The organism is Pseudomonas sp. 86_A (assembly GCF_017491705.1).
Classification (GTDB): domain Bacteria; phylum Pseudomonadota; class Gammaproteobacteria; order Pseudomonadales; family Pseudomonadaceae; genus Aquipseudomonas; species Aquipseudomonas koreensis.
In genome coordinates this window covers 57672-115342 of the sequence record NZ_JAFGYS010000017.1, presented here as the reverse complement: position 1 = coordinate 115342, position 57671 = coordinate 57672, and the positions used below count along the sequence as shown (strand labels likewise).

The window sequence follows — 57671 nt, the reverse complement described above, 5'->3', positions numbered from 1 at the left end:
TGCCGATCGCCCTGGTCACGCTGGTGGACAGTGATCGGCAATGGTTCAAGTCGTGTGTGGGGCTGGGCGTCAGTGAAACGCCGCGGAATGTGTCGTTCTGTGGGCATGCGATTCTTCAGAGTGAGCTGCTGATGATCCCGGATGCCAGGCAGGATGAACGCTTCCATGACAACCCACTGGTAACCGGCGAGCCGAACATTCGCTTCTATGCGGGTTACCCGCTGACCGTGCCCAACGGCAACAAGATGGGCACGCTGTGCCTGATCGACACCAAACCGCGCGAACTCGATGACGAAGAGCGCGACTTGTTACGCGACCTTGCCGGCATGGCCGAGCAGGAGCTGATGGCGGTGCAGATGGCGAGCATGGACGAGCTGACGCTGCTGTCCAATCGCCGGGGTTTCAAGACCCTCGCCCAGCATGCGCTGGACGCCTGCAAGCATCGGGGCAAACCGGCAACGCTGCTGTTTTTCGACCTCAATGACTTCAAACAGATCAACGATCGCTACGGCCATGCCGAGGGCGACAGCGCGCTGAAGACTTTCGCCGATGTGCTGCGGATCGCCTTTCGCGAAAGCGATGTGATCGGACGGTTGGGCGGCGATGAATTCGTAGGGCTGCTGACCGGCTCCAGTCAGGTCGAAACCACGGCGATCATGGCCCGGCTCAAGGAGATCCTCGACGAGCGCAACGCGACGTTGCAGCGCGGCTATGAGATCCGTTTCAGCGTCGGCCAGATTGCCTACGACCCGCAGCGCCATGACAGCGTGGACCGACTGCTGGCGGATGCCGATGAGGCGATGTATGCGCACAAGCAGGCGTTGAAGCGCTGTTGATGCGTCCCTCATCATGGGGCCACGCCGGCAGCCGTTTTTCGGTGCCAAGTGAATCACCCGTTGGTGGCCAAAGAAATTGAAGTCGACCCAATGCTCGCTGGAGCATCCTCTGAACGTCAGGGTGATTGAACTGGGTGCGCTGACGTTTTACCGCGAGATGGTGTTGCTGCAGCGCTACAGCCAGCGCCATCAGTCGATTCAAAAGCTGTTTGCCCAATGTCTGGAATAACCCCCGATTCCCTTGCGGCGCACGCTCGCTCGCGAAAACGGGAAGCAGCATGTCCGTGCGACCCAAATCCTCAATCCTGCAGTGAGTCAACTGTCAGGTCTTACAGTTGTGCAGTGACTGGAGAGCGCTGACGATCAGCAGGCAGACACCTCCGCGGGCAGGTTTGGAGAAGTTGACGAGCCTGGATGGAGATCATCAGATCTTATTGAGGATTTTAGTATGGTTCAGCCAGACACCAAGAATTTGCCGCGCAAACCCGGTGAAGTTGATCCATCGTTCGGAGCGAATGGCCTGATCGAGATCCCGGAAGGTGATCAGATTCGAGCGATCATGGAAGATAACGAAGCATTGATTTATGCCGTATGGCGCGGTCGCGAGACATGGTTGTATCGCGTATTCAAAGATGGAGCGGCAGATCATTCCTTTGGGGAACAGGGCTTGGTGAAATGGTCTTTCGAGACGGGCGAGAACGCCAGTCCTGAACAATTGATCCGCCAGCCTGATGGCAAGTTTCTTTTGATCGGACGCAGCATCAGCAATGGCGACCCGTTTCTCTGGCGTGCAGCTGTTTCAAGGTTTCACCCCAATGGCAGTCCTGACCTGATTTTTGGTACCCGAATTCTTCCATATCCCTTTGATCCGGATAAGGTTCACATGGTCGTGCATTTGCCTGTCGCCACACTGCAGGCCGACGGCAAACTATTACTGGCGACTGGCTACAGAGTATTGGACACACAAGGATATAGCTTGAGGGAGGCGGGAAGGCTCTATCGATTTGAATCAGATGGAGCCCCCGACATGACCTTTGGCATACAGGGCCAGATCGAGGTCCGTATCAATGGTCAGGACACCTCCATCGAGGGCATTGGTGTTTTGACGGATGGATCGATCATTGTCAGTGCAACGATTGATCGCGCTCATGATGGCTTCTCGAATACGAAAATGGCGTTGGCATGTTTGAAGTCCAACGGCGCATTGTCCCAGGGTTTTGCCGTCTCCGGGTATTGGGAGGCAGAAACACCCACACAAATGCCCCGAATTTCCATCAAAAATGATCAAATAATGGTGATGGGCATCGATCTTGATGAAGAAGGAAATTACCTGTGGTTCAGCCGCCTGGAAGCAAATGGTCAGGCTGATCCTGACTTCAACAACGCTTTGCCGCTGCTCGTCCAGCTACCATTTGCCACCAGTTTTCCAATGGTCGTATTGCAGTCCGAAACAAGAGTCGTTGGTCTGGTGACCGGATTTGACGGTGCAGAATGGGCTTGTCTGGTGGGTGTCCAGGACGATGGATCACTCGACCTTGAATATGGGGCTCAGGGCATCGCGACACTTGGCCCGGGATACTTGCGCTCGGGGGCACTTCAGCAAACTGCCCAACGGGTTATCGTGGCTGCAGATATGGGAGAATTTCCAGGGAAAAAAGTGCCGACCGTCATTGGAGTCCTGAACTAAGGGGCGTTCGCACGCTGATGGAAGTCGTGCTCAGGTCTGGGGGATTGACAGTAGCAGGCATAAAAAAACCCGCCGGATCGGCGGGTTTTTTATCGGCAGACCGAAGATTACTCTTCGATGTTGCCCATGGCGGTGGTGTTGAAGCCGCCGTCCACGTACATGATTTCACCGCTGATGCCCGACGCCAGGTCGGAGCACAGGAAGGCGCCGGCGTTGCCGACTTCTTCGATGGTGACGTTGCGGCGCAGTGGGGTCTGCGCTTCGTTGGCGGCCAGCATCTTGCGGAAGTTCTTGATGCCCGAGGCTGCCAGGGTACGGATCGGGCCAGCCGATACGCAGTTGACGCGGGTGCCGTCCGGGCCCAGGGAGCCGGCCAGGTAACGTACGCCGGCTTCCAGCGAAGCCTTGGCCATGCCCATCACGTTGTAGTTCGGCATGGTGCGCTCGGCGCCCAGGTACGACAGGGTCAGCAGGCTGCCGTTGCGGCCTTTCATCATTTCGCGGCCAGCCTTGGCCAGGGCCACGAAGCTGTAGGCGCTGATGTCGTGAGCGATGCGGAAACCTTCACGGGTGGTGGCTTCGGTGAAGTCGCCGTCCAGTTGGTCGCCCGGGGCGAAGCCGACGGAGTGCACGATGCAGTCCAGGCCGTCCCACTTCTTGCTCAACTCTTCGAAGACCTTGGCGATTTCTTCATCGCTGGCCACGTCGCACGGGAAGCACAGCTCAGGGCTCGAACCCCAGCCCTGTGCGAACTCTTCAACGCGACCCTTGAGTTTGTCGTTCTGATAAGTGAAGGCAAGCTCAGCGCCCTCGCGATGCATGGCGGCAGCGATGCCGGATGCGATGGACAGCTTGCTGGCGACACCGACGATCAGTACGCGCTTACCGGCGAGAAAACCCATGTGTTGCTCCTCTTTCAGGTTATTGCGCAGTGGCTGGTGCCAAAAAAGCGGCTTCCAGCAACTGCTGTGTATACGGATGTTGGGGGGCGGCAAAGATACTTTGCGCGTCTCCCTGTTCGACCACTTGGCCATGCTTGACCACCATCAGCTGGTGGCTCAGCGCTTTGACGACAGCCAGGTCATGGCTGATGAACAAATACGTCAGGTTGTACTTGGCTTGCAGTGAACGCAACAGCTCCACCACTTGCCGCTGCACCGTCCGGTCGAGCGCCGACGTCGGCTCGTCCAGCAGGATCAGCGCCGGTTTCAGCACCAAAGCCCGGGCAATGGCGATACGTTGCCGCTGCCCACCGGAAAATTCGTGGGGGTAGCGGTGCCGGGTTTCCGGATCCAGACCTACCTCCTTCAATGCCGCAATAATCGCCGCTTGCTGCTCGGCGGCGGTGCCCATCTTGTGAATCCGCAGGCCTTCGCCAACGATGTCGCTGACGCACATCCGCGGGCTCAGGCTGCCAAACGGGTCCTGAAACACCACCTGCATCTCCCGACGCAACGGGCGAACCTCGTTCTGCGTCAGGCAGTCTAGCTGCTTGCCTTCAAAGCGAATGGCGCCTTTGCTGCCGATCAGCCGCAAAATCGCCAGACCCAGGGTGGATTTGCCGGAACCGCTTTCCCCCACGATCCCCAAGGTCTGACCCTGAGGCAGGCTGAAATTGATGCCGTCCACTGCCTTGACGTAATCCACCGTGCGCTTGAGCAGGCCTTTCTTGATCGGGAACCAGACTTTCAGGTTCTCGACTTCGAGCAGCGGCGCGCCGATTTTATTGGTCGCCGGGCCTCCGCTGGGCTCCGCGCCGAGCAATTCCCGAGTGTACGGATGCTGTGGCGAACGGAACAGCTCTTCGCACGATGCCTGTTCGACGATGCAACCGCGCTGCATGACACATACGCGATGCGCAATTCTTCGCACCAGGTTCAAATCGTGACTGATCAGTAGCAGCGACATGCCCAATCTGGCCTGCAATTGCTTGAGCAGATCGAGGATTTTCAGCTGAACGGTCACGTCCAGTGCAGTGGTCGGTTCGTCGGCGATCAACAGTTCCGGCTCGTTGGCCAGGGCCATGGCGATCATCACCCGCTGACGCTGGCCGCCGGACAATTCGTGGGGCAGGGCCTTGAGGCGCTTGTGCGGCTCGGGGATGCCGACCATCTCCAGCAGCTCCAGGGTGCGCTTGGTCGCGACTTTGCCGCTCAGCCCTTTGTGGATGCCCAACACCTCGTTGATCTGCTTCTCGATCGAGTGCAGCGGGTTCAGCGAGGTCATCGGCTCCTGGAAGATCATCGCGATGCGGTTGCCGCGAATGTGGCGGATGGTTTTTTCGCTCAGCCCCAGCAGGTTCTGCCCGGCGTAGTTGATGCTGCCGGCCGGGTGCCGGGCCAGCGGGTAGGGCAGCAGGCGCAGGATCGAGTGCGCGGTCACCGATTTGCCCGAGCCGGACTCACCGACCAGCGCCAGGGTTTCGCCGCGCTTGATGTCGAAGCTCACGCCCTCGACTACCCGGTGTCGCCGCTCGTTGAGGCCGAACTCGACGGCCAGGTCGCGCACTTCGATCAGATTGTCCTGATTCATTTCACTTCCTCGGGTCGAAGGCATCGCGAGCGGACTCGCCGATAAACACCAGCAAACTCAACATCAGCGCCAGCACGGCAAACGCGCTCATGCCCAGCCACGGCGCCTGCAGGTTGGATTTGCCCTGGGCCACCAGCTCACCCAGCGACGGGCTGCCGGCCGGCAAGCCGAAGCCGAGGAAGTCCAGTGCGGTGAGGGTGCCGATAGCGCCGGTGAGGATGAACGGCATGAAGGTCATGGTCGAGACCATGGCGTTGGGCAGGATGTGGCGGAACATGATCGCACCGTTCTGCATGCCCAAGGCCCGTGCGGCGCGCACGTATTCGAGGTTGCGCCCGCGCAGGAATTCGGCACGCACCACATCGACAAGACTCATCCACGAAAACAGCAGCATGATCCCCAGCAGCCACCAGAAATTCGGCTGGACGAAGCTGGCGAGAATGATCAGCAGATAAAGCACCGGCAGCCCCGACCAGATCTCCAGAAAACGCTGGCCGGCCAGATCGACCCAGCCGCCATAGAAACCCTGCAAGGCCCCGGCGATCACGCCGATGATCGAACTCAACACGGTCAGCGTCAGGGCGAACAGCACCGAAATGCGGAAGCCGTAAATCACCCGCGCCAACACATCGCGACCCTGGTCGTCGGTGCCGAGCAGGTTGTCCGCCGAGGGCGGTGCCGGGGCCGGGACTTTCAGGTCGTAGTTGATGCTCTGGTAGCTGTAGGGAATCGGCGCCCACAACACCCACGCGTCCTTGGCCTTGAGCAGTTCGCGGATGTACGGGCTCTTGTAGTTGGCTTCCAGCGGGAATTCGCCGCCGAAGGTGGTTTCCGGGTAGCGCTTGATCGCCGGGAAGTACCAGTTGTTGTCGTAATGCACCACCAGCGGCTTGTCGTTGGCGATCAGTTCGGCACCGAGGCTCAGGCCGAACAGGATCAGGAACAGCCACAGCGACCACCAGCCGCGCTTGTTGGCCTTGAACAGTTCGAACCGGCGGCGGTTGAGAGGGGACAGGTTCATCTCAATGCTCCCGGCTGGCGAAGTCGATGCGCGGATCGACCAGGGTGTAGGTGAGGTCGCCGATCAGTTTCACCACCAGCCCCAACAGGGTGAAGATGAACAGGGTGCCGAACACCACCGGGTAGTCGCGGTTGATCGCCGCTTCGAAACTCATCAGGCCCAGACCGTCGAGGGAAAAGATCACTTCCACCAGCAACGAGCCGGTGAAGAAGATGCCGATGAACGCCGACGGGAATCCGGCAATCACCAGCAGCATGGCGTTGCGGAACACGTGGCCGTAGAGCACGCGATGGCGGGTCAGGCCCTTGGCCTTGGCGGTGACCACGTACTGTTTGTTGATCTCGTCGAGGAAGCTGTTTTTGGTCAGCAGGGTCATGGTCGCGAAGTTGCCGATGACCAGCGCGGTCACGGGCAGCGCCAGGTGCCAGAAGTAGTCGAGGATCTTGCCGCCGACACTCAGCTCATCGAAGTTGTTCGAGGTCAGGCCGCGTAGCGGGAACCAGTCCAGGTAACTGCCGCCGGCAAACACCACGATCAACAGGATCGCAAACAGGAACGCCGGAATCGCATAGCCGACGATGATCGCCGAACTGGTCCACACGTCGAAGTGGCTGCCGTGGCGCGTGGCCTTGGCGATCCCCAGCGGGATCGACACCAGGTACATGATCAGCGTGCTCCACAGCCCCAGCGAGATCGACACCGGCATCTTTTCCTTGATCAGGTCGATGACCTTGGCGTCGCGGAAGAAACTGTCGCCGAAATCCAGCTTCGCGTAGTTCTTGACCATGATCCACAGGCGTTCCGGGGCCGACTTGTCGAACCCGTACATGTGCTCGATTTCCTTGATCAGCGCCGGATCCAGGCCCTGTGCGCCGCGATAGGCGGAACCGGCCACCGAGACCTCGGCACCGCCACCGGCGATGCGGCTGGTGGCGCCCTCGAAGCCTTCGAGCTTGGCGATCATCTGTTCCACCGGGCCGCCGGGCGCGGCCTGGATGATCACGAAGTTGATCAGCAGGATGCCGAACAGGGTCGGGATGATCAGCAGCAGTCGCCGAAAAATATACGCCAGCATCTGATTACTCCGTGCCCACAGGGTCGGCTTGCAGTTTGGTTTCGACTTCTTTGGCGGGCTTCGCGTCAGGCTTGACCCACCAGGTGTTGATGCCGATGTCGTACTTGGGTGAGACCTTCGGGTGACCGATGTGATTCCAGTAAGCCACGCGCCAGGTCTTGATGTGCCAGTTGGGGATCACGTAGTAGCCCCACTGCAATACGCGGTCGAGCGCGCGGGCGTGGGCCACCAGGCTGTCGCGCGAGTCGGCGTTGATCAGGTTTTCCACCAGTTGATCGACGATCGGGTCCTTCAGGCCCATGGTGTTGCGGCTGCTCGGTTTGTCGGCGGCGGCGCTCATCCAGAATTCGCGCTGCTCGTTACCCGGCGAGTTGGATTGCGGAAAGCTGCCGACCATCATGTCGAAGTCCCGCGAACGCACGCGGTTGATGTACTGCGAAACGTCGACGCGGCGGATCACCAGATCGATGCCGAGGTCGGCCAGATTGCGTTTGAACGGCAGCAGCACGCGTTCGAATTCGGTCTGCGCGAGGAGGAATTCGATGACCACCGGTTTGCCGGTGGCGTCGACCATTTTGTCGTCGACGATCTTCCAGCCAGCCTCTTGCAACAGTTGATAGGCCTCGCGCTGCTGGGCGCGGATCATGCCGCTGGCGTCGGTCTTGGGGTTCTCGAAGGCTTCGCTGAACACCTGCGCCGGGAGCTTGCTGCGAAACGGTTCGAGGATCGCCCGTTGTTCGGCATCCGGCAGGCCCGTCGCGGCCATTTCCGAGTTCTCGAAATAGCTGCGGGTACGGAAGTAGGCACTGTTGAACAGCTGTTTATTGGTCCATTCGAAATCAAACAGCAGGCCGAGCGCCTGACGCACCCGCACATCCTGAAACACCGGGCGGCGCAGGTTGTAGACAAAGCCCTGCATGCCGGTCGGGTTGCTGTTGGCGATCTGTTCCTTGATCAAGCGACCCTCGGTGACGGCCGGGATGTTATAGGCGTTGGCCCAGTTCTTCGCGGTCATTTCCAGCCAGTAATCGAACTGGCCGGCCTTCAGCGCTTCGACGGCGACGGTGTTGTCGCGGTAGTAATCGGTGGTCATCACGTCGAAGTTGTAGAACCCGCGATTGACCGGCAGGTCTTTGCCCCAGTAGTCCTTGACCCGTTCATAACGCACCGAGCGCCCGGCCTTCACTTCGGCGACCTTGTAGGGGCCGCTGCCCAGCGGAATTTCCAGGTTGCCTTTGGTGAAATCGCGATTGGCCCACCAGTGTTTCGGCAACACCGGTAACTGGCCGAGGATCAGCGGCAACTCGCGATTGTTGTTGTGCTTGAACTTGAACAGCACCTTGAGCGGGTCTTCGGCGATCGCCTCGCCAACGTCGCTGTAGTAACCGCGAAACAGCGGCGAGCCGTCCTTGGTCAGGGTCTGGAAGCTGAACACCACGTCCTCGGCGCGCACCGGGTGGCCGTCATGAAAACGCGCTTCCGGGCGCAGGTAGAAGCGCACCCAACTGTTGTCCGGGGCCTTTTCGATTTTCGCGGCGATCAGGCCGTATTCGGTGAACGGCTCGTCGAGGCTGTGCTTGGTCAGGGTGTCGTAGATCTGCCCGACGTCATCGGCCGGCACGCCTTTGCTGATGAACGGGTTGAGGCTGTCGAAGCCGCCGAATCCGGCCTGGCGGAAGATCCCGCCCTTGGGCGCGTCGGGGTTCACGTAGTCGAACTGTTTGAAATCGGCCGGGTATTTCGGTGGCTCGTTGTACAGCGTCACGGCGTGTTGCGGGGCGGCACAGGCCAGCCCGGCGAACAGCAGACCGCTGGCCTGCACGAGCAGGGCGCGGATGGGCGTCATTTATTGTTCTCCGAAGATTTCAGCCACCACGCGCTCAGGCCCAGGGTGTAGGGCGGCGTGGTGACGAAAGCCAACCGGTTGCGGTAGGCCAGTCGGTGATAATTGAGGTACCAGTTGGGAATGCTGTAGTGCTGCCAGAGCAGCACGCGGTCCAGCGCCTTGCCGGCGGCGACCTGTTCATCACGGGTCTGCGCGGCGAGCAATTGTTCGAGCAGGTGGTCGACCACCGGATTGGCAATACCGGCGTAGTTCTTGCTGCCCTTGACCCCGACCTGGCTGGAATGGAAGTACTGCCATTGCTCCAGGCCCGGGCTGAGGGTCTGGTTGAGCGTCATCAGGATCATGTCGAAATCGAACTGATCCAGACGTTGTTTGTACTGGGCGCGATCCACCGTGCGCAGGCGCGCACCGATGCCGATGCTGTTGAGGTTCTCGATGTACGGCTGCAGGATCCGCTCAAGGTTCGGATTGACCAGCAGCAGTTCGAAGCTCAGCGGCTGACCTGCGGCGTTTTGCAGGCGCTGGCCGTTGAGCTTCCAGCCAGCCTCGGCGAGCAGGGCCAGGGCCTTGCGCAGGGTTTCGCGGGGGATGCCGCGGCCGTCGGTTTGCGGCAACGTGAACGGTTCAGTGAACAACTTGGCCGGCAATTGCTCCTTGTACGGCTTGAGCATCAGCCATTCATGCCCGACCGGCAGGCCGCTGGCGCTGAATTCACTGTTGGGGTAATAGCTGGTGGTGCGTTTGTAGGCGTCGCTGAACAACGCGCGGTTGGTCCACTCGAAGTCGAACATCAGGCCCAGCGCTTCGCGGACCTTGACGTCGCTGAAGGTCGCGCGCCGGGTGTTCATGAACAGGCCCTGGCTCTGGGTCGGAATCTGGTGCGGGATCTGCGCCTTGATCACCTCGCCACGGCGCACCGCGGGGAAGTTGTAGCCGTTGGCCCAGTTTTTCGCCTGATGCTCGATGTAAATGTCGAATTCGCCGGCCTTGAAGGCTTCGAAGGCTACGTCGCTGTCGCGGTAGAACTCGACTTCCATGCGATCGAAGTTGTACTTGCCGCGATTGACCGGCAGGTCCTTGCCCCAGTAGTCCTTGACCCGCTCGAAGATCAGCTGCCGCCCCGGCGTCACCGAGGTGATGCGGTACGGGCCGCTGCCCAGCGGCGGTTCGAAGGTGGTGGCCTTGAAGTCGCGACCTTTCCAGTAATGTTGCGGCAGCACCGGCAGTTCACCGAGGCGCAGGATCAGCAGCGGGTTGCCCGAACGCTTCATCACGAAGCGAATGCGCTGGGGATTGAGGATGTCGACCCGCGAGACTTCCTGCAGGGCGGTGCGGTACAGCGGATGACCGTCCTTGAGCAGCAACCGATAGGAGAACGCCACGTCATAGGCGGTGATCGGCGTGCCATCGTGGAAACGCGCTTCCGGGCGCAGGTTGAAGACCACCCAGCTGCGATCTTCGCTGTATTCCACCGATTGCGCGATCAAGCCGTAGCTCGACGCGGGTTCGTCACCGGACGGCGAATACTGGCCGGTGCCGACCATCAGCGGTTCGTTCAGCTCATTGATGCCGTATTGCATGAAATTCGCTGTGGTGACCGGGCTGGTGCCCTTGAAGGTGTACGGGTTGACCGTATCGAAGGTGCCGAACGCCATCACCCGCAACGTACCGCCCTTGGGCGCTTGCGGGTTGACCCAGTCGAAGTGGGTAAATCTGGCCGGGTACTTGAGCGTGCCGAACTGCGCATAACCGTGACTTTCGGTAATCGTCGCGCTTGCGGTTGAGCTCAAGGCCAGGCTGATCAGGAGCAGGAGGAGGGGACGCTTCAAGTCAGATCCGATCCAGGCGGCTTGGGCTTTGTGGGCCGTACAGTAACAGCTTGTCTGGACAGGAAAAAGATAGCGGGTTAATGCGCTGTTAATTGTGCCCGCAATAGCACTGGCTACAGATTAACTGTGGCGAGGGAGCTTGTCGAAACGTCGCACCGTCCCGCTCGGCTGCGAAGCAGTCGCAAAACCGGTGTGTCGGGTTTGACTGGAGGAATACAAGGGGCCGCTTCGCGCCCCAGCGGGAGCAAGCTCCCTCGCCACAAGGCAATCATTGGCCCCGAGTGTTTCGGCCATAAAAAAGCCCCTGAAATTTCAGGGGCTTTTTTGTTAGTGCGGCTGATAAACCGTGAGCATCTGCCCAGGCTTGAGGGCCTTGCCGGCTCCCGGGTTCCAGCGCTTGAGATGCTGCATCTCGACGTTGAACCGCTTGGCCACCACGTACAGCGTGTCGCCACGCTTGACCTTGTACTGGGTTTGCTGCTGGCTGTCGGCCTTGCCTTGGGTCTTGCTGTTGGCGGCAATCACCGTGTTGACCCGGCCACTGCTGCGCGCAGGACTGCGCTTGGTGTTGTCTTGCATCACCAGGGTCTGGCCGACCTTGAGGTTCTTGCCGGTCAGCTTGTTCCAGCGTTGCAGATCCTTGACTTCAACCTTGTTGGCCTTGGCGATGGAGCCGAGGTTGTCGCCGCGTTTGACCCGGTAGGCGCGCTTGAGCTTTGCCACTTCGCTCGGGTCGGCGCCGTCGAACACCGGTTTCAGCGAACGCGGGCTGATCAGCTCTTCAGGTCGCATGGTCTGCAGGCTGGCGGTCAGCAGTTGCGCCTTGGACGTCGGCACCAGCAAATGCTGGGGGCCATCGATGGTGGTGCGTTGCTTGAAGGCCGGGTTGAGCTGGAACAGTTCGTCTTCGTCAATGTTGGCCACCGCTGCGACCTTGGACAGGTCCATGCGCTGGTTGATTTCGACGACCTGGAAGTACGGTTCGTTGGCGATCGGGTTGAGGTTCACCCCGTAGGCTTCCGGGGCCAGCACCACTTGCGACAGGGCCAGCAGCTTCGGCACGTAAGCCTGGGTTTCCGCGGGCAACGACGACAGGTTCCAGTAGTCCGTCGGCAGGCCGAGCTTCTCGTTCCGCTCGATGGCGCGACTGACAGTGCCTTCACCGGCGTTGTAGGCGGCCAGGGCCAGCAACCAGTCACCGTTGAACATGTCGTGCAGTCGGGTCAAGTAATCCATCGCCGCGGTGGTCGAGGCGGTGATATCGCGACGGCCATCATAGAAGCGAGTCTGACGCAGGTTGTAGTAGCGGCCGGTCGACGGGATGAACTGCCACAGGCCTGATGCGTCGGAGCGCGAGTAGGCCATCGGGTTGTAGGCGCTCTCGATCACTGGCAGCAGGGCCAGCTCCAGCGGCATGTTGCGCTCTTCGAGACGCTCGACGATGTAATGAATGTAGAGACTGCCGCGTTCGCCGGCGTTCTCGAGAAACGAGGGGTTACTGGCGAACCACAGGCGCTGCTGCTCGATGCGCGGGTTCACGCCCAGGCCGTCCTGCAGCTGGAAACCGCCGCGCATGCGCTCCCAAATGTCCTGAGGCACCTGCGGGCTCGGCTTTTCGCTGAGCCAGATCGGCTTCTGCTTGGCTCGCGCAGCAATGTTCGGCGTATGGCTCGCTTCAGACTGCGGAGCATGGCTGGAGCAGCCCGCCAACGTGGCGGACACAGCCACCGCGATGGCTTGGGCCAGGCGGGTCAACGTGTCTGAATTGACGGACTTCCGTATGGATGACGACATTGGCTGGAAGTAAGTTCCGGGCAAAAATGTCGGGCGATTCTAGAAAGCGCACCCCCTGCGGTCAACCATTCAGAATTTTTGTACCAAGTGGTGAGTCACTTAGAACGTATCTTTCCAGGCCCGCAGAGCCGCAAAAACCTCACTCGGCGCCCGGTTTTGAGCGCCTGCCCGTTCGTCCACTTTTTGTGTAACCAATGTTTCAGTGGTGCGCAAAAACGGATTGGTGAGCTTTTCCAGGGCCAGGGTCGAGGGCAGGGTCATGACGCCTTTCTCGCGTTTTTCGCTGACCTCTTTCAGACGGGCGGCGATGTCCGGGTTGCTCGGCTCGACGGCGGCGGCAAACTTCAGGTTGCTCAGGGTGTATTCATGGGTGCAATACACCAGCGTATCCTCGGGCAGGGCGGCGAGGCGGCTGAGCGAGTGGTGCATCTGCTCCGGGGTGCCTTCGAACAGGCGTCCGCAGCCGGCGGCGAACAGGGTGTCACCACAAAACAGCAGGCCGTGTTGGTAATAGGCAATGTGGCCCAGGGTGTGACCCGGCACCGCATAGACAGCGAAATCCCAGCCGAGGACGCTGACCGTGTCGTTGTCTTTGAGCGCTACGTCGCGCCCCGGAATGTTTTCGCTGGCCGGGCCGTAGACTTTGGCGCCGGTCGCCGCTTTCAGGCGTTCGACGCCGCCGACGTGGTCATGGTGGTGATGGGTGATCAGAATGTCGCTCAACACCCAGCCCGGATGGGCGGCGAGCCAGGCCTGCACCGGCGCGGCATCGCCCGGGTCGACCACGGCGCAACGCTGGGTGCGGTGATCCTGTAACAACCAGATGTAGTTGTCGGTGAACGCGGGCAGGGCACTGATCTGTATCATCGGAGGAATTCGCCAAGCGGAAAACATTGGCGCATCTTAGAGCTTCTAGCGGCGTTGGAGAATGACATGACCGATAAAGCGTTCGCTCAGGCCGATCCCGACTGGCTGGCGTTGATCGGCGCGGCCCGTGAATGGCTGGCCGGCCCGCTCGGGCAATTTCTGCTGGATGAAGAACGGCGCATGCTCGAAGACGAGTTGGGGCGCTTCTTCGGTGGCTATCTGGTGCATTACGGGCCGTCGGCCCAGACCCCACCATCGGCACCGCAGGTGCAGCGCAATGTGCGCCTGGGTGCGCCGTTGCCTGGGGTGGAGATCGTCTGCGAAGAGCAGGCCTGGCCGTTGAGCGAGCACGCCGCCGACGTGGTGGTGTTGCAGCATGGCCTGGATTTCTGCCTGTCGCCCCACGGTTTACTGCGTGAGGCGGCAAGCAGCGTGCGCCCCGGCGGGCACCTTGTGATCATCGGCATCAACCCCTGGAGCACCTGGGGCCTGCGCCATGTCTTCGCCCATGACGCCTTGCGTCAGGCGCGCTGCATCTCGCCATCGCGGGTGGCCGACTGGCTCAACCTGCTGGGCTTCGCGCTGGAGAAACGCCGCTTCGGGTGCTATCGTCCGCCGCTCGCGTCGCCCAAGTGGCAGGCCCGACTGGCCGGCTGGGAACGCAAGGCCGGTGACTGGCAACTGTCGGGCGGTGGCTTCTATTTATTGGTCGCGCGCAAGATCGTGGTCGGCCTGCGTCCGGTGCGTCAGGAACGTCGCGAGCCGATGGGCAAGCTGATTCCGCTGCCGATGGCCAAGGTCAACCGCCGTCGTATCGAACCGTAAACCTTCTTTTTTATAGTGGCCGGACCTGCTCCGGCCCGGGTCATCGTCGATCCGCGATCGACGAGGCCAGACATTTTTCTGGATAGAGTGGCATGAGCGAAAGCGTCGATAGCGTAGAACTGTTCACCGACGGCGCCTGCAAGGGCAACCCCGGCCCGGGCGGCTGGGGCGCCTTGCTGGTGTGCAAGGGCGTCGAAAAGGAACTGTGGGGCGGCGAAGCCAATACCACCAACAACCGCATGGAACTGCTCGGTGCCATCCGTGGCCTCGAAGCCCTGAAACGCCCGTGCGAAGTGCTGCTGGTGACCGACTCGCAATACGTGATGAAGGGCATCAACGAGTGGATGGCCAACTGGAAAAAACGCGGCTGGAAAACCGCGGCCAAAGAGCCGGTCAAGAACGCTGACCTGTGGAAAGAGCTGGACGAGCAGGTCAACCGGCACAAGGTCACCTGGAAGTGGGTGCGCGGGCACATTGGTCATCACGGCAACGAACGGGCTGACCAGTTGGCCAACCGTGGGGTCGATGAAGTGCGCGGTTACAAGCAGAGCTGATTTTTACCGGCACACCGTAGCGCGCCCAATCGCGAGCAGGCTCACTCCTGCAGGGTTGGTGGCGAGCGTGTTAACATCGCCGCTTTTGCACGATTGACCCCGTTGAGAATTGAACACTGATGGCCACCAGATCCGTTGTACTCGATACCGAAACCACCGGCATGCCGGTGACCGATGGTCACCGGATCATTGAGATCGGCTGTGTCGAACTGATCGGTCGGCGCCTGACGGGCCGGCACTTTCACGTCTACCTGCAACCGGATCGCGAAAGTGACGAAGGCGCGATCGGCGTCCACGGCATCACCAACGAATTTCTCGTCGGCAAGCCGCGTTTCGCCGAGGTGGCCGACGAGTTTTTCGAGTTCATCAACGGCGCGCAGCTGATCATCCATAACGCGGCGTTCGACGTTGGCTTCATCAACAACGAATTCGCCCTGATGGGTCAGCACGATCGCGCTGACATCACCCGACACTGCACCATCCTCGACACCCTGATGATGGCCCGGGAACGTCACCCGGGGCAGCGCAACAGCCTCGACGCCTTGTGCAAACGTTATGGCGTCGACAACTCCGGCCGTGAACTGCACGGCGCCTTGCTCGACTCGGAGATTCTCGCCGACGTCTACCTGACCATGACCGGTGGCCAGACCAGCCTGTCGCTGGCCGGTAACGCCTCCGACGGCAATGGCACGGGCGAGGGCGCGGACAACTCCGCCACCGAGATCCGCCGCCTGCCGGCTGACCGCCAGCCTGCGCGGATCATTCGGGCGACGGAAGAGGAACTGGCGGCGCATATGGCGCGGCTGGAAATCATCGCCAAATCCGCCGGTGGCCCGGCGTTGTGGACGCAGATTGCCGAGGCTGACGCTCAGGCCTGATCCCCCCCTGTGGCGAGGGAGCTTGCTCCCGCTTGGCTGCGAAGCAGTCATAAAACCTGAATGCACATTGCTGCTGAACGAATACCGGGGGCCGCTTCGCGCCCCAGCGGGAGCAAGCTCCCTCGCCACAAAAGCCGAGTCAGGCGCATGAAGCCAACTGGCCACCCTCGCCACTTTCGCTGCAACCCTCTACCCTGAGTGCATTGGCAGACTTTGATCCGCCGCCTCAGGACACTGAGCCTCATGTACAAAGATTTGAAGTTTCCGGTGTTGATCGTCCACCGCGACATCAAGGCCGACACGGTCGCCGGGGACCGTATCCGTGGCATCGCCCGGGAGTTGGAGCAGGAAGGTTTCAATATCGTTTCGGCCATCGACTACACCGAAGGGCGGTTGGTGGCGTCGACCCATCATGGTCTGGCGTGCATGCTGATCGCGGCCGAAGACGCCAGCACTAACTCGCACTTGCTGCAGAACATGGCCGAACTGATCGGCCTGGCCCGGGTGCGGGCGCCGGATCTGCCGATCTTCGCCCTGGGCGAACAGGTCACGCTGGAAAACGCCCCGGCCGATGCCATGGCCGAACTCAATCAACTGCGCGGCATTCTCTATCTGTTCGAAGACACCGTGCCGTTTCTCGCGCGGCAAGTGGCGCGGGCCGCCCGCAAGTATCTGGATGGCCTGCTGCCGCCGTTCTTCAAGGCGCTGGTGCAACACACCGCCGACTCCAATTATTCCTGGCACACCCCGGGTCATGGCGGTGGCGTGGCGTATCACAAGAGTCCGGTGGGCCAGGCCTTTCACCAGTTCTTTGGTGAAAACACCCTGCGTTCGGATTTGTCGGTGTCGGTGCCGGAGCTCGGCTCGCTGCTTGATCACACCGGGCCGCTTGCCGAAGCGGAAGAACGCGCCGCGCGCAACTTCGGCGCCGATCACACGTTTTTCGTGATCAATGGCACCTCGACCGCCAACAAGATCGTCTGGCACTCGATGGTCGGCCGTGATGACCTGGTGTTGGTGGATCGCAACTGCCACAAGTCGGTGTTGCACGCGATCATCATGACCGGGGCGATCCCGTTGTATCTGTGCCCGGAGCGCAATGAACTGGGGATCATCGGCCCGATTCCGCTGAGCGAATTCAGTCGCGAATCGATTCAGGCCAAGATCGACGCCAGCCCGTTGACCAAGGGCCGCGCTCCGAAAGTCAAACTGGCGGTGGTCACCAATTCGACCTATGACGGCTTGTGCTACAACGCCGAACTGATCAAACAAAGCCTGGGCAATAGCGTCGAAGTGTTGCATTTCGATGAGGCGTGGTACGCCTACGCGGCGTTTCACGAGTTCTTCGCCGGGCGCTACGGCATGGCCACCTCGCGCACGGCCGACAGCCCGCTGGTGTTCACCACCCACTCCACGCACAAACTGCTCGCCGCGTTCAGCCAGGCCTCGATGATTCATGTGCAGGACGGCGGCGCCCGGCAACTGGACCGTGACCGTTTCAACGAAGCGTTCATGATGCACATCTCGACCTCGCCGCAATACAGCATCATCGCCTCGCTGGACGTGGCCTCGGCCATGATGGAAGGCCCGGCCGGGCGTTCGCTGTTGCAGGAAACCTTCGACGAAGCCTTGAGTTTCCGCCGCGCGCTGGCCAATCTGCGCCAGCACATCGCCGCCGATGACTGGTGGTTCTCGATCTGGCAGCCACCTGGAGTCGAAGGCATCGACCGGGTGCAGACCGAAGACTGGCTGCTGAAACCGGACGCCGACTGGCACGGTTTCGGCGAGGTCAGCGACGACTATGTGCTGCTCGATCCGATCAAAGTGACACTGGTGATGCCCGGCCTGAATGCCGGTGGCGCGCTGAGCGAGAAGGGCATCCCGGCGGCGGTGGTCAGCAAGTTCCTCTGGGAGCGCGGACTGGTGGTGGAGAAAACCGGGCTGTATTCGTTCCTGGTGCTGTTCTCGATGGGCATTACCAAGGGCAAGTGGAGCACGCTGCTCACCGAGTTGCTGGAGTTCAAGCGCAGTTACGACGCCAACGTCAGTCTGGCAACTTGCCTGCCCTGCGTGGCGCAACAAGACACCGCACGCTATCGCGGCATGGGCCTGCGTGACCTGTGCGATCAATTGCATGCCTGTTACCGCAGCAACGCCACCGCCAAACACCTCAAGCGCATGTACACGGTGCTGCCGGAGATCGCCATGAAGCCGGCCCACGCCTACGATCATCTGGTGCGCGGCGAGGTCGAGGCGGTGCCGATCGATGAGCTGGAGGGGCGAATTGCGGCGGTGATGCTGGTGCCGTATCCACCGGGCATTCCGCTGATCATGCCCGGCGAGCGCTTTACCGAGTCGACGCGCTCGATCATCGACTACCTGAAATTTGCCCGCACGTTCGATAGCAGTTTCCCCGGTTTTGTCGCTGATGTGCATGGACTGCAACATGAAGATGAAGGCAATGGACGACAGTACACTGTCGATTGCGTGAAGGAATGAGGACTTTTCCGAGTATGCAACCGGTCATGAATCCGAAATACCCAGGGCTGTCGGTGCGCGTCGCCGACGATGGTTTTGCGGCCTACATATGGGGCAGCGATTTCAGTTTCGAGGTAACTGCCTATGGCGCGGCAGTGGTCGGCCAGCCGGTGGCGCAGTGGGCCGTGACGCCGATTGTGCCGTACCGCAAATGCTATGGCATCGATCCCGAGGAATTCAGCAGCTACCGTGATGCCGCCGACAGTGCGATTTTCATGGCGTATCTGGACGACGAGCCGGTGGGGCATCTGGTGATCAGCACCAACTGGAACGGTTTCGCGCACATCGATGAGCTGGCGGTGCATGCCCCGGCACGACGGCACGGGGTGGCAAAAGCGTTGCTGGATGTGGCGCAGTTCTGGAGCCGCAAGAAAAAGCTGCCGGGGATCATGCTCGAAACCCAGAACAACAATCTTGGCGCCTGTCGCCTGTATGAGCGTTGCGGCTACGAGATTGGCGGCATCGACCATCTGCGTTATCGCGGCATTGATCCGAACACCGCGGAAGTTGCGCTGTTCTGGTATCGACTGTTCGATAACCCGCTGGAACACCCGCTCAACTCGCCAGCATCGCCTCGGCTTGTTCCGTGACGATCGTCAGCAGCGTCTGAATCGCCGCCGGCGTGGCGCTGTGTCGGTAGGTCAATGCATACAGACTGATCGGCACCGCCGGCGACAACGGGCAGACATCCAGTCCGCCGGCCCGTGCGCCGAGGGCGGTGAACGGGTCGACGATGGCCAGGCCTTCACCGGCCTCGACCATGCTGCGCATCATCTGGTGGGTTTGCACCCGGGTCTGGATGCTTGGCGCCGGGCGCAGGGCCTGTAGCTTGTTTTCCAGCGCCGGACTTAACGGGTCCTGACCTTCGAGGCCGACCATCGCCTGGCCCGCCAGGTCCTGCAGGGAAATGTATTTCTGCTTCGGTTGCAGCCAGCCGTGGGGCGCGAGCAGTTGCAGCTTGCCTTGGGCCAGTGGCTGGGCATGGATGTCGGGGTGTTCGGGGTCGTGCAGGCTGAGGCCCAGATCGCTTTCGCGCAGCAGCAGGCTGCGGACGATGTCACAGGTGGCGGCACTGAGCAGGCGGCAAGGTGCGTCCGGCAAACGCCGACGCAGCAGGGCGATACTGTGTGGCAACAGGTGTTGCGCCAGCGGTGGGGTGCCGATGAGGCGCAGGGGCGGGGCGAGGTATTGTTTAAGGCTGCTGGCCAGGCGTTGCACCGGCTCCAGCGCGGCATAGACGTGAGCGATCTCGACTTGCAGCGCCCGCGCTTCAGGCGTCGATTGCAGGCGGCCGCGAACGCTGGCGAACAACATGAACCCCAACTGACTCTCGGCTTCGTGCAATCGCTCTTCGACGTCGGCCACCGGCAACTGCAGCCATTCGGCGGCGGTACCCAGGTGACCGGTCTGCAAGAGCGCCTGAATCACTTCGATATGACGTAAACGCATGCGTGAAGTCCATGTTCAGCAGGTGGGGTCAGTGGCTGAATCCTACCCCAAGTCTGCGCATATGACTTCTGCTCATAACGCGCGGTTATTGAGCGACGGTTGGCTCGGGTTCACGGATCAGGGTGATGTCCGACTGAACCAGCAGAAACTCATTATCACTGAGCTTCTTGACGCGATCGCCAATCGCCAGTTTGTAGGTGGTGACAGGCTCCATGCCGGTGAGACCGTCTGCCGACGGGGTGGATTCCTGGAACTCATGCACGGAATAAACGCGGCCTTCCGCATCTCTTGCATGGAACTGACCGACGAGTACTGCTGCCATCTGCTTAGAACCTCTGGAGATAAAACGCTTGATTTGCGGCTTGGTAGACCGTCATCAAGCCCTGTAAGTTTTCCTACAGGAAAAAAAATAATCAGCGCGAGGGAATTTCCCTTGCTCGCTGGTGAAACCGTCATCGAATCATCTATAACTACAGGCTCTTCCCACGGACAGTCGAGAGTCTTCCATGAGCAATGTCTACAACGTCGCTGTAGTCGTCGGCAGCCTGCGCAAAGCATCGATCAACCGCAAAGTCGCACTGGCGCTGGCCGAGCTGGCACCGGCGAACCTGAAACTGAAGATTGTCGAAATTGGCGATCTGCCACTTTATAACGAAGACATCGACGGCGATTCACCGCCGGCAGCCTACAGAACTTTCCGCCAGGAAGTCGGCTCTTCCGACGCGGTGCTGTTCGTCACCCCGGAATATAACCGCTCGGTGCCGGCGCCATTGAAGAATGCGATTGACGTGGGATCCCGGCCTTATGGCAAAAGCGTCTGGGGCGGCAAACCGGGGGCGGTATTCAGTGTGTCGCCGGGGGCCATTGGTGGTTTCGGCGCCAACCAGCATCTGCGCCAGTCGTTCGTGTTTCTTGATGTGCCGTGCATGCAGCAGCCGGAAGCGTATCTGGGCGGCGCGGGCAATGCGTTTGACGAGGCGGGCAAGTTGAGCGAGTCGGTGAAACCTTTTCTGCAGAATTTCATCAATGCCTACGGACAATTCGTAGAGCAACACAAAAAATAAGCCATACCTGGAACACAATGTAGGAGTGAGCCTGCTCGCGATAGCGGTGTGTCAGTCCATTGATTGGTAACTGACAGTCCGCTATCGCGAGCAGGCTCACTCCTACAGTTTTTGGTGTTGGCTTCACTTCTCCATTTCAATCTAAGGCTGTCGCGAATGCTCGCTGCGTCACTCATCTTCCTGCTGACCATTACCCTTGTCATCTGGCAACCCAAAGGCCTCGGGGTCGGCTGGAGCGCGACGCTTGGCGCCGTGCTGGCGCTGATCTTCGGTGTGGTGCACCTGAGCGATATTCCGCTGGTGTGGCAGATCATCTGGAACGCCACCGGCACTTTCGTCGCGTTGATCATTATCAGTCTGTTGCTCGACGAAGCCGGTTTCTTCGCCTGGGCCGCGCTGCACGTGGCGCGCTGGGGGCGGGGCAGTGGGCGCAAGCTGTTTGCCTTCATGGTCCTGCTCGGCGCGCTGGTGTCGGCGCTGTTCGCCAATGACGGCGCGGCGCTGATCCTTACCCCGATCGTGATTTCGATGCTGTTGGCGCTGCGCTTTTCGCCGGCGGCAACCCTCGCATTCGTCATGGGCGCGGGCTTCATTGCCGACACCGCGAGCCTGCCGCTGGTGGTGTCGAACCTGGTCAACATCGTTTCGGCGGACTTCTTCCATATCGGCTTCAACCGCTATGCGGCAGTGATGGTGCCGGTCAACTTTGTCAGCGTGGCCGCAACGCTCGGCGTGTTGCTGTGGTTCTTCCGCCGCGACATTCCCAAGGCCTACGACCCCGAACAGCTCGACCCGCCGCACACGGCGATCCACGACAAAGCCACGTTCTACGCCGGTTGGGCGGTGCTGGTGATCCTGCTGATCGGCTGCTTCTTCCTTGAACAACTGGGCATCCCGATCAGCGCGATCTCGGCGGTCTGCGCCGCGCTGCTGCTGGGGATCGCCGCCCGTGGCCACAAGATTTCCACGCGCAAGGTGCTGAAAGAGGCGCCGTGGCAAATCGTGATCTTCTCCCTCGGCATGTATCTGGTGGTCTACGGCCTGCGCAATGCCGGGCTGACCAGCTATCTGGCCGGTTGGCTGGATGTGTTCGCCGGTTATGGCGTGTGGGGCGCAGCCATGGGCACCGGGGTGCTGACCGCGTTGTTGTCGTCGATCATGAACAATCTGCCGACGGTGCTGATCGGGCTGCTGTCGATCGACGCCAGTCAGGCCAGCGGTGTGGTCAAGGAAGCGATGATCTACGCCAACGTGATCGGCAGCGACCTGGGGCCGAAGATCACCCCGATCGGCAGTCTGGCGACCTTGCTCTGGCTGCATGTGCTGGCGCGCAAGGATATCCGGATTGGCTGGGGGTATTACTTCAAGGTCGGGATTGTGCTGACGGTGCCGGTGTTGTTGATTACCTTGGCGGCTTTGGCTTTGCGGTTATCCCTTTAGACCGAGTCGGCCTTATCGCTGGCAAGCCAGCTCCCACAGGTTTTGTGCTTTGGCTCAGATAGCGAGTAAACAGAAGATCCCTGTGGGAGCTGGCTTGCCAGCGATGGTGCCGGCACACACACACTAAAAAATCTCAGGCCTGCCCCGGCACATTCGGCCAAAGATCCGCCACCAGAAACAACCGCTCTGCCTCTTCCCATTCCCCCTGCGCATTCTCGATCAGGCGCACCATCAGCTGCGCCGGGGCCAGCGGTTCCAGGGCGTCCAACCACAGTTGCAGGTGTTCCGGGGTCCAGGTCTGGTCGCCCGGGTAGTGTGCCGGCGCCAGCCACGCATGGCGGGGCAGGGGTTGCCAGCGTCCGGGCGGGCGTTGGGCGACGAATGCCGGCCAGTCTTTCTGATGCAGCCAACTGCCGCGCAAGTGTTGCGGATGCGCGCCGCTCGGTGATGCAGAGGTGCCGGGCCACGGATACAGCAGATAACCGCCCAGCCACAACTGCGCACTGAACACTTCAATATCCAGCTTCGCCAGCGCCGCACGGCTTTCCGGGCGCGCCGAGATCGGCAATTGATGTTCGGCCAGATGCGCCAGTTTGCGGTCCAGTCGATCATGACAGCCCGGCCCCAGCCATTGCGCCGGGTCATGGCCGTCGCCGTGCTGCGGGCCGAGGTAGAGCTTGATCGCCAGTTCCAGATGATGCACGCCGTCGCGGTCGCGCAGCAGCATGTCCAGCTCGCCGAGGGTGTGGCCTTCGCGGCGGATCGGCAGGTTGGCGGCAATCAGTTCGATGCCCGGGGCATGCTGTACGGCAAACTGCCACAACCGCTCGTAATACAGGCCCAGCCGCCGGGTGCGCGCCTGGGACAACCAATGCAGCAAGCCATAACTGTCGCGATCCAGTTCCCGCAGCCACTGCTCCAGGCGCTGCGGATCGCTGACCCAGTCGCTGCCGGCCAGCGGATGGCGCTGCGGCCACGGCGTTGTTGCGAGCATCGGCGGGGCAAGAATCACCCACGCCAGATCCCGCACTTCCGGATGGCGTAATTGGTGTGGCAACTGGAGCAGGTCGGGAAACAGGATCATCTTGCGAGCATAGCCTGAAACACGAGCGCGCCCTTGAGGCTGAAAGGATTTTGTCTATGGCGGGCTTTCGCCCATAATCGTGCTTTTCGCGTTTTCGATTGTCCGCAGAGGTCCCATGGAGCAATTTCGTAATATCGGCATCATCGGTCGCCTGGGCAGTTCCCAGGTGCTGGATACCGTCCGCCGACTGAAACGCTTTCTGCTCGATCGTCACCTGCACGTGATTCTCGAAGACACCATCGCTGAAGTCCTGCCGGGCCACGGCCTGCAGACGTCGTCGCGCAAGATGCTCGGCGAAGTCTGCGACATGGTCATCGTCGTCGGCGGCGACGGCAGCCTGCTCGGCGCCGCCCGGGCGCTGGCCAAACACAATATTCCGGTGCTGGGGATCAACCGTGGCAGCCTCGGCTTTCTGACCGATATTCGCCCCGATGAGCTGGAAGTCGAAGTGGCCAAGGTGCTCGACGGCCATTATCTGGTGGAAAACCGCTTCCTGCTGCAAGCCGAAGTTCGCCGGCATGCCGAGGCCATCGGCCAGGGTGATGCGCTGAACGATGTGGTGCTGCACCCGGGCAAATCGACGCGGATGATCGAGTTCGAGCTGTACATCGACGGCCAGTTCGTCTGCAGCCAGAAGGCCGACGGCCTGATCGTCGCCACCCCGACCGGCTCAACCGCGTACGCACTGTCCGCCGGCGGGCCGATCATGCATCCCAAGCTCGATGCCATTGTGATTGTGCCGATGTACCCCCATATGTTGTCGAGCCGGCCAATTGTGGTCGATGGCAACAGTGAGCTGAAAATCGTCGTGTCGAAAAACATGCAGATCTATCCGCAGGTCTCCTGCGACGGACAGAACCACTTCACCTGCGCGCCGGGCGACACCATCACCGTCAGCAAGAAAGCCCAGAAGCTGCGGCTGATTCACCCGCTCGACCACAACTACTACGAAGTCTGCCGGACCAAGCTCGGCTGGGGCAGCAAGTTGGGTGGTGGAGGCGACTGATGCTCGATCCCGCGCGCAGTTATGACTTGATTGGTGACGTGCACGGATGCGCCCTGACCCTCGAACACTTGCTTGACCGACTCGGTTATCACAAGCAGGGTGGGGTCTGGCGGCATCCATCGCGCATGGCCGTGTTCGTCGGCGACATCATTGACCGTGGCCCGCGGATCCGCGAGGCGCTGCACATCGTCCACGACATGGTCGAGGCCGGGCAGGCGCTGTGCATCATGGGCAACCACGAATTCAATGCATTGGGCTGGAGCACGCCGGCGCTTCCGGGCAGCGGCAAGCAGTTCGTCCGCGAGCACACGCCGCGCCATGCACGCCTGCTGCAGGAAACCCTGACCCAGTTCGAAGACCACCCCGGCGACTGGCATGACTTCCTCAACTGGTTCTACGAACTGCCGCTGGTGGTCGATGCCGGGCGATTCCGCGTGGTCCACGCCTGTTGGGATGCCAGCCTGATCGAACCGTTGCGCGGGCTGTTTGCCGATGCGCGCATCGATGAACACTTTCTCCAGGCCTCGGCCGTGCCCGGCAGTTTCGCCAGCACCGTGTTCGACCGCCTGCTGCGCGGCACCGACATGCGCCTGCCGGATGGCCTGACCATGACCAGCGGCGACGGTCTGGTGCGTTCGTTCTTCCGCACCAAGTTCTGGGAAGACGACCCGAAAACCTACGGCGACATCGTCTTCCAGCCGGACGCACTGCCGGAGCCGGTGGCGCAGAAGCCGCTGACCTCCAGTGAAAAAAACAACCTGCTGCGCTATGGGGCCGACGAGCCGTTGCTGTTCGTCGGCCACTACTGGCGCAGCGGCAAACCGGCGCCGATCCGCCCGAACCTCGCGTGTCTCGACTACAGCGCGGTGCTCTACGGCAAACTGGTGGCCTATCGTCTGGATCAGGAAACCCGCCTCGATCCGCATAAATTTGTCTGGGTCGATGTCGAGCGGCCGGAGGTGCTGCAATGAGTGCGGTAGCGGTATTGCGTCTGCCACTGGCGGTGGACCTGAGCGGTTTCGTCAAGCTGCTGCAACGGATGCAGGTGCCGCATCGGGTCAGCGAAGAGGCGGGCGAACAGGTGCTGTGGGCACCGGCGGAAATCAGCGAGGACGTGCGTTCGCTGTACGAGCGTTTCCCGGCCGGCGATCCCGATCAGCAACTGGACATCCCGGTGGCCCCGACCTTCAAGCGTCCGAGCTTCGCCGAACAACTCAAACACGCCAAGGCCACCGGGTTGATCCTGCTGCTGAGCCTGCTGGTCGGTGGCCTGACCTATCTGGGCGATAACCTTGAGACGGTGCGCTGGCTGACCTTCCTCGACTTCCGCGTGGTCGGCGAGTACATCCAGTTCACGCCGCTGGCCGACAGTCTGGCGGCGGGGCAGTGGTGGCGGCTGTTTACGCCGATGCTGCTGCACTTCGGCATCCTCCACCTGGCCATGAACGGCATGTGGTACTGGGAGCTTGGGCGGCGAATCGAGTCGCGCCAGGGCAGCATCAATCTGCTCGGCCTGACGCTGTTGTTTGGCCTGGTGTCGAACTACGCGCAGTTTGCCTGGAGCGGCCCGAGCCTGTTCGGCGGTCTGTCCGGCGTGCTCTACGGCTTGCTCGGCCATTGCTGGATCTTCCAGTTGCTGGCACCGAACCCGGCGTATCGCCTGCCGCGCGGCGTGCTGGTGATGATGCTGGTGTGGCTGGTGATTTGCATGTCCGGGCTGGTCTCGATGATCGGTTTCGGCCAGATCGCCAACGCCGCCCATGTCAGCGGGTTACTCATCGGTTGCTTCACCGGTTTGTTGGGTGGTTTGTATAACCGCCGTAAACTGGCCGCTTAAATTTTCTGTAGATAAAGAGCACGGAGACCCAGATGTCCTCTTTTAACGACATGATCAAGAACATCACCCCGGACATCTACGAGAGCCTGAAACTGGCCGTGGAAATCGGCAAGTGGTCTGACGGTGGCAAACTCACCGCCGAACAGCGTGAGCTGTCGCTGCAGGCGATGATCGCCTGGGAAATCCAGAACCTGCCTGAAGACCAGCGCACCGGTTACATGGGCCCGCAAGAATGTGCGTCGAAATCGATCGAAGTGCCGAACATCCTGTTCAAGTCGGACGCTATCCATTGATCGAGATTGGCCGCGGTGCAATCAGCAAAATGTCGGCACGCCTGGACGGGCCGAACGTGCAATACGCGTTTCGTCTGGATGACGTCGAGGTGCCGGTCAATCCCATGATCGGCAGCACGGTGCGTCTGGAATACCTGGGGGCAATTCATTGCACCCATTGCGGGCGCAAGACCAAAACCAGTTTCAGCCAGGGTTACTGCTACCCGTGCATGACCAAACTGGCGCAGTGCGACATCTGCATCATGAGCCCGGAACGCTGCCACTTCGAGGCCGGCACCTGCCGTGATCCAGCGTGGGGCGAGCAGTTCTGCATGACCGATCATGTGGTCTATCTGGCCAACTCGTCGGGGATCAAGGTCGGGATCACCCGCGCCACGCAACTGCCAACCCGCTGGCTGGATCAGGGCGCGAGTCAGGCGCTGCCGATCATGCGCGTCGCCACGCGTCAGCAGTCGGGCTTCGTCGAAGACCTGTTCCGCAGTCAGGTGGCAGACAAGACCAACTGGCGCGCACTGCTCAAGGGCGACGCGGCAGCGGTGGATCTGGCTCAGGTCCGCGATCAGTTGTTTGAAAGCTGTGCCGAAGGCTTGCAGGGGCTGCAACAGCGATTCGGCCTACAGGCGATTCAGACGATTGCCGATGTCGAACCGCTCGAAATCCGCTATCCGGTCGAGCAATACCCGGCCAAAATCGTCAGCTTCAACCTGGACAAGAACCCGATTGCCGAAGGCACGCTGCTGGGGATCAAGGGCCAGTACCTGATCTTCGACACCGGCGTGATCAACATTCGTAAGTACACGGCCTATCAGCTCGCCGTGCATCAATAAGGATTCCAGCATGCGCACCGAACAACCGAAGATGATTTACCTGAAGGACTATCAGGCGCCCGAGTACCTGATCGACGAGACGCACCTGACCTTCGAGTTGTTCGAGGACCACAGCCTGGTCCACGCGCAACTGGTGATGCGCCGCAACCCCGAGCGCGGCGCGGGCCTGCCCCCGCTGGTGCTTGATGGCCAGCAACTGGAGCTGCTGTCGGTGACCCTGGCCGATCAGGAACTCGGCGCCGACGACTATCAACTGACGGAAAACACCCTGACCCTGCAACCGGCCAGCGCTTCCTTCACGGTCGACACCAGCGTCAGAATCCACCCGGAAACCAACACCGCGCTGGAAGGCCTGTACAAGTCCGGCACGATGTTCTGCACCCAGTGCGAGGCCGAAGGCTTCCGCAAGATCACCTATTACCTCGACCGCCCGGACGTGATGAGCAAGTTCACCACCACGGTGGTCGCCGAGCAGCACAGCTATCCGGTGCTGCTGTCCAACGGCAACCCGATTGCCTCCGGCCCGGGCGAAGACGGCCGGCACTGGGCGACCTGGGAAGACCCGTTCATGAAGCCGGCGTACCTGTTTGCGCTGGTGGCCGGTGATCTGTGGTGCGTTGAAGACACCTTCACCACCATGACCCAGCGCAACGTCGCGCTGCGCATCTACGTCGAGCCGGAAAACATCGACAAGTGCCAGCACGCGATGAACAGCCTGAAGAAGTCGATGCGCTGGGACGAAGAGGTCTACGGTCGCGAGTACGATCTGGACATCTTCATGATCGTCGCGGTGAATGACTTCAACATGGGCGCGATGGAAAACAAGGGCCTCAACATCTTCAACTCCAGTGCCGTGCTGGCCCGCGCCGAAACCGCCACCGATGCCGCGCACCAGCGGGTCGAGGCGATCGTCGCCCACGAATACTTCCACAACTGGTCGGGCAACCGCGTGACCTGCCGCGACTGGTTCCAGCTATCGCTCAAGGAAGGCTTCACGGTATTCCGCGACGCCGGTTTCTCTTCGGACATGAACTCGGCCACGGTCAAGCGCATTCAGGACGTGGCGTACCTGCGTACCCACCAGTTCGCCGAAGATGCCGGCCCGATGGCCCACGCGGTGCGTCCGGACAGCTTCATCGAGATCTCCAACTTCTACACCCTGACCGTGTACGAAAAGGGCTCGGAAGTGGTCGGCATGATCCACACCCTGCTCGGCGCTGAAGGCTTCCGCAAGGGCAGTGACCTGTACTTCGAACGCCACGACGGCCAGGCCGTGACCTGCGACGATTTCGTCAAGGCCATGGAAGACGCCAACGGTGTCGACCTGACCCAGTTCAAGCGCTGGTACAGCCAGGCCGGCACACCGCGTCTGGCGGTGAGCGAGTCCTACGACGCGGCGGCGAACACCTACAGCCTGACCTTCCGCCAGAGCTGCCCGGAAACCCCGGACAAGGTGGAAAAACTGCCGTTCGTGATCCCGGTCGAACTCGGTCTGCTCGACAGCAAAGGCAACGAGATTGCCCTGCGTCTGGCCGGTGAAGCGTCGGCGCAAGGTACCAGCCGCGTGATCTCGGTGACCGAAGCCGAGCAGACCTTCACCTTCGTCGACATCGCCGAACACCCGCTGCCCTCGTTGCTGCGTGGCTTCTCGACGCCGGTGAAGCTGAGCTTCCCGTACAACCGTGACCAGTTGATGTTCCTGATGCAGCACGACAGCGATGGTTTCAACCGCTGGGATGCCGGTCAGCAACTGTCGGTGCAGGTCCTGCAAGAACTGATCGCCCAGCAGCAGAAGGGCGAGAGCCTGGTGCTCGATCCGCGTCTGATCTCGGCGCTGAAAACCGTGCTGTCCGACGAGTCGCTGGATCAGGCCATGGTGGCCGAAATGCTCTCGCTGCCAAGCGAAGCCTACCTGACCGAAATCAGTGAAGTGGCGGATGTCGAGGCGATCCACAACGCTCGCGAATTTGCCCGCAAGCAACTGGCGGACAACCTGTTCGAAGCGCTGTGGCTGCGTTATCAGGCCAACCGCGACCTCTCCAGGCAAACGCCGTATGTGGCCGAGGCCGAGCACTTCGCTCGTCGTGCGCTGCAGAACATTGCGCTGTCGTACCTGATGCTCAGCGGCAAGCCGGAGGTGTTGGCCGCGACCCTTGAGCAGTTCGAAAACAGCGACAACATGACCGAGCGCCTGACTGCGCTGGCCGTACTGGTCAACTCGCCGTTCGAAGAGCAGAAGGCCCTGGCACTGGCGAGCTTCGCCGAGCACTTCAAGGACAACCCGCTGGTCATGGATCAGTGGTTCAGCGTGCAGGCCGGCAGCACGTTGCCCGGTGGTCTGGAGCGCGTGAAAGCCTTGATGCAGCACAAGGCGTTCAACATCAAGAACCCGAACAAGGTCCGCGCACTGGTCGGTGCGTTTGCCGGGCAGAACCTGATCAACTTCCACGCCGCCGACGGTTCGGGCTATCGCTTCCTCGCGGATCTGGTGATCGAACTGAACGGTTTCAATCCGCAGATCGCTTCACGCCAACTGGCGCCACTGACCCGCTGGCGCAAATACGACAGCGCCCGTCAGGCGTTGATGAAAGGCGAGCTGGAGCGGATTCTGGCATCGGGGCAGTTGTCGAGTGACGTGTACGAAGTGGTGAGCAAGAGTTTGGCGTAAAACTCGCCTGATCAATCTCTCAGGCAAACACCAAACCCCGTAGGAGCTGCGGCACGCTGTGATCTTTTGACTTTGATTTTTCAAGATCAGAATCAAAAGATCGCAGCGTGCCGCAGCTCTTACAGTTTATTGCGTTATTTCAGGTCAAACCGATCCAGGTCCATCACCTTGGCCCACGCCGCCACGAAGTCCTTCACGAACTGTTCGTTCGCATCAGCACTCGCATACACCTCGGCCAGCGCCCGCAGAATCGCGTTGGAACCAAACACCAGATCGACTCGCGTCGCCGTCCATTTCACGCTGCCGGTCTTACGTTCGCGTCCTTCGAACTCGTCCGCTGCCGGTGACGTCGGTTTCCACTCCACACCCATGTCCAGCAGGTGGGTGAAGAAGTCATTGGTCAGCGTTTCAGGGCGAGTGGTGAACACGCCATGCCGGCTTTGTCCGACGTTGGCCCCCAATACCCGCAGACCACCGACCAGCACGGTCATTTCCGGCGCGGAGAGGGTCAGCAGTTGCGCCTTGTCGATCAGCAGCGCTTCGGCCGACACGGTGTATTTGCCCTTGCTGTAGTTGCGGAACCCATCGGCAATCGGCTCGAGGAAACCAAACGACTCGACGTCGGTTTGTTCCTGAGTCGCATCCGTGCGCCCTGGGTTGAACGGCACAGACACCGAGTGCCCGGCGTTTTTCGCCGCTTGCTCGACCCCGGCATTACCCGCCAGCACGATCAGGTCCGCCAGCGAAACTTTCTTCCCGGATGAACCGCTATTGAACTCGTTCTGAATGCCTTCGAGGGTTTTCAGCACTTTGTCCAGTTGCTCCGGCTGGTTGGCCTGCCAGAACTTCTGCGGCGCCAGACGCAGACGCCCGCCATTGGCGCCGCCACGCTTGTCGGAACCGCGGAACGTCGATGCTGCAGCCCACGCGGTGGACACCAGTTGTGACACCGAGAGGCCGGACGCCAGCACTTTGCTTTTCAGCGCTGCGGCATCGTTGTTGTCGATCAGCGGGTGAGTGGCGTCAGGAATCGGGTCTTGCCACAACAGTTCCTCGTTGGGCAGTTCCGGGCCGAGGTAGCGCGACAGCGGGCCCATGTCCCGATGGATCAGCTTGTACCAGGCGCGGGCGAAGGCGTCCGCCAGTTGATCCGGGTTAGCCAGGAAGCGTCGCGCGATCGGTTCGTAGATCGGGTCGAAGCGCAGCGCCAGGTCGGAAGTAAGCATGGTCGGCGAGAGTTTCTTGCTCGGATCATGTGCATGCGGCACGGTGCCAGCCCCGGCGCCGTTTTTCGGTTTCCACTGGTGCGCACCGGCCGGGCTCTTGAACAGTTCCCACTCGAAGCCGAACAGGTTTTCCAGGTAATTGTTGCTCCATTGGGTCGGGGTGGTGGTCCAGGTCACTTCGAGGCCGCTGGTGATGGTGTCGGCGCCCTTGCCGGTGCCGAACGCGTTGCGCCAGCCGAGGCCTTGTTCCTCCAGCCCGGCCGCTTCCGGCTCAGGCCCGACATTGTCGGCAGGGCCGGCGCCGTGGGTTTTGCCGAAGGCGTGACCACCCGCGATCAGGGCCACGGTTTCTTCATCGTTCATGGCCATGCGGCCGAAGGTTTCGCGGATATCGCGCCCCGATGCGACCGGATCGGGATTGCCTTCAGGGCCTTCCGGGTTCACATAAATCAGGCCCATCTGCACGGCGGCCAACGGGTTTTCCAGATTGCGTTCGCCCTGATCGGTGCGACTTTCCTCTTTGCCATGCAGATCCGGTTCGGCCACCAGTGTGCCGTCACCGGGTTCCTGCATGGCCGACTTGTCTTTGCCGTAACGGCTGTCGCCGCCCAGCCATTCGTGCTCCGAACCCCAATACACGTCTTCATCCGGCTCCCACACATCGGGGCGGCCGCCGGAGAAACCGAAGGTCTTGAAGCCCATCGATTCCAGTGCGACGTTGCCGGTGAGGACGATCAGGTCGGCCCAGGAAATGTTTCGTCCGTATTTCTGTTTGATCGGCCACAGCAGGCGCCGCGCCTTGTCGAGGCTGACGTTGTCCGGCCAGCTGTTGAGCGGGGCGAAACGCTGTTGCCCGGACCCGGCGCCCCCACGGCCATCGGCGGTGCGATAGGTGCCGGCGCTGTGCCAGGCCATGCGCACAAACAGTGGACCGTAGTGGCCGAAGTCGGCCGGCCACCAGTCCTGGGAATCGGTCATCAGTGCGCGCAGGTCTTGTTTGAGCGCCTGGAAGTCCAGGCTTTTGAAGGCTTTGGCGTAGTCGAAGTCCTTGCCCAGCGGATCGGACTTGGGCGAGTGCTGGCTGAGGATCTTCAGGTTCAGTTGATTCGGCCACCAGTCACGGTTCGTCGTACCACCACCGGCGGCGTGGTTGAACGGGCATTTCGATTCGTTTGCCATGTTCGGGTCCTTATCAGGTCTTCTACGGCCGGCTCGTGCCGACTTCGGACTAGTAAGGCTAGACCCGAGTCGGGCAGTCAGCTAATAGGCCGACTATTGGGGGCTGATAGCCGCAGTCTTTCAGGGGATTCATGCCGTTGTGCAGGTCGCCTGCACCGCAGATTGAAGTCGCAAACCGCGTCCTTGAGCGCTTGCTGCAAAACAGATTGGCAGAATCGTGATGACAGAAAGAAATGTTATTGTATAACATAAAAAAGATTTCATGCTGTTTCTGCCGGCGTAATCAGCAAAAGGCCGGCAGCGATTCTTTCTTTTCTGCTCATGGAAGTTCTGAAATGCCTGCCCGTTCCCAGCCCCGTCAACGACGCCTGACTCCTCTGGCCGCCGCGCTGCTGCTTGCCTCGCCGGCATTCGCCGCCGAAACGCTCGAGCTGCAACCGCAAGTCATCACCGCTAATCCGCTGGGCAGCCAGACCCTGGCATCGCCCTCGACCGTCCTCAGTGGCGACGACCTTACGTTGCAGCAGAAGGGCAGCCTCGGTGAGACCCTGAACAAGCAACCCGGCGTGTCCTCGTCGTATTTCGGCCCGGGCGCGAGTCGGCCGATCATTCGCGGCCAGGACGGTGATCGTATTCGCCTCCTGCGTAACGGCGTCGGCGCGCTCGATGCCTCGTCGCTGTCGTACGATCACGCGGTGCCGCTGGATCCGGTCAACGTCGAGCGTATCGAAATCGTCCGTGGCCCGGCGGCGCTGTTGTATGGCGGCAGCGCAATCGGCGGGGTGGTCAACACCTTCGATAACCGCATTCCCACCGAGGCCATCGACGGCATCCACGGCGCCGGCGAGTTACGCTACGGCGGCGCCGACACCACCCGCAGCAGCGCGGGGAAACTGGAAGCCGGTAACGGTGCGTTCGCCTTGCATCTGGATGCCAGCGCCCGTGAGTTCAACGATCTGAAGATTCCCGGTTACGCCAGGACCGGCGCTGCACGGGCCGACGACGATGGCGATTCGCGCAAGCATCGGCTGGCCAACAGCGACGGTCGGCAGGACGGCGGTGCCGTCGGCGGTTCCTACACCTGGGATGACGGTTACGCCGGTCTGTCCTACAGCAATTACGATTCGAACTACGGCTCACCCGCCGAAGACGATGTGCGCATTCGCATGCAACAGGAGCATTACGCGTTTGCCTCGGAAATCCGCAACCTCGACGGCCCGTTCAGCTCGATCAAACTCGACGCCGGTTACACCGATTACGAGCATCGGGAAATCGAGGGCGGTGAGGTCGGCACCACGTTCAAGAACAAGGGTTACGAAGCACGGGTCGAGGCCCGGCATCAGCCGCTGGGGCCGTTCAACGGGGTGATCGGTGCTCAGGTCAGTCGCAACGAATTCTCGGCGCTGGGCGAAGAGGCGTTTGTGCCGCAGACCGATACCAACGCCGGCGCGCTGTTCGTTCTGGAAGAACTGCAGGCCACCGATAGGCTGCTGTTCACCCTCGGCGGTCGACTGGAGCACACCACGGTCGACCCGGACGCAAAAGGCAACGAGCGCTTCGCCAACGCTGATCGCTCCAGCCGTTTCACCGCCGGCAGCCTGTCGTCCGGCGCGGTGTACACGCTGACGCCCATCTGGTCGGTCGCCGCCACATTGGGCTACACCGAACGCGCGCCGACGTTCTATGAGTTGTACGCCAACGGCGCGCACGTCGCGACCGGCACCTATGAAGTCGGCGACGCCGGGCTGTCGAAAGAAAAAGCCGTGTCCAGCGACCTCGCGCTGCGTTTCGATAACGGTACGCACAAAGGCAGTGTCGGCGTGTTCTACAGCCACTTTTCCAACTACATCGGCTTGCTCGGCACCGGCCGAACACTGAATGACGAAGGCGAGGAGGACGCCGGTGGCATTCCCGAATACACCTACTCGGGCGTGCGCGCGCGTTTCAGCGGCATAGAGGCGCAGGATCGCTGGACGCTTGGCGAAAATGCCTATGGCAAATTTGCCCTGGAACTGTCAGGCGACTACACCCGCGCCAAGAACCTCGACACCGGTGAAGACCTGCCGCGCATCGCGCCGCTGCGCTTGAACAGCGGTCTGCTGTGGGAACTGGATCGCTGGCAGGCGCGGATCGACATTGAACACGCCAGCTCGCAGCATCGGGTGCCGGCCAACGAAAGCAGCACCGATGGCTACACCACGCTGGGCGCCAATGTGGGTTATCACTTTGATGTCGGCCAGAGCAAATGGCTGGCCTTCGTCAACGCCGAGAACCTGACCAACCAGACCGTGCGCTACGCCAGTTCAATCCTGCGCGACATCGCGCCGGCCGAAGGGCGCAGCATTCAGGTGGGGTTGCGCACAACGTTCTGATGAGTTGACCTGTTAACACTTCCCCCTGTAGGAGCTGCCGCAGGCTGCGATCTTTTGATTTTGTTTTTTCAAGATCAAGATCAAAAGATCGCAGCCTGCGGCAGCTCCTACACGGGGGCATCAGCTCGATTGCGCAGTGTCATCATCCGGCAGCGCATCCAGCGGATCTTCCTGCCCCGGCAACTCAGTGATCACACTGAAATCCGTGACCTCGACCGCGCCCAGCCCATAACCCAGCAAATGGAACGAGAAGGCCTTGCGCTGTTTCGGGTTGTCGAAGCTGAAATCCATCTCCAGCGGTTGATCCGCCGTGGCGACCATCTCCGTCGGCAGGCCCAGTTGCACGTCCTGTTCGAACTCCTTGGCCTTGAGCTGAATGTACGCCGCCTGCTGCGGATCCACCGAGCGCACGGTCAGGCGTACGCGGGTGTGCGAGCCCTTGGGCATTTCCAGGTATTGCGCGCCGATCAGGTTGTCGGCCCAGTCATCCTTGATCTGCGCCTGCAGCGGGATGACGTTGTTGCTGCCGAACTGGTAACGCTGATTGAGTGGCGTGCGCAGCAACGACAGGTCCAGCGCCATGGCGCGCGCCGCAATCTGCCGGGCCTGCTGGCTGCTTTCGTTGCCCTTGAAAGTGGCGCTGTCGGCGATGAAACCGGCGCTTTGGTAGTAGCGGCAACGGCGCGGCATGTCGCACTCGGAGAAAATCCCCTGGCCGTTGTGGTAGCGCAGTTTGCCGTTGGTGTAGGACATGATTTCGCGTCCGGTATCGTAGTCGCGAAACAGCGAACGGCCGCTCAACGCCGACGGCACCGGCAAGTCGAAATAGTCGAGGATCGACGCGCTCAGATCGACATGACCGTACACCCCGGCATTCAGTCGCGGCAGTTGCTCGTGCTCCGGCGCCAGGGTCAGGTTGAAGCCCCAGGACGACGCCAGGCGCACGCCATCGATGCCGTGGGATTCGTCCGAGGTGATCACCACCAGTGTGTCTTTCAGCACGCCCTGACGTTCGAGACCACTGAGGAACTGCTCCAGTGCATCGTCGAGATAACCGACGGCGGCCTGCTTCGGTGTGTCGTAGCGCTCCAGGTATTCTTCCGGCGCGGAGTAGGGCTGGTGCGTGCCGACGGTCAGCAGGGTGAGCATCCACGGTTGCTTCTGCTTCTTCAGTTGGCCGACGTAATCCAGCGCACCTTCGAAGAACGCCTTGTCATCCTTGCCCCACGGGAACTCCAGGTAGTTGGCGTTGCTGAACCATTCCAGGCCATGGGTCGCATCGAAACCGATGTGCGGCATGATCTTGTCTTTGGCCATGAAGCGCAGACCCGCGCCTTGCAGATAGTGGGTGCTGAAGCCGTGCTGGCGCAGTTGCGCCGGCAGGCACGCCTGATTGCGTTCGTGCTGAGTGAGCATTTCCACGCCCTTGGGCGTGCCGTTGTTGAGTTTGTCGTAATCGCCACAGAGCATGGCGTACAGGCCGCGAATGGTTTGATGAGTGTGCAGCACGTAATCCGGGGTGTTCATGCCGCGCTCGGCCCAGCGGCTGAGGTTGGGCATCAGGTCTTCCTGATAATGGCTGCCGATGGCCTCGCGGTTGGCGCGGATGTAGGCGCCGGGAATGCCTTCCAGCGCGATGATCAGCACGTTGCGCGCTTGACCCGGTGCGGCCAGCAGTTTGTGCCCGTTGAGGTCCAGATCGGTCAGCCCGGCCATCTGTGGTGCGGGCTCTTCGACGTCACCGTCCAGCCATTCCTCGGCCTGCAACTGCAGATCGGCGACTTGCGAGGCGAGCAACTGATGCGGCAGGTTGTACAGGCGCCATGGATCTTCCTCGCTCGGCCACTGGTTTTGCACGCCCCAGTGCGCGACGAACAGCAGCGCCGGCGCGGCCCACACCGCACGGGGCAGGGCAGGCGCGGTTTGGCTCCGATTGGCGAAACGGGTCAGCAGCCACAGGCTCAGCGCCAATAGCAAGGCGATCCCCAGCGCAGGATGGGCGAGGCCGCCACCAGTGGAGTTTTCCACGAACTGCGGGTCAATCAGGTAATGCAGGTCGGCAGGGTTCGGCAGTCGGCCGACGGCGCTGACCAATTCCGCCGTCGCCACCGCCAGCAGCCCCCAGAACAGCAGCAACGGCAACGCCAGCCACCACGCACGGCGATGCAGCAACACCACCAGCAGGCTGCCGATCGCCAGGTCCGACAAATAACCCGGCGGCGACGACCAGCCCAATGCCGCGCGCAGGCACACCGGCACGATCAGCACCAGCAGAATCAGGGAAAACAGGCGGGCATGCGGCTGCCGCAGCCAACGAAAAAGAACGCTCACAAAAAAGACCTTCCAGCCATCAAACCGTCATAAAAGTGTGCGCGATGATACCAAGGGTGGACTGTCTGATCGCCCTTTTAAACGCGTGGCTGCTCCGCTTCGCGCAGGCGCGGTACAAGGCTTGAAGCCGTGACTGGCGTTCATGTCAGCCCGATAGCGGCGAATAGCAGGCGAGGTTTTCAGGGCGGATTTATTGTTTCAGACTGTTTAAGGTCCGCCGTCGAGGGACCACACTGGCCGCGTTTCTGGACAGCCTAATGGCCACTCAGTAGCATTCGAGCCCAACGGACTTTCCCTTTGCACGTCGTCCGACGTGGAATGCTCAAGGAATCGACATGCGCGACACCCCTAAAGGCGAACAACGAACGGTCGTGACCTTGGTCAACGGCGAGATTCACCACGAAACCCAGATCAGTTTCAGCTCGGTGTCGGTGGTCAATGGCGAAGTTCGGGTGCACACCGCTGAAGGCAATCAAATAAATGTCCAGGTACCGGGTGCGGACTTCTCATTGCGCTTTGATCTGGATGGGGTGCAGCAGATGCCGCTGGCGCAGCAGACGCTGGTTGAAACGGTACCCGTGGATGACAGCCTGAAGCTGTTCACCTCGAAATCCGTGCTGATCACCCTCGGGCTGTGGATCGTTGTCGGCGCGGTTGCAGGCTGGCCGGGGTTCTTCATTGCCGCCGGGTACTTCGGCTATCACTGGCGTCAGGTGGCAAAGCGCAAGAAATCGCTGGCACAGGCGCCAGTGGATCAAGCCGTGGCGCGGTCCAGCTCGGGGATGTCCCGAGAAAGTGTGCGTGACGCATTGGCTCGAAAGCGTTGAAGACGACATGTCAGGAATAGCCATGCAAGCGTTCACAAGTGGAAAGGTCGTCATCGAGTTCGGTGATTTCAGAGGAACGATGGTTCGCCATGAACGGTTTTTGATGCCTGCCGGCGAGTATCAGGATCGGTATTGGGTCAGGACTCCACAGGGTGATCTGCCGCTGGATCTGTTCAACAAGCATCTGCCGGTCAAGCGGGGCGAAGAGATCTCGGTGCTCTACGGTTGCCTGCCGGGTGGCGAACACAAGAGCGCGGTCTGTGTGTTCAACCACTGCGAGGGTCGGCTCACGCCGCTGTCGGAGGGGAAAGTGCTTCACGAAGAATTCATTCATCGCATCCCGGTCAGCCTCCCGTATGTTGCCTGCCTGGCGACCTCGGCAGTCGCGGGGGCGTTCTTCAACTGGTGGGGCGCGCCGGCGGGATTGGTCGTCTACTACCTGCTGAAGGCCGAGAGCGCCAAACGCAAAATGCTTCTGGTCAGTGGTCTGGACCTGCACCTGGAGAAGTTGAGCAAGCGTTATTTGCGTCAAGCATCGCGGGGCAGGATCAAGCGGTTGCTGGCGCGAAATCCTCGAATGACTGCACAGTTGGATTTGAAGAAGCAGGACAGTGATTCGCTGGCAATTGCGCGAGACGCGTAACGCGCAAAAAAAAGGGGCGACCTGATCATCGATCAGGCCGCCCCTTTTTATTGCCGCAAAGTCAGATCAATGCATCTTGCTGTGATCGTGGCCTTCCATAGTGGTCAGCGCACGCACTTGGGCTTTCACTTCAACCGTCTCTTTCTCGCCCTTGGCGTTTTCCACAGTCAGGGTCAGTGGCACGTTCTCGCCTTCCTTGAGCTGGCCGGTCAGGCCCATCAGCATCACGTGGTAGCCGTTCGGGTCGAACTTGACCGCTTTGCCGGCCGGCAGGTCGACTGATTTCACCGGGCCCATGCTCATCACATCGTTCTTCATCGACATTTCGTGGATCTGCACATCCTTGGCCACTGGCGAGGCAACGCTCAGCAGTTTGCTGTCGCTGTCGGCGGTGACGGTCATGAACGCGCCGCTGGCCATTTGGGTCGGCACGGTCGCACGCACCCAGGCGTCGTCGACCTTGGTCTGGGCCGAGACTTGAAAAGCCAGGCCCAGCAGCGACATACCGAAAACGGCGCGTTTGATGTTGTTCAGAACGGGGTGCATCAGCAGACCTCCATAACGGTGAGCAAATCTTCCGTGCACTCTTGTGCCGAAAGCGATACAGACAGACCCACGCGCAGCTGGCCGCGCGAGTCGTAGACGTAACTGGTGGACGTGTGGGAGATGGTGTAGGTGTCGCCCGCCGGCACCTTCTCGTAGAACACGTCGAATTCCTTGGCGGTGGCCTGGGTTTCTTCCAGCGTGCCGTACAGTGCGACGAAGCTCGGGTCGAAAGCTTTGACGTAGGCGTCGAGGATCTGCGGCGTGTCGCGTTCCGGGTCCAGGGTGATGAAAATCACCTGCAGACGGTCGCCGTCCTTGCCCATCAGCTTCTTGATCTGCGCCGCGCGGGCGAGGGTGGTCGGGCACACGGCCGGGCATTGAGTGAAGCCGAAGAAAATCATCGGCATCATGCCGCGAAAGCTCGACAGCGTCATGGTTTCGCCGTCGGTGTTCTTCAGCTTGAAGGTGCGTCCGAGGATCTTGTCACTCAGATCCTTGCCGTACTTGTACGACAGTTGGCCGCGAGTGTCGCAGCCGGCGAGCAGGCCCAGGCCCAGCACGCCCATTCCCGCAAGCACCTTGCGGCGAGTCAACAAAGCCGTCATCTAATACCGCCTTTTGCAGCCCGTCAGTCGGCAGGACCGGCGGGGGGTTAACCGTAAAAGCGGCGCATGATAGCAAACTGAGCCGGCGCATCGGTTTCCGATCGCCGGACAGCGTCGGATCGGGCGACAAAAGGTGTAAGAAAAAGTGACGGGTGCTTACTGAATGGTCGCCTCATCAGCCCGCCAGCCGCCGCCCAGCGCGGTGTACAGATTGACCTCGGCGACCAGCTGCGCCAGTCGATCGGTGATCAAACCCTGCTGCGAACTGAACAGTGAGCGTTGCGCATCGAGAAACACCAGGCTGCTGTCGACGCCGTTCTGATAACGGCGCTGCGCCAGGTTGTAGTAATCCTGTGTGGCCTGCACCAGATCACGCTGTGCCTGCAATTGCTGCTGATAGGTGCTGCGCGCCGCCAGTCCGTCGGCGACTTCCTGAAACGCGGTTTGAATCGATTTCTCGTATTCGGCGACGGCCACATCCTTCTGCAACTTCGAGTAATCCAGACTCGCGCGCAGGCTGCCGGCGTTGAAGATCGGCAGGTTGATCTGCGGCTGGAAGGTCCAGGCACCGGAGCCGGCGCCGAACAGTCCGGACAAATCGCGGCTGGAGGTGCCGGCGTTGGCGGTCAGGCTCACGCTGGGAAAAAACGCTGCCCGCGCCGCGCCGATATTGGCGTTGGCCGCCTTGAGTTTGTATTCGGCCTGCAGAATGTCCGGGCGTCGTTGCAGCAGGTCCGACGGCAACCCGGCCGGCAGTTGCTGCACCAGTTCGCTGGACAGTGGCTGCGCCGGCAACGTTGCGGGCACCTGCGCGCCGACCAGCAACGTCAGGCTGTTGAGGTCCTGCGCCACCTGACGTTGATAGCGCGCCAGATTAGCCCGGGAACTGTCGACGCTGGTCCTCGCCTGCGCCTGCTCCAGCGCGGAAGACTTGCCGGCGTCGCGGTTGCGCGTGGTCAGGCGCAGGCTCTGTTCATCGGCGGCCAGGGTCTGCCGGGTCAGTTCGAGCAACTCCTGATCGGCGCGCCAGGTCAGGTAGGCATTGGCGACGTTGGCCACCAGACTCAACTCGGCGCTGCGCCGTGCCTGTTCGGTCGCCAGCCAGGTTTGCAGCGCCTGCTCGCTGAGGCTGCGCACCCGGCCGAAGAAATCCAGTTCATAGGCACTGACGCCGAGATTCACCGCGTAGGTCGAATTGATCAGCGCTTTGCTGCGCGTCACGCTGGGTGGCATGCGCTGGCGCGATTCGCTGGCGTTGGCCGACACCGCCGGCAGCAGGTCGGCGCGCTGGATCCGGTACTGCGCCTGAAACGCCTCGACGTTCAGCGCCGCCACCCGCAGGTCGCGATTGTTCACCAGTGCGCTTTCGATCAACTGTTGCAGCGCCGGGTCGTTGAACAGCGTGCGCCAGTCTTCAGTGCGCGGTGCAGGCTGTGTCTGCGACGGGTAAACGGCACCTTGCGGATACTGCGCCGCGCTCGGTGAAGCAGGGCGCTGGTACTCGGGAATCAACGAACAACCGGCCAGCAGGACGGCCAAGGACAACAGGGACATGCGCAACATCGAACGCTCTCGTGCAAAAAAAGGCGTGCCGCTGTCGGCACGGTCGGGCCAGGGCACTGAATCCCTCAGCCCAATGGAAAATCCTGATCGATGAGGCTGGGCTCAGGCCCCGGCCATCCACCGCGCCAGACCATGCCGTCCGCTGACCCCGAGCTTGGCGGTCGCGCGCTTGAGGTAGGTCTCGACCGAGCTGCTCTTGACCCGAAGCTTCTCCGCCAGTTGCGGCACGGTGCCTCCGGTCAGCAGGCCGAGGCAGACTTCTTTCTCCCGGGCCGACAGGACGATGCCGCCCAGCGCCAGACGCTCATCGAACACCTGCTGCAACGGCGCCTGTTCCAGATCGGCCAGCGGCAGGCGCGGCTGTCTGGTGATGATCTGCCGACTCAGGTGCGCGTGGCGTTCGATCAATGGCAGCAGGGTGTCGGACAGGCTTTTGAGAAACGACAGCTCGGGCAGCGAAAACACCCGCTGCGTGTGCGGCCGATAGAACGAGATGACACAACGGCGGTTGGAGGTGCGCGATACCAAATTGCACTGGTGCACGCTGTGCTGCGGATGTCGGGGCTGGAGCGAGGCTTTGAGTTGAATCAGCAGTGAGTCATTCATCTCGATCATCTTCTGCAACAACGGATGATCGTCCGGGGTCTTCAACGGATCCGGTGGGGGAAAGGTCTGTGGCAGGCCGGCGCTGCCCAGCGCCTTGATCTCGACCACGCTGGCCTGACGCTCGTCCAGCGTCCATTCGCTGAGATCGACGCGGTTGACCGGCACCAGTGTGTCGACCAACTGGAACAGGTTGCTGGCGAAATGATCGTCGCCGGTGCTGGCAATCAGTTCCCCCAGTTGCCAGTAGAAATGCGGGTTTTCCATGTTGCGAATGCTGCCGGTCAGATTCATATCCTTGTCATCCCTGGTTCAGAGTCATCACCGAGTCGTCCGCTGTTTATGCAAAAGCCGCCCACGCCGTCGTTTCTCCTTGAAGCTGATCTGGGGCGGGATTTAAGCCTATGGTTTTGTCCTACGTCTGTAGGGGAAACCGGGGACACAAAGTGCCATCATTTCTGAATGTTGGCGCCGGGCTTCTGACGGTGTTTGGTACAGATGCCGCGCTTGGCGTGACTGTTCGGTCACTGCAAAGGCCTGAAAACCGGGGAAGTTACGTTTTTATGCGCTCGCTGCGCTGGTCGATGGCAGCGCTGGCGTGTGGCATTTTTCCTACAAGTTTTTCAGCGTTTCCTGTCCGAACTTTTACAAACTTCCGACCCGATCAAGTGCAACAGGGGCTGACAGGCCCGTGCGCGGGCCGGGTTGTCCGGGTTTCACGTGTCATGTCGGCGTCGGGGCCGATGCTTGAATAGGCGCAAAATTACATGAGAAGGACCTTATGCCGCCTATTTCTGCCTCTGCGGTGGACACCCCGTCCGCATCGCCCCCGATGTACCCCCTGACCGCTGCGCAACTGGACATCTGGCTGGATCAGCTGAGTCGCGGTGATTCGCCGTTGTACAACATCGGTGGGTATCTGGAACTGACCGGGCCGCTCGACCCGGAACGCATGCAGGCGGCGCTCGAAGGCCTGGTGGCACGGCATGACGCGATGCGCACGATCCTGCTGCCGGGTGCGGGTGCCGATGGCTTGCCATTACAGCGTTTCGCCCACGCATTGCCGGCACCCATGCCGATTCACGATGTGTCGGCACACGCTGATCCGGAGGCGGTTGCGCGGGCCTTGATTCAGCAGCGCATCGACCAGCCCTTTGTGCTCGATGGCGGGCCGTTGTTCCGTTTTCTGCTGATCCGCCTCGACGAACAGCGGCATTGGTTGTCGATTCTGGCCCATCACTTGATCGTCGATGGCTGGGGTTTTGGCGAGATGCTCAAGTCGCTGGACGAAATCTATAACACCCTGGCGCACGGCCAACCGGCACCGGCCTCGGCGCCGTCTTACATCGACTTCATCGAAGACAATATGCGCTATTACGCATCGCCGCGTTATGCGCAGGACCGCGCATATTGGCTGGACAAGTACCGGCAGTTGCCCGAACCGCTTTTGCTGCCGCGGCATCATGCCGGCACGGCCACGCAGACCCAGGCGTTTGCGCAACCCTTGCCGGCGCTGCTGCACGAGCGCATGAAACAGGTAGCCCGCGAGTGTGGTGCCTCGGCGTTCCACGTGCTGCTGGCGGCGCTGCACGTGTATTTCAGCCGCACCGCGCAGCGTGACGAATGGGTGGTGGGCCTGCCGATCCTCAATCGCTCCGGTGCGCGATTCAAATCCACCCTTGGGCTGTTCGCGCAGATCAGTCCGGTACGCATGGGGTTTGGCCGTGAACAGACATTCGGTGAACTGATCAGGGCGATCCGCGATGAACTGAAAAAGGATTTCAGGCATCAGCGCTTCCCGTTGAGCGAGATGAACCGCGCCCTCGGCCTACTGCGTGAGGACCGTTCGCAGCTGTTCGAACTGACGGTCTCCTACGAGCAGGGCACGCACGATTACCGTTACGGTGAGGCGTTGGGACGGATCAACAAGGCTTCCAACCTGGAAGAGGCCACGCCGCTGGCGGTGCACCTGCTGAGCAACCTGACGCACGACGACGCGCGCCTGTACCTGATCTACCGCGAGGCGTATTTCAGCGCCGATGAAATCCAGGCCCTGGCCGAGCGCTGGCTGTTGATTCTCGAACAAGGGCTGGAGGCCATGAACCTGCCCGTGGCGGCGTTCAGCCTGAGCACGCCTGCGGAAATCGCGCGGCTGCACCAATGGAATGCGACGCGGGTGGACTACCCGAGCGTGACCACGATCCAGCAACGTATCGAGGCGCAGGCCGCGCAACACCCGCACGCGCAGGCGGCGGTGCAGCAAGGGCAATGCCTGACGTATGCCGAGCTCAATCAGCGCGCCAACGCGCTCGCCCATCATCTGCTCGATCTCGGTGTGCGCCCGGACGAGCGGGTGGCGATCATCGCCCGGCGCGGGCTCGACACACTGGTCGGGCTGCTGGCGATTCTCAAGGCCGGCGCCGCGTATGTGCCGCTCGACCCGGCGCATCCAGTCGAGCGCCTGAACTACCTGCTGGAGGACAGCGCGCCGCTGGCGGTGCTGACCCAGAGCGCATTGCGCGGGCATCTGCCGGCGCTGCAGGTGCCGGTGATCGAGCTGGATCAGCCGACCTGGCCGGTCAGCCACATCGACACGCCCAGGATACCCGGGCTGACCCCGGCAAACCTCGCCTACGTGATTTACACCTCCGGCTCCACCGGCCTGCCCAAAGGGGTGATGGTCGAGCACCGGACCCTGTGCAATCTGGTGGATTGGCACGCCGACGCCTTCGATCTGCATGCCGGCAGCCATACCTCGAGCCTCGCCGGGTTCGGTTTTGATGCGATGGCCTGGGAAGTCTGGCCGGCGCTGTGCGTGGGCGCGACCCTGCACCTGGCACCCGTCAGCGATGGCAGCGAAGACATCGATGCGCTGCTCGCCTGGTGGCGTGCGCAACCGCTGGATGTCAGCTTTTTGCCAACCCCGATCGCCGAATACGCCTTCAGCCGACAGCTCGATCACCCGACCTTGCGCACGCTGCTGATCGGTGGCGATCGCCTGCGCCAGTTCCCGCGCCAGCAATCGTTCGCGGTGATCAACAACTACGGCCCGACCGAAGCCACGGTGGTGGCGACCTCCGGGCGTATCGACGCCGGGCAGGCGCTGCACATCGGCAAACCCGTGAGCAACGCCGCCGTGTATCTGCTCGACGAGCAACAGCAACCGCTGCCGCCGGGTGTGCCCGGCGAGTTGTACGTCGGCGGGGTCGGGGTGGCCCGCGGCTACCTGAACCGCGCCGACCTGAGCGCCGAACGCTTCCTGCGCGATCCGTTCAGCAGTGAACCCGGGGCGCGCATGTATCGCACCGGCGACCTCGCACGCTGGCGCGCCGACGGCCACCTGGAATATCTCGGTCGCAACGACGATCAGGTGAAAATCCGTGGCGTGCGCATCGAACCGGGGGAAATCGAAAGCGCACTCGCCAGCCACGCGGCGGTGCGCGAAGCCGTGATGCTGGTGCGCGACGGGCAGTTGTTGGCCTGGTTCACCGAGCACACGCCGCTGGATATCAACCAGTTGCACGCGTACCTGAAAACCCGCCTGACCAGCGCCATGCTGCCGAGCGCCTACGTGCGTCTGCCGGCGCTGCCGCTGACCGCCAATGGCAAAGTGGACCGCAGGGCATTGCCGGTTCCCGGGCCGGACGATTTGATCCGCCGCGAATACGAAGCGCCGCAAGGTGAGGTCGAAGTCGCGCTGGCGCAGATCTGGGCAGAGGTGCTGCAAGTCGAGCGGGTCGGGCGTCACGACCACTTTTTCGAACTGGGCGGGCATTCGTTGCTGGCGGTGATTCTGATCGAACGCATGCGTCAGCTCGATTTGAGCAGTGACGTGCGCGTGCTGTTCAGTCAGCCGACCCTGGCGGCACTGGCCGCTTCGGTCGGCAGCGGCCGCGAAGTCGAGGTGCCGGCCAATCGCATCGCCGCCGATTGCACGCACATCACCCCGGCGATGCTGCCGCTGCTGCAACTGCAGCAGGCAGAGATCGAGCGGATCGTTGCCAGCGTCCCGGGCGGCGCGGCCAACGTGCAGGACATTTATCCGCTGGCACCGTTGCAGGAGGGCATTCTCTACCACCACATCACCGCCGCGCAGGGCGACCCGTACCTACTGCAATCGCAGCTGGCGTTCGACAGTCTTGAGCGCGTCGAGGCCTTCGCCACAGCACTGCGCGCGGTCATGGCGCGCCACGACATTCTGCGCACGGCGGTGCTCTGGGAAGGCCTGAGCACGCCGGTGCAGGTGGTGTGGCGCGAGGCGCTGCTGCCGTTGCAGGAAGTCGAACTGGATCCGGCCGCCGGCCCGATCCTCGAGCAGTTGCACGCGCGCTTCAACGCCAGGGCTTATCGCCTCGACGTCAGTCAGGCACCGCTGATGCGTCTGGTGTATGCCCGTGACCCGGCGCTGGGCCGGGTGGTGGGGATTCTGCTGTTCCATCACCTGGCGATGGACCACATCGCCCTCGAAGTGATGCGCGGCGAGTTGCAGGCCAGCCTGTCGGGGCAGGTTGTGGAACTGGCGGCGCCAGTGCCGTATCGCAACTACGTGGCGCAGGCGCGGCTGGGCGTCAGCGAGCAGGAGCACGAGGTTTTTTTCCGCGAACAACTGGCGGATATCGATGAGCCGACCCTGCCGTTCGGCCTGCAAGAAGTGCAGGGCGACGGGCGCGGCATCGACGAGGCGCAGCAGACGCTGCCGACCAACGTCTATCAGCGTTTGCGCCATCAGGCGCGACAGACCGGGGTCAGCGTCGCGAGCCTGATCCATCTAGCGTGGGCGCGGGTGCTGGCGGCGACGTCCGGCCAGCAACGCGTGGTGTTCGGCACCGTGCTGATGGGGCGCATGCAAGGCGGCGAGGGCGCCGACCGGGCGTTGGGGGTGTTCATCAATACCTTGCCGCTGCGCATCGATGTCGACGCCGGAGTGCTGGACGCCGTGCGCGTCACCCACGCGCGGTTGACCGCGTTGCTCGGGCACGAACACGCTTCATTGGCGCTGGCCCAGCGTTGCAGCGGGGTGGCGTCGCCGTCACCGCTGTTCAGCGCGTTGCTCAACTACCGGCACAGTGATGAATCGGAGTTGCTGGAACCGTCCCGGCAGTCCTGGCAAGGCATCGAAACCCTGGCCAACGAGGAGCGCACCAATTACCCGCTGACCATGAGCGTGGATGATTACGGCAACGGCTTGCGCGTTACCGGCCGGGCCGTGGCGCAGATCGGCGCACAGCGGATCTGTGGTTACATGCAAGCAGCGTTGAGCAGCCTGGTGCAGGCCTTGGAGCAGACGCCGCAACAGCCGTTGAACTGCCTGCCGATCCTGCAGGCCGACGAGTTGCAACGCTTGCTGATCACCTATAACGCCACCGAGGTCGATTGCCCGCTGGAGCAGCCGTTGCACGCCCTGTTCGAAGCCCAGTCGCGGCGCAAACCGGACGCCGTCGCGCTACAGGCCGGTGAGCGCAGCCTGACTTATCGCGAACTCAACGAGCGCGCCAATCGCCTGGCCCATCACCTGCGCGAACTCGGTGTGCAGCCCGATGCGCGGGTGGCGATCTGTGTCGAACGCGGGCTGGATCTGGTGATCGGTTTGCTCGGCATCCTCAAGGCGGGCGGCGCTTATGTGCCGCTGGACCCGGACTATCCGCTGGAACGCTTGAACTACATGCTGCAGGACAGTGCGCCGGTCGCGCTGTTGGTGCATGGCGCCACGCGGCACTTGCTTGGCGAACCGGGTGTGGCGCTGATCGATCTGGACCGCAACAGCTGTGAGCAGCAACCCGCGAGTGATCCGCAAGTGCCGGGCCTCAGCGCCTCGAACCTCGCTTACATGATCTACACCTCGGGTTCTACCGGGCTGCCGAAAGGCGTGATGATCGAACACCGCAGCGCCTGCAACATGGTGCACTGGGGATCGCAGCTCAGTTCGCCCACCGAGCACGGTGCGCTCCTGCAAAAAGCTCCGTTCAGTTTCGACAGTTCGGTGTGGGAGATCTTCTGGCCGCTGTGTTCCGGGATGCGTCTGGTGCTGGCGCGGCCGGATGGCAACCGTGATTCGGCCTATGTGGTGCAGACCATTCGCGAGCAGCAGGTGACGGTGGTCAAGTTCGTGCCGGCGCTGCTGCAGCAGTTCATCGAGCAGGACGGTGTCGAGCAGTGCACCAGCCTGACTGACGTGCTCAACGGTGGCGGCGAACTCAGCGCCGCGCTGGCGCGTCAGGTGCGTGCGCGGCTGCCGTGGGTGCGTTTGCACAACGTCTACGGTCCGACCGAAACCACGGTCGACAGCACCGGCTGGACGCTGGAACCGCACATGAGCGTGCCGGACAACGTGGTACCGATTGGCAAGGCGCTGAGCAACACCCGTTTGTACGTGCTCGATGCCTACGATCAACCGGTGCCACAAGGTGTCAGCGGTCAGTTGCATATCGGCGGCGTCGGCGTGGCGCGGGGTTATTACGGCTTGCCCGAGATGCAGGCCGAGCGCTTCATCGACAGCCCGTTTGTGCCCGGTGATCGGCTGTACCGCACTGGCGATCTGGTGCGCTACAACAATGCCGGCGAACTGGAATTCCTCGGCCGCAACGACTTCCAGATCAAGCTGCGTGGTTTGCGTCTGGAACCGGGGGAAATCGAGGCGCGGCTGGTCGAGCATCCGGCGATTCGCGAAGCGCTGGTGATGGTTCGTGACGAGCGTCTGGTGGCCTGGTACACCGTGCGCTCCGGCGTCGACGCGCCAAGTCTGGAGACCTTGCGCGCGCATGTGCTGGAGCGACTGCCGGAGTACATGGTGCCGGGCGCGTTTGTGCAGCTCGAGGTGCTACCGCTGACGCCGAACGACAAGATCGACCGCAAGGCCCTGCCGGAACCGGGGGCGGACGCGGTGATCAACCGGCCTTATGTGGCGCCGCAAGGTGAAATCGAAACCACGCTGGCGCGGATCTGGGGTGAAGTGCTGGGCGTCGAACAGGTCGGTCGTCACGACAACTTCTTCGAACTCGGCGGGCACTCGTTGCTGGCCGTAAACCTGGTGGCGCGCATGCGTCAGAGCGGTTTGCACACCGACGCCCGGGCACTGTTCAGCCAGCCGACGCTGGCGGCGCTGGCGCTCAGCACCACGCCAGAAGCGCAGCAAGTGGTCATCCCGCAAACCACCATCCCGAGCCTCAGTCGCAAGCGCCGGCTCTGAACGCAGACCTGTGGCGAGGGAGCTTGCTCCCGCTGGGACGCACAGCGTCCCCCGGCATCCCTGATGCAACACATCGGGGCCTGCTGCGCAGTCCAGCGGGAGCAAGCTCCCTCACCACAGGTATTCGGGTGCTCACCCGCAAGGAGGCCGGCTTGTCCCCGCTTCCCATGTCAGCCCCACAGGCCTCGATGTTTTAGTTTTTCGAAGCTGCGCGCAGCTCGCACGGACTCGCGGCTGCGCGCTCCTTTTTCTCGTATTTACAGCAGGTTATCCCATGCATTTCAGCGAACTGATGGCTGTTCTTTCCACCCATGCGATCCGCCTTCAACAGGAAGATGAAGACCTGGTCATTCTGGGCAGCGACGACGCGCTGGACGATGCGTTGTGGGATAGCCTCAGCGAACACAAGGCGCAATTGCTGGAGCTGGTCGCGCGCCACGGTGGCGATTGGCTGAGCCCGGCGTTTCGCATCACCCCGGACATGCTGCCGCTGGTGAAGCTCGATCAGCCGACCATCGATCGTCTGGTTGCCCATGTGCCGGGTGGCGCTGCCAACCTGCAGGACATTTACCCGCTGGCGCCGCTGCAGGAAGGCATGCTCTACCTGCACTTGTCGGCACCCGCCGGCGACCCATACGTGTCGCAGGCACGGTTCGCCTTCGACAGTCGAGCACGGCTGGACGCGTTCGCCGAGGCGCTGCAATGGATGATCGAACGCCACGACATCTTGCGTACGTCGTTCGTCTGGGAGCGCCTGGATGAACCGCTGCAAGTGGTGCAGCGGCAGGCTCGGCTGCATTGCGCAGAAATCACCCTCGACCCGGAAGCGGATGCACTGACGCAACTGCTGGAGCGCCACGATCCACGGTTCTTCCGCCTCGACATCCAGCAGGCGCCGCTGCTGCGTCTGGTCCACGCCGCAGACCCGGTCAACGGGCGCGTGGTCGCGCTGTTGCTGTTCCATCACCTGATCATGGACCACGTTGCCCTCGACGTGGTGCGCCGCGAAACCCGTGCGCACCTGCTCGGCCAGACCGCGCAGGTCGGGCCGGCGGTGCCGTACCGCGATCACCTGGCCAAGGCCCGTCTGCGTGTGGACGAGCAGGTACACGAACAGTTCTTCCGCGAGATGCTCGCCGACATCGACGAGCCGACCTTGCCCTGCGGTTTGCAGGATGTGCAGGGCGACGGCAAGAACATCGAAGAAACGTTGCTGATGCTCGACACCGACTTCAGTCGGCAACTGCGCGGCCAGGCGCGTCAGCTTGGGGTCAGTGTCGCGAGCCTGATGCACCTGGCGCTGGCGCGGGTGCTCGGTCAGTTGTCGGGTCGCACGGCGGTGGTGTTCGGCACCGTGCTGCTGGGGCGGATGGAGGCGGGTGAGGGCGGCGAACAGGCGCTGGGGATGTTCATCAACACCCTGCCGCTGCGGGTGGATGTCGGCCAGGACGGGGTACGTGCCGGGGTGCTGGCAACCCATCGACGCCTGACTGCGTTGCTCGGCCATGAACAGACCTCACTGGCACTGGCTCAGCGTTGCAGCGCGGTGGCGGTGCCGACGCCGTTGTTCAGCGCGATCCTCAACTATCGCCACAGCAGCCGAGAAGAGATCGCCGAGGTCAGCGAACTGGCCCCCGGTGTGCAGGTGCTGGGTGCCCGCGAGCGCACCAACTACCCGCTGACGATCAACATCGACGACCTCGGCGAGGACTTGCGCATCACCGCGCTGGCGGATGCAGCGCTGGGCGCCGAACGCGTCGCCGGTTACCTGCACAGCGCGTTGCACAGCCTGCTGCAGGCCCTGCAATCGACGCCGGAGGCGCCGCTGCAACGGCTGAACATCCTCCCCGCCGCCGAGCGTGAATACTTGCTGCACGGGGTCAATTCGCCGATGCCGCAGTTCCCTGAAACGCCGTTGATCCATCAGCAGTTCGAAGCCCACGCGCTGGCGCGTCCGGATGCAATCGCACTGATTTTCGACGAGCAGACGCTGAGCTACGGTGAACTCAACCGCCGCGCCAATCAACTGGCCCATCACCTGTTGGCGCGGGGGATTCGACCGGATCAGCGCGTGGCGATCTGCGTCGAGCGCGGCCCGCAGATGATCATCGGCCTGCTTGGCGTGCTCAAGGCCGGCGCCGGTTACGTGCCGATCGACCCGGCCTATCCACTGGAACGCATCGCCTACACCTTGCAGGACAGCGCCCCGGTGGCGGTGTTGACCCAGGCCAATACCCTCGACCGGGTGGGCGCGCTCAACATGCCGAACATCGACCTCGACAGCCTGCAGTTGCAAAACGAATCGAGCAGCAATCCGGACATTGCGCAACTGAGACCCAACCATCTCGCCTACGTGATCTACACCTCGGGTTCCACCGGGCTACCCAAAGGCGTGATGGTCGAACACCGCAACGTGGTGCGGCTGTTCTCGGCGACCCATGACGGGTTCAACTTCAACCCGCAGGACGTGTGGGCGCTGTTCCATTCCTTCGCTTTCGACTTCTCGGTGTGGGAAATCTGGGGCGCGCTGGCGTTTGGCGGCCAGTTGCTGCTGGTGCCGCAGGCGGTCAGCCGCTCGCCGGACGACTGCTACGCCTTGCTTTGCCGCAGCGGCGTGACCGTGCTCAACCAGACCCCGAGTGCCTTCCGCCAGTTGATCGCCGCGCAGGGCCGCAGCCCGTTGCAGCATTCGCTGCGCGAAGTGATTTTCGGCGGTGAAGCGCTGGAGCCGGGCCTGCTCAAACCCTGGTACGCCCGGGTCGGTAATGCCGGCACGCGGCTGGTGAACATGTATGGCATCACCGAAACCACGGTGCACGTGACCTATCGCCCACTGGAAGCGGCGGATGCGCAGCTGGTAGGGCGCAGCCCGATTGGCGTGAGCATTCCCGACCTGCAACTGTACGTGCTCGACGCGCAGCGCGAACCGGTGCCGGTCGGGGTCATTGGCGAGTTGTACGTGGGCGGCGCCGGGGTTGCCCGGGGCTACCTCAACCGTGAAGCGCTGACCGCCGAACGCTTTATCGCCGACCCGTTCAGTGGCCGCGCCGAAGCGCGTTTGTACAAGACCGGCGACCTCGCACGCCGAACCGCAGACGGCAGCCTTGAATACCTGGGGCGCAACGACGATCAAGTGAAGATCCGTGGTTTCCGCATCGAACTCGGTGAAATCGAAGCCCGCCTCGCCGCCTGCGCCGGCGTGCGCGAAGCGGTGGTGATCGCCCGTGAAGACAGTCCCGGCGATCAGCGGTTAGTGGCGTACTGGCTGGCCGCGCAGGGGGCCGAGCCAAGTGCTGCGCAATTGCGCGACGAGTTGCTGCTTTCGTTGGCCGAATACATGGTGCCGAGCGCCTTTGTGCGCCTCGATGCACTGCCGCTGACCACCAACGGCAAGCTCGACCGCAAGGCCTTGCCGCAACCCGACAGCGATGCCTTCGCCCGACGCGGTTTTGAAGCTCCGGTCGGGGAGGTAGAAACGCTGATCGCCGGTATCTGGCAGACCTTGCTCGGGGTCGAGCAGGTCGGCCGGCATGACAATTTCTTTGAACTGGGCGGCCATTCGCTGCTGGCGGTGAAACTGATCGAGCGCATGCGTCAGCACGATCTGCACTGCGATGTGCGCGTGCTGTTCGGCCAGCCAAGCGTGGCAGCGCTGGCGGCGACCCTGAGCAGCGCCCAGACCTTCGTGGTGCCGGACAACCTGATCGCCGCCGACTGCACGCGGATCACCCCGGATCTGTTGCCGCTGGCCGCGCTGGATCAGACCGGGATCGACCGCATCGTGGCGACGGTGCCCGGCGGCGTCGCCAATGTGCAGGACATCTACGCGCTGGCGCCGTTGCAGGCGGGGATTCTCTATCACCATCTGGCGACCAGTGCCGGTGATCCGTACGTGTTGCAGGCGCAATTCGCCTTCGCCGGTCTGCCACAGATCAAGGCCTTTGTCCGCGCGCTGAATGCGGTGATTGAACGCCATGACATTCTGCGCACCAGCGTGGCCTGGGAAGGTCTGGAAGATCCGGTGCAAGTGGTCTGGCGCGAAGCCCCGCTGGCGCTGGAACGCGTCGATGCCGACCTGCTGCAGGGCGACGTGCTGGAGCAGATGCAGGCGCATTTCGACCCCCGACATTACCGCCTCGACTTGCGCCGCGCCCCTCTGATGCGTCTGGCCTACACCGAAGACCGCGAACACCAGCGCTGGGTCGGCATTCTGTTGCTGCACCACATCGTCCTCGACCACACCGCATTGGAAGTGTTGCTGGCGGAAATGCACGACTGCCTGCAACCGAGCGGCCGCGACCTGCCGGCGCCGGTGCAGTACCGCAACTACGTGGCGCAGGCGCAACAGGCCGCCGATGCCCAGGCGCACGAAGCGTTCTTCCGCGACATGCTCGGCGACATCGACGAGCCGACCGTGGCGTTCGGTGTGCAGGACGTGCATGGCGACGGCAGCACCATCGTCGACAGCGTGCAGGATCTGGACGCCAGTGTTGCCGAGCGGCTGCGCGAACAGGCGCGCCGGCTCGGCATCAGTGCCGCGAGTCTGGTGCATCAGGCTTGGGGCCAGGTGCTGGCGCAGGTTTCGGGGCGTGACGAGGTGGTTTTCGGCACCGTGCTGCTCGGGCGCATGCAGGGCGGCGAGGGCGCCGATCGTGCACTGGGCATGTTCATCAACACCTTGCCGCTGCGGGTCAGCGTTGGCGCGACCGCGGTGCAGCAGGGCGTGCGCGCCACCCATGAACGTCTGGCGCAGCTACTCGCCCATGAGCAGGCTCCATTGGCCCTGGCCCAGCGCTGCAGCAGTGTGGCCGCTTCGCTGCCGCTGTTCAGCACCTTGCTCAACTACCGCCACAGCGCAGCGGAATCGGCAGGCGTAGCGTGGGACGGGATCGAGATTCTCAGCTCCCGCGAGCGCAGCAACTATCCGCTGGTGGTCAGCGTCGACGACCTCGGCGCAGGCTTGCGTCTCAGCGTGCAAGCGTTGCCGCAGGTCGATGGGGCGCGGGTTTGCGATTACCTGCAAACCGCGCTGCACAACCTGCTGACCGCACTCGAGCACAATCCGGCCACGCCGCTGCGGCAGATCTCGGTGATGTCGCCGAGCGAACGCCAGCGGGTTCTGGTCGGCTTTAACATTGCCGGTCGTGATTATCCGCACCCGCAGACGGTGCAGCGTTTGGTCGAAGCCCAAGCCGCTGCGCAACCCGAGGTCGTTGCGGCGGTGCAAGGTACGCAGCAGTTGAGCTATGGCGAACTCAATCAGCAGGCCAATCGCCTGGCGCATTACCTGATCGGCCTTGGCGTGCAGCCCGATGATCGCGTCGCCCTGTGTGCCCGGCGCAGTCCGGAGATGCTGGTCGGGTTGCTGGCGATCCTCAAGGCCGGCGCCGGTTATGTGCCGGTCGATCCAGCGTATCCGCCGGAGCGCATCGCTTACCTGCTGCAGGACTGCGCCCCGGTGGCGGTCCTGGCCCAGGCCTCGACCCGTGACCTGCTCGGTGGGGTGCCAGTCATCGATCTGGACCGAGATCTCTGGCAGCGTCAGCCCGACGCCAATCCCCAAGTGCCGACATTGACGCCGAACCATCTGGCTTATGTGATCTACACCTCCGGCTCCACCGGCCAGCCGAAAGGCGTGATGGTTGAACACGCCACTCTGGAAAACCTTGTGCACTGGCACGTTGAGGCTTTTGATTTGCACGCGTGCAGCCACACCGCAAGTGTCGCCGGCTTCGGTTTCGACGCCATGGCCTGGGAAGTGTGGCCAGCGCTGTGCGTCGGCGCGACCTTGCACTTGCCGCCGCAGTCGATCCGTAACGAGCACCTGGACGATCTGCTCGACTGGTGGTGCGCGCAGCCGTTGCAGGTGAGCTTCCTGCCGACACCGGTGGCCGAATACGCCTTCAGCCGTCAGTTGCAGCACCCGACCTTGCGCACGCTGTTGATCGGCGGCGACCGTCTGCGTCAGTTCACTCGCCAGCAAACCTTCGAGGTGATCAACAACTACGGCCCGACCGAGGCCACCGTGGTCGCCACGTCGGGGCCGGTCGAGCTGGATCAGCCGCTGCATATCGGCCGCCCGATCGCCAACGCCAAAGTCTACTTGCTGGACGCTGAGCAGCGTCCGGTGCCCGTGGGCGTGGCGGGCGAGTTGTATGTCGGCGGCGCGGGCGTGGCGCGTGGCTATCTGAATCGCCCCGAGCTGACCGCTGCGCAGTTCCTCTTCGACCCGTTCAGCGACGCGCCGCAGGCACGCATGTACCGCACCGGCGATCAGGCGCGTTGGCTGGCCGACGGCAATATCGAGTACCTGGGACGCAATGATGACCAGGTCAAATTGCGTGGCGTACGCATTGAGCTCGGTGAAATCGAAGCCGCGCTCGGCAGCCACGCGGCGCTGCAGGAAGCCGTGGTGCTGGTGCGCGATGGGCGGCTGATTGCGTGGTTCACCGAGCGCACCGCGGTCGATATCGAGCAACTGCGCAATCACCTGCAAGCGCGCTTGCCCGAAGCGCTGTTGCCGGCCGCCTTCGTGCGTCTGGATGCGCTGCCGCTGACCGCCAATGGCAAGATCGACCGCAAGGCCTTGCCCGAGCCGGAGCACGGGGCGTGGCTCAGCCGCGAATATGAGGCGCCACAAGGGGCGGTGGAAACCGCGCTGGCGCAGATCTGGATCGACGTGCTGAACGTCGAGCGGGTCGGGCGTCAGGATAATTTCTTCGAGCTGGGCGGGCATTCGCTGTTGGCGGTGAGCCTGATCGAGCGCATGCGCCAGATCGACCTCGCCGCCGACGTGCGTGTGTTGTTCAACCAGCCGACCCTGGCCGCCCTGGCGGCCGCCGTGGGCAGCGGTCGCGAAATCCAAGTGCCGGCCAACCGCATCCCGGCGGGCTGCACGCGTATCACCCCAGAGATGCTGAGCCTGACCGAGCTGGATCAGGCCAGCATCGAACGCATCGTCGCCACCGTGCCCGGTGGCGCAGCCAACGTGCAGGACATTTACCCGCTGGCGCCGTTGCAGCAAGGCATTCTGTATCACCACCTCAGCGCCGAACAGGGCGATCCGTACCTGCTGCAATCGCGACTGGCGTTCGACAGCGTCGAGCGTCTGCGCACGTTCGGCAACGCCTTGCAGCAGGTCATTGCCCGCCACGACATCCTGCGCACCAGCGTGGTCTGGGAAGGGCTGCCGAACCCGCACCAAGTGGTGTGGCGCGAGGCGCCGCTGGTGGTGCAGAACGTGGCGCTGGATCCGGCGCAGGGCGATGTCCTTGAACAGTTGCACGCCCGCTTCGATGCCCGCCACCACCGCCTCGACCTGAGTCAGGCGCCGCTGATGCGCATCGTCTACGCCGAGGACCCGGCGCAGCACCGCGTGGTGGCGATCATCCTGTTCCAGCATTTGATCCTCGACCACACCGCGATGGAGGTGGTGGGCCAGGAAATGCGCGCATTCATGTTCGATCAGGCCGACAGCCTGAGCACGCCGTCGCCGTACCGCAATTACGTGGCGCAGGCGCGGCTGGGTGCCAATGAGCAGGAGCACGAAGCGTTCTTCCGCGACATGCTCGGCGATATCGATGAGCCGACCCTGCCGTTCGGTCTGCACGACGTGCAAGGCGATGGCGGCGACATCGAAGAGGCGCAGCAAGCCGTCGATCCCGAGCTGACCCGGCGTCTGCGCGAGCAGGCCCGGCAATCGGGCGTCAGCCCGGCGAGTTTGATGCACCTGGCCTGGGCGCAGGTGGTGGGGGTGCTGGCCAACCGCCGCGACGTGGTGTTCGGCACGGTGCTGATGGGCCGCCTGCAGGGCGGCGAGGGCGCCGACCGCACGCTGGGGGTGTTCATCAATACCTTGCCGCTGCGCGTGGATGTCAGCGAAGGCGTGCGGTCGGCGGTCAAGACCACCCATGCACGGCTGACCGCACTGCTGGCCCATGAACATGCGCCACTGGCGCTGGCCCAACGCTGCAGCGCGGTATCCGGGGCGCCGCTGTTCAGCGCCTTGCTCAACTATCGGCACAGTCCAGCCGAGGCGCAGCCGCAGGACGGTCAGGGCATCTGGGAAGGCGTGCAGTTATTGGGCGGCGAAGAGCGCAGCAACTACCCGCTGACCCTCAGCGTCGATGACCTGGGCGAAGGGTTTGCCCTGGCGGTGCTGGCGCTGGCGCAGATCGGCGCGCAGCGCATTTGCGGCTACATGCACACCGCGCTGGAGCATCTGCTGAACGCGCTGGAACAGGCGCCGCAATGTCCGCCGCTCAACCGCTTGCCGATTCTTCCAGTCGAGGAATACCAGCGCTTGCTGGTCGGCTTCAACCCGACGACGGCGGCGTACCCGCGCGGGGCAACGATTCAAGCGCTGGTGCAAGGGCAGGCCGAGCAACAACCGCAGGCGCTGGCGGTGGTGCAAGGGGCGCAGCAGCTGACGTATGCGCAACTCAATCAGCAGGCCAATCGTCTGGCTCATCACTTGCTTGGCCTCGGCGTGCAACCGGACGACCGCATCGCTGTGTGCCTGCAACGCAGCCCGCAAATGCTCGTGACGCTGCTGGCGATCCTCAAGGCCGGCGCCGGTTACGTGCCGGTCGATCCGGCGTACCCGGCTGAACGCATCGCCTATCTGCTGCAGGACAGCGA

General features: G+C 62.2%; 37 protein-coding genes and 2 pseudogenes (2 of these 39 cut by a window edge). 21 read left to right on the top strand and 18 right to left on the bottom strand.

What is annotated here, in order from left to right:
• A protein-coding gene (locus tag J5M57_RS24315) for a sensor domain-containing diguanylate cyclase (protein WP_064587181.1) crosses the window boundary here: on the top strand, positions 1-836 show its 3' portion. The gene continues 130 nt to the left of window position 1, outside the view; only the last 836 of its 966 coding nucleotides appear in the window; its start codon lies beyond the left edge, outside the window; its stop codon occupies positions 834-836.
• Positions 837-869: 33 nt separating this feature from the next.
• Here J5M57_RS24315 and J5M57_RS24310 read toward each other — a convergent pair.
• Positions 870-944: pseudogene (locus tag J5M57_RS24310) on the bottom strand (glyoxalase); the annotation flags it as partial.
• Between J5M57_RS24310 and J5M57_RS24305 the strand changes: the two are divergent.
• Together J5M57_RS24305 and J5M57_RS24300 are read left to right on the top strand one after the other, a co-directional pair.
• A pseudogene (locus J5M57_RS24305) lies at positions 934-1065 on the top strand (LysR family transcriptional regulator); the annotation flags it as partial. The pseudogenes J5M57_RS24310 and J5M57_RS24305 sit on opposite strands and share 11 nt — an antisense overlap.
• Before the next feature lie 219 nt (positions 1066-1284).
• A complete protein-coding gene (locus J5M57_RS24300; protein WP_207849286.1) occupies positions 1285-2523 on the top strand; it encodes a delta-60 repeat domain-containing protein in 1239 nt (412 codons plus the stop codon).
• Positions 2524-2630: 107 nt separating this feature from the next.
• Here the strand turns inward: J5M57_RS24300 and fabI are convergent, their stop codons facing one another.
• The 8 genes from fabI to gloB form a co-directional block, all read right to left on the bottom strand.
• The gene (fabI, locus tag J5M57_RS24295) at positions 2631-3425 is read right to left on the bottom strand and encodes an enoyl-ACP reductase FabI (RefSeq protein ID WP_003202751.1); all 795 of its coding nucleotides are present in this window, start codon (positions 3423-3425) and stop codon (positions 2631-2633) included.
• 19 nt (positions 3426-3444) lie between these two features.
• Positions 3445-5055: an ABC transporter ATP-binding protein gene (locus J5M57_RS24290; protein WP_207849287.1), complete on the bottom strand. Its 1611-nt coding sequence runs from the start codon at positions 5053-5055 to the stop codon at positions 3445-3447.
• Between the two features lies 1 nt (position 5056).
• Positions 5057-6076, bottom strand: a complete 1020-nt coding sequence (locus J5M57_RS24285; RefSeq protein ID WP_064587187.1) for an ABC transporter permease — start codon at positions 6074-6076, stop codon at positions 5057-5059.
• A 1-nt stretch (position 6077) separates the two neighbouring features.
• Positions 6078-7151: a microcin C ABC transporter permease YejB gene (locus J5M57_RS24280; protein ID WP_169840500.1), complete on the bottom strand. Its 1074-nt coding sequence runs from the start codon at positions 7149-7151 to the stop codon at positions 6078-6080.
• Between the two features lie 4 nt (positions 7152-7155).
• Positions 7156-8997, bottom strand: a complete 1842-nt coding sequence (locus tag J5M57_RS24275; RefSeq protein ID WP_083366186.1) for an extracellular solute-binding protein — start codon at positions 8995-8997, stop codon at positions 7156-7158.
• Positions 8994-10826: an extracellular solute-binding protein gene (locus J5M57_RS24270; protein WP_207849288.1), complete on the bottom strand. Its 1833-nt coding sequence runs from the start codon at positions 10824-10826 to the stop codon at positions 8994-8996. The genes J5M57_RS24275 and J5M57_RS24270 overlap by 4 nt, the downstream gene beginning before the upstream one ends.
• A gap of 327 nt (positions 10827-11153) precedes the next feature.
• Positions 11154-12620, bottom strand: coding sequence for a LysM peptidoglycan-binding domain-containing protein (locus J5M57_RS24265; RefSeq protein ID WP_169840497.1), 1467 nt, complete (start codon positions 12618-12620; stop codon positions 11154-11156).
• 99 nt (positions 12621-12719) lie between these two features.
• A complete protein-coding gene (gene gloB / locus J5M57_RS24260; RefSeq protein WP_207849289.1) occupies positions 12720-13487 on the bottom strand; it encodes a hydroxyacylglutathione hydrolase in 768 nt (255 codons plus the stop codon).
• Positions 13488-13553: 66 nt separating this feature from the next.
• Between gloB and J5M57_RS24255 the strand changes: the two genes are divergently transcribed.
• The 5 genes from J5M57_RS24255 to J5M57_RS24235 all read left to right on the top strand — a co-directional run bounded on the left by J5M57_RS24255 (position 13554) and on the right by J5M57_RS24235 (position 18872).
• The gene (locus J5M57_RS24255; RefSeq protein ID WP_083366183.1) at positions 13554-14312 is read left to right on the top strand and encodes a methyltransferase domain-containing protein; all 759 of its coding nucleotides are present in this window, start codon (positions 13554-13556) and stop codon (positions 14310-14312) included.
• A gap of 92 nt (positions 14313-14404) precedes the next feature.
• On the top strand, positions 14405-14866 hold the full coding sequence (gene rnhA / locus J5M57_RS24250) for a ribonuclease HI (RefSeq protein ID WP_003224162.1): 462 nt from the start codon (positions 14405-14407) through the stop codon (positions 14864-14866).
• A 119-nt stretch (positions 14867-14985) separates the two neighbouring features.
• Complete coding sequence (gene dnaQ / locus J5M57_RS24245; RefSeq protein WP_003224164.1) at positions 14986-15744, top strand: DNA polymerase III subunit epsilon; 759 nt, start codon at positions 14986-14988, stop codon at positions 15742-15744.
• Positions 15745-15987: 243 nt separating this feature from the next.
• Positions 15988-18243 carry an Orn/Lys/Arg decarboxylase N-terminal domain-containing protein gene (locus J5M57_RS24240; RefSeq protein WP_207849290.1) on the top strand — a complete coding sequence of 752 codons (2256 nt, stop codon included), beginning with the start codon at positions 15988-15990 and terminating at the stop codon, positions 18241-18243.
• Between the two features lie 14 nt (positions 18244-18257).
• The gene (locus J5M57_RS24235; RefSeq protein ID WP_064587201.1) at positions 18258-18872 is read left to right on the top strand and encodes a GNAT family N-acetyltransferase; all 615 of its coding nucleotides are present in this window, start codon (positions 18258-18260) and stop codon (positions 18870-18872) included.
• On the opposite strand, the gene J5M57_RS24230 is transcribed toward J5M57_RS24235, so the two are convergent.
• Together J5M57_RS24230 and J5M57_RS24225 are read right to left on the bottom strand one after the other, a co-directional pair.
• Positions 18838-19731 carry a LysR family transcriptional regulator gene (locus tag J5M57_RS24230; RefSeq protein ID WP_207849291.1) on the bottom strand — a complete coding sequence of 298 codons (894 nt, stop codon included), beginning with the start codon at positions 19729-19731 and terminating at the stop codon, positions 18838-18840. The two genes, J5M57_RS24235 and J5M57_RS24230, sit on opposite strands and share 35 nt — an antisense overlap.
• 85 nt (positions 19732-19816) lie before the next feature.
• Entirely contained in the window at positions 19817-20053 is a 237-nt protein-coding gene (locus tag J5M57_RS24225) for a hypothetical protein (RefSeq protein WP_064587205.1), read from the bottom strand.
• A 184-nt stretch (positions 20054-20237) separates the two neighbouring features.
• Between J5M57_RS24225 and J5M57_RS24220 the strand changes: the two genes are divergently transcribed.
• Positions 20238-20795 carry an NAD(P)H-dependent oxidoreductase gene (locus J5M57_RS24220; protein ID WP_207849292.1) on the top strand — a complete coding sequence of 186 codons (558 nt, stop codon included), beginning with the start codon at positions 20238-20240 and terminating at the stop codon, positions 20793-20795.
• 156 nt (positions 20796-20951) lie between these two features.
• The gene (locus J5M57_RS24215; RefSeq protein WP_064587209.1) at positions 20952-22235 is read left to right on the top strand and encodes an arsenic transporter; all 1284 of its coding nucleotides are present in this window, start codon (positions 20952-20954) and stop codon (positions 22233-22235) included.
• Positions 22236-22368: 133 nt separating this feature from the next.
• Here the strand turns inward: J5M57_RS24215 and J5M57_RS24210 are convergent, their stop codons facing one another.
• Complete coding sequence (locus J5M57_RS24210; RefSeq protein WP_207849293.1) at positions 22369-23319, bottom strand: DUF1853 family protein; 951 nt, start codon at positions 23317-23319, stop codon at positions 22369-22371.
• A gap of 115 nt (positions 23320-23434) precedes the next feature.
• On the opposite strand from J5M57_RS24210, the gene J5M57_RS24205 reads away from it, so the two are divergent.
• Genes J5M57_RS24205 through pepN form a run of 6 tightly spaced genes read left to right on the top strand, consistent with a single transcriptional unit; the run spans position 23435 to position 29950 of the window.
• Positions 23435-24325 carry an NAD(+) kinase gene (locus J5M57_RS24205; protein WP_003224174.1) on the top strand — a complete coding sequence of 297 codons (891 nt, stop codon included), beginning with the start codon at positions 23435-23437 and terminating at the stop codon, positions 24323-24325.
• Positions 24325-25296, top strand: a complete 972-nt coding sequence (locus tag J5M57_RS24200; RefSeq protein WP_169840491.1) for a metallophosphoesterase — start codon at positions 24325-24327, stop codon at positions 25294-25296. The genes J5M57_RS24205 and J5M57_RS24200 overlap by 1 nt, the downstream gene beginning before the upstream one ends.
• A complete protein-coding gene (locus J5M57_RS24195) occupies positions 25293-26162 on the top strand; it encodes a rhomboid family intramembrane serine protease (protein ID WP_169840490.1) in 870 nt (289 codons plus the stop codon). The genes J5M57_RS24200 and J5M57_RS24195 overlap by 4 nt, the downstream gene beginning before the upstream one ends.
• A gap of 32 nt (positions 26163-26194) precedes the next feature.
• On the top strand, positions 26195-26455 hold the full coding sequence (locus J5M57_RS24190) for a DUF1315 family protein (RefSeq protein WP_003224178.1): 261 nt from the start codon (positions 26195-26197) through the stop codon (positions 26453-26455).
• On the top strand, positions 26452-27282 hold the full coding sequence (locus J5M57_RS24185) for a DUF2797 domain-containing protein (protein ID WP_064587217.1): 831 nt from the start codon (positions 26452-26454) through the stop codon (positions 27280-27282). The genes J5M57_RS24190 and J5M57_RS24185 overlap by 4 nt, the downstream gene beginning before the upstream one ends.
• 10 nt (positions 27283-27292) lie before the next feature.
• Complete coding sequence (gene pepN, locus J5M57_RS24180; RefSeq protein ID WP_207849294.1) at positions 27293-29950, top strand: aminopeptidase N; 2658 nt, start codon at positions 27293-27295, stop codon at positions 29948-29950.
• A 134-nt stretch (positions 29951-30084) separates the two neighbouring features.
• Here the strand turns inward: pepN and katG are convergent, their stop codons facing one another.
• On the bottom strand, positions 30085-32355 hold the full coding sequence (gene katG / locus J5M57_RS24175) for a catalase/peroxidase HPI (RefSeq protein WP_207849295.1): 2271 nt from the start codon (positions 32353-32355) through the stop codon (positions 30085-30087).
• A 335-nt stretch (positions 32356-32690) separates the two neighbouring features.
• On the opposite strand from katG, the gene J5M57_RS24170 reads away from it, so the two are divergent.
• Positions 32691-34727, top strand: coding sequence for a TonB-dependent receptor (locus J5M57_RS24170; protein ID WP_207849296.1), 2037 nt, complete (start codon positions 32691-32693; stop codon positions 34725-34727).
• 120 nt (positions 34728-34847) lie between these two features.
• Here the strand turns inward: J5M57_RS24170 and J5M57_RS24165 are convergent, their stop codons facing one another.
• Positions 34848-37058 carry an LTA synthase family protein gene (locus tag J5M57_RS24165; protein WP_207849297.1) on the bottom strand — a complete coding sequence of 737 codons (2211 nt, stop codon included), beginning with the start codon at positions 37056-37058 and terminating at the stop codon, positions 34848-34850.
• 335 nt (positions 37059-37393) lie between these two features.
• Here J5M57_RS24165 and J5M57_RS24160 point away from each other — a divergent pair, with 335 nt between their 5' ends.
• Both J5M57_RS24160 and J5M57_RS24155 read left to right on the top strand, forming a co-directional pair.
• Positions 37394-37885: a hypothetical protein gene (locus J5M57_RS24160; protein ID WP_207849298.1), complete on the top strand. Its 492-nt coding sequence runs from the start codon at positions 37394-37396 to the stop codon at positions 37883-37885.
• Positions 37860-38528: a hypothetical protein gene (locus J5M57_RS24155; RefSeq protein ID WP_347709567.1), complete on the top strand. Its 669-nt coding sequence runs from the start codon at positions 37860-37862 to the stop codon at positions 38526-38528. Before J5M57_RS24160 ends, J5M57_RS24155 begins: the two co-directional genes overlap by 26 nt.
• 66 nt (positions 38529-38594) lie before the next feature.
• Here J5M57_RS24155 and J5M57_RS24150 read toward each other — a convergent pair whose 3' ends face one another.
• The 4 genes from J5M57_RS24150 to J5M57_RS24135 form a co-directional block, all read right to left on the bottom strand.
• Entirely contained in the window at positions 38595-39074 is a 480-nt protein-coding gene (locus J5M57_RS24150) for a copper chaperone PCu(A)C (protein WP_207849299.1), read from the bottom strand.
• Positions 39074-39679, bottom strand: coding sequence for an SCO family protein (locus tag J5M57_RS24145; RefSeq protein WP_064587232.1), 606 nt, complete (start codon positions 39677-39679; stop codon positions 39074-39076). Before J5M57_RS24145 ends, J5M57_RS24150 begins: the two co-directional genes overlap by 1 nt.
• Positions 39680-39835: 156 nt before the next feature.
• Positions 39836-41242: an efflux transporter outer membrane subunit gene (locus J5M57_RS24140; protein WP_279381933.1), complete on the bottom strand. Its 1407-nt coding sequence runs from the start codon at positions 41240-41242 to the stop codon at positions 39836-39838.
• Between the two features lie 102 nt (positions 41243-41344).
• Positions 41345-42139 carry a helix-turn-helix transcriptional regulator gene (locus J5M57_RS24135; protein ID WP_064587236.1) on the bottom strand — a complete coding sequence of 265 codons (795 nt, stop codon included), beginning with the start codon at positions 42137-42139 and terminating at the stop codon, positions 41345-41347.
• A gap of 487 nt (positions 42140-42626) precedes the next feature.
• Between J5M57_RS24135 and J5M57_RS24130 the strand changes: the two genes are divergently transcribed.
• On the top strand, positions 42627-49031 hold the full coding sequence (locus J5M57_RS24130; protein WP_207849300.1) for a non-ribosomal peptide synthetase: 6405 nt from the start codon (positions 42627-42629) through the stop codon (positions 49029-49031).
• A gap of 274 nt (positions 49032-49305) precedes the next feature.
• Positions 49306-57671, top strand: the 5' portion of a protein-coding gene (locus J5M57_RS24125) for a non-ribosomal peptide synthetase (RefSeq protein WP_207849301.1). Its footprint extends 4657 nt past the window's final position; only the first 8366 of its 13023 coding nucleotides appear in the window; the start codon lies at positions 49306-49308; its stop codon lies off the right edge, out of view.

Bases quoted from the DNA above. Each gene is read 5' to 3' on its own strand.
- J5M57_RS24225 (WP_064587205.1), bottom strand. From the start codon at position 20,053: ATGGCAGCAGTACTCGTCGGTCAGTTCCATGCAAGAGATGCGGAAGGC.
- J5M57_RS24285 (WP_064587187.1), bottom strand. From the start codon at position 6,076: ATGAACCTGTCCCCTCTCAACCGCCGCCGGTTCGAACTGTTCAAGGCC.
- J5M57_RS24275 (WP_083366186.1), bottom strand. From the start codon at position 8,997: ATGACGCCCATCCGCGCCCTGCTCGTGCAGGCCAGCGGTCTGCTGTTC.
- J5M57_RS24150 (WP_207849299.1), bottom strand. From the start codon at position 39,074: ATGCACCCCGTTCTGAACAACATCAAACGCGCCGTTTTCGGTATGTCG.
- J5M57_RS24255 (WP_083366183.1), top strand. From the start codon at position 13,554: ATGACCGATAAAGCGTTCGCTCAGGCCGATCCCGACTGGCTGGCGTTG.
- J5M57_RS24190 (WP_003224178.1), top strand. From the start codon at position 26,195: ATGTCCTCTTTTAACGACATGATCAAGAACATCACCCCGGACATCTAC.
- J5M57_RS24135 (WP_064587236.1), bottom strand. From the start codon at position 42,139: ATGAATCTGACCGGCAGCATTCGCAACATGGAAAACCCGCATTTCTAC.
- gloB (WP_207849289.1), bottom strand. From the start codon at position 13,487: ATGATACAGATCAGTGCCCTGCCCGCGTTCACCGACAACTACATCTGG.
- J5M57_RS24130 (WP_207849300.1), top strand. From the start codon at position 42,627: ATGCCGCCTATTTCTGCCTCTGCGGTGGACACCCCGTCCGCATCGCCC.
- J5M57_RS24215 (WP_064587209.1), top strand. From the start codon at position 20,952: ATGCTCGCTGCGTCACTCATCTTCCTGCTGACCATTACCCTTGTCATC.
- J5M57_RS24230 (WP_207849291.1), bottom strand. From the start codon at position 19,731: ATGCGTTTACGTCATATCGAAGTGATTCAGGCGCTCTTGCAGACCGGT.
- J5M57_RS24170 (WP_207849296.1), top strand. From the start codon at position 32,691: ATGCCTGCCCGTTCCCAGCCCCGTCAACGACGCCTGACTCCTCTGGCC.
- J5M57_RS24220 (WP_207849292.1), top strand. From the start codon at position 20,238: ATGAGCAATGTCTACAACGTCGCTGTAGTCGTCGGCAGCCTGCGCAAA.
- J5M57_RS24160 (WP_207849298.1), top strand. From the start codon at position 37,394: ATGCGCGACACCCCTAAAGGCGAACAACGAACGGTCGTGACCTTGGTC.
- katG (WP_207849295.1), bottom strand. From the start codon at position 32,355: ATGGCAAACGAATCGAAATGCCCGTTCAACCACGCCGCCGGTGGTGGT.
- fabI (WP_003202751.1), bottom strand. From the start codon at position 3,425: ATGGGTTTTCTCGCCGGTAAGCGCGTACTGATCGTCGGTGTCGCCAGC.
- J5M57_RS24200 (WP_169840491.1), top strand. From the start codon at position 24,325: ATGCTCGATCCCGCGCGCAGTTATGACTTGATTGGTGACGTGCACGGA.
- J5M57_RS24280 (WP_169840500.1), bottom strand. From the start codon at position 7,151: ATGCTGGCGTATATTTTTCGGCGACTGCTGCTGATCATCCCGACCCTG.
- J5M57_RS24145 (WP_064587232.1), bottom strand. From the start codon at position 39,679: ATGACGGCTTTGTTGACTCGCCGCAAGGTGCTTGCGGGAATGGGCGTG.
- J5M57_RS24235 (WP_064587201.1), top strand. From the start codon at position 18,258: ATGCAACCGGTCATGAATCCGAAATACCCAGGGCTGTCGGTGCGCGTC.
- J5M57_RS24140 (WP_279381933.1), bottom strand. From the start codon at position 41,242: ATGTTGCGCATGTCCCTGTTGTCCTTGGCCGTCCTGCTGGCCGGTTGT.
- J5M57_RS24210 (WP_207849293.1), bottom strand. From the start codon at position 23,319: ATGATCCTGTTTCCCGACCTGCTCCAGTTGCCACACCAATTACGCCAT.
- J5M57_RS24265 (WP_169840497.1), bottom strand. From the start codon at position 12,620: ATGTCGTCATCCATACGGAAGTCCGTCAATTCAGACACGTTGACCCGC.
- J5M57_RS24240 (WP_207849290.1), top strand. From the start codon at position 15,988: ATGTACAAAGATTTGAAGTTTCCGGTGTTGATCGTCCACCGCGACATC.
- J5M57_RS24300 (WP_207849286.1), top strand. From the start codon at position 1,285: ATGGTTCAGCCAGACACCAAGAATTTGCCGCGCAAACCCGGTGAAGTT.
- J5M57_RS24195 (WP_169840490.1), top strand. From the start codon at position 25,293: ATGAGTGCGGTAGCGGTATTGCGTCTGCCACTGGCGGTGGACCTGAGC.
- rnhA (WP_003224162.1), top strand. From the start codon at position 14,405: ATGAGCGAAAGCGTCGATAGCGTAGAACTGTTCACCGACGGCGCCTGC.
- dnaQ (WP_003224164.1), top strand. From the start codon at position 14,986: ATGGCCACCAGATCCGTTGTACTCGATACCGAAACCACCGGCATGCCG.
- pepN (WP_207849294.1), top strand. From the start codon at position 27,293: ATGCGCACCGAACAACCGAAGATGATTTACCTGAAGGACTATCAGGCG.
- J5M57_RS24290 (WP_207849287.1), bottom strand. From the start codon at position 5,055: ATGAATCAGGACAATCTGATCGAAGTGCGCGACCTGGCCGTCGAGTTC.
- J5M57_RS24205 (WP_003224174.1), top strand. From the start codon at position 23,435: ATGGAGCAATTTCGTAATATCGGCATCATCGGTCGCCTGGGCAGTTCC.